General features: G+C 38.1%; 50 protein-coding genes, 21 tRNA genes, 1 rRNA gene, 1 pseudogene and 2 riboswitches. Of the genes and pseudogenes, 10 read left to right on the top strand and 63 right to left on the bottom strand.

Features of this window, described 5'->3' with window-relative positions; genetic code table 11:
* The 24 genes from AC1FXP_RS18575 to AC1FXP_RS18690 form a co-directional block, all read right to left on the bottom strand.
* Positions 1 to 214 (bottom strand): 16S ribosomal RNA (locus AC1FXP_RS18575); the annotation flags it as partial.
* Positions 215 to 530: 316 nt separating this feature from the next.
* A tRNA-Leu gene (locus AC1FXP_RS18580) sits at positions 531 to 615 on the bottom strand.
* A 7-nt stretch (positions 616 to 622) separates the two neighbouring features.
* Positions 623 to 698, bottom strand: a tRNA-Thr gene (locus tag AC1FXP_RS18585).
* 3 nt (positions 699 to 701) lie between these two features.
* Positions 702 to 777 (bottom strand) — tRNA-Val (locus AC1FXP_RS18590).
* A 6-nt stretch (positions 778 to 783) separates the two neighbouring features.
* Positions 784 to 858, bottom strand: a tRNA-Glu gene (locus AC1FXP_RS18595).
* Positions 859 to 886: 28 nt separating this feature from the next.
* A tRNA-Ser gene (locus tag AC1FXP_RS18600) sits at positions 887 to 977 on the bottom strand.
* Between the two features lies 1 nt (position 978).
* A tRNA-Asn gene (locus tag AC1FXP_RS18605) sits at positions 979 to 1,053 on the bottom strand.
* A 6-nt stretch (positions 1,054 to 1,059) separates the two neighbouring features.
* Positions 1,060 to 1,133 (bottom strand) — tRNA-Ile (locus tag AC1FXP_RS18610).
* Between the two features lie 16 nt (positions 1,134 to 1,149).
* A tRNA-Gly gene (locus AC1FXP_RS18615) sits at positions 1,150 to 1,220 on the bottom strand.
* A gap of 12 nt (positions 1,221 to 1,232) precedes the next feature.
* A tRNA-Pro gene (locus AC1FXP_RS18620) sits at positions 1,233 to 1,309 on the bottom strand.
* 8 nt (positions 1,310 to 1,317) lie between these two features.
* Positions 1,318 to 1,394, bottom strand: a tRNA-Arg gene (locus AC1FXP_RS18625).
* A gap of 9 nt (positions 1,395 to 1,403) precedes the next feature.
* Positions 1,404 to 1,492: transfer RNA gene (locus tag AC1FXP_RS18630), tRNA-Leu, on the bottom strand.
* Positions 1,493 to 1,514: 22 nt separating this feature from the next.
* Positions 1,515 to 1,585: transfer RNA gene (locus tag AC1FXP_RS18635), tRNA-Cys, on the bottom strand.
* A gap of 8 nt (positions 1,586 to 1,593) precedes the next feature.
* Positions 1,594 to 1,665 (bottom strand) — tRNA-Gly (locus AC1FXP_RS18640).
* A gap of 2 nt (positions 1,666 to 1,667) precedes the next feature.
* Positions 1,668 to 1,742 (bottom strand) — tRNA-Gln (locus AC1FXP_RS18645).
* A 17-nt stretch (positions 1,743 to 1,759) separates the two neighbouring features.
* Positions 1,760 to 1,835 (bottom strand) — tRNA-His (locus tag AC1FXP_RS18650).
* A 22-nt stretch (positions 1,836 to 1,857) separates the two neighbouring features.
* Positions 1,858 to 1,931: transfer RNA gene (locus AC1FXP_RS18655), tRNA-Trp, on the bottom strand.
* Positions 1,932 to 1,935: 4 nt separating this feature from the next.
* Positions 1,936 to 2,012 (bottom strand) — tRNA-Asp (locus AC1FXP_RS18660).
* 9 nt (positions 2,013 to 2,021) lie between these two features.
* Positions 2,022 to 2,095: transfer RNA gene (locus tag AC1FXP_RS18665), tRNA-Met, on the bottom strand.
* 126 nt (positions 2,096 to 2,221) lie between these two features.
* Positions 2,222 to 2,314, bottom strand: a tRNA-Ser gene (locus AC1FXP_RS18670).
* Between the two features lie 14 nt (positions 2,315 to 2,328).
* A tRNA-Ile gene (locus tag AC1FXP_RS18675) sits at positions 2,329 to 2,402 on the bottom strand.
* Between the two features lie 5 nt (positions 2,403 to 2,407).
* Positions 2,408 to 2,483, bottom strand: a tRNA-Ala gene (locus AC1FXP_RS18680).
* A gap of 538 nt (positions 2,484 to 3,021) precedes the next feature.
* On the bottom strand, positions 3,022 to 3,396 hold the full coding sequence (locus AC1FXP_RS18685) for a hypothetical protein (protein ID WP_480063498.1): 375 nt from the start codon (positions 3,394 to 3,396) through the stop codon (positions 3,022 to 3,024).
* Positions 3,397 to 3,603: 207 nt separating this feature from the next.
* Positions 3,604 to 4,347 carry a LytR/AlgR family response regulator transcription factor gene (locus AC1FXP_RS18690; RefSeq protein WP_480063499.1) on the bottom strand — a complete coding sequence of 248 codons (744 nt, stop codon included), beginning with the start codon at positions 4,345 to 4,347 and terminating at the stop codon, positions 3,604 to 3,606.
* A 195-nt stretch (positions 4,348 to 4,542) separates the two neighbouring features.
* Between AC1FXP_RS18690 and AC1FXP_RS18695 the strand changes: the two genes are divergently transcribed.
* Positions 4,543 to 6,414 carry an ATP-binding protein gene (locus AC1FXP_RS18695; protein ID WP_480063500.1) on the top strand — a complete coding sequence of 624 codons (1,872 nt, stop codon included), beginning with the start codon at positions 4,543 to 4,545 and terminating at the stop codon, positions 6,412 to 6,414.
* 180 nt (positions 6,415 to 6,594) lie between these two features.
* On the opposite strand, the gene AC1FXP_RS18700 is transcribed toward AC1FXP_RS18695, so the two are convergent.
* The 16 genes from AC1FXP_RS18700 to AC1FXP_RS18775 form a co-directional block, all read right to left on the bottom strand.
* On the bottom strand, positions 6,595 to 8,406 hold the full coding sequence (locus tag AC1FXP_RS18700) for a LysM peptidoglycan-binding domain-containing protein (protein ID WP_480063501.1): 1,812 nt from the start codon (positions 8,404 to 8,406) through the stop codon (positions 6,595 to 6,597).
* Between the two features lie 146 nt (positions 8,407 to 8,552).
* Complete coding sequence (locus AC1FXP_RS18705; protein ID WP_480063502.1) at positions 8,553 to 9,056, bottom strand: CBO0543 family protein; 504 nt, start codon at positions 9,054 to 9,056, stop codon at positions 8,553 to 8,555.
* 307 nt (positions 9,057 to 9,363) lie between these two features.
* Positions 9,364 to 9,867, bottom strand: a complete 504-nt coding sequence (locus tag AC1FXP_RS18710; protein ID WP_480063503.1) for a MarR family winged helix-turn-helix transcriptional regulator — start codon at positions 9,865 to 9,867, stop codon at positions 9,364 to 9,366.
* A gap of 169 nt (positions 9,868 to 10,036) precedes the next feature.
* The gene (locus AC1FXP_RS18715) at positions 10,037 to 11,323 is read right to left on the bottom strand and encodes a DUF2254 domain-containing protein (protein WP_480063504.1); all 1,287 of its coding nucleotides are present in this window, start codon (positions 11,321 to 11,323) and stop codon (positions 10,037 to 10,039) included.
* Between the two features lie 497 nt (positions 11,324 to 11,820).
* Positions 11,821 to 13,131 (bottom strand): putative bifunctional diguanylate cyclase/phosphodiesterase, encoded by a 1,311-nt coding sequence (locus AC1FXP_RS18720; protein ID WP_480063506.1) that lies wholly within the window; start codon positions 13,129 to 13,131, stop codon positions 11,821 to 11,823.
* A gap of 202 nt (positions 13,132 to 13,333) precedes the next feature.
* Positions 13,334 to 13,879 (bottom strand): DUF2179 domain-containing protein, encoded by a 546-nt coding sequence (locus AC1FXP_RS18725; RefSeq protein ID WP_480063508.1) that lies wholly within the window; start codon positions 13,877 to 13,879, stop codon positions 13,334 to 13,336.
* 370 nt (positions 13,880 to 14,249) lie between these two features.
* Positions 14,250 to 16,493 carry a sensor histidine kinase gene (locus AC1FXP_RS18730; RefSeq protein WP_480063509.1) on the bottom strand — a complete coding sequence of 748 codons (2,244 nt, stop codon included), beginning with the start codon at positions 16,491 to 16,493 and terminating at the stop codon, positions 14,250 to 14,252.
* Between the two features lie 291 nt (positions 16,494 to 16,784).
* Positions 16,785 to 17,012: a hypothetical protein gene (locus tag AC1FXP_RS18735; protein ID WP_480063510.1), complete on the bottom strand. Its 228-nt coding sequence runs from the start codon at positions 17,010 to 17,012 to the stop codon at positions 16,785 to 16,787.
* A 294-nt stretch (positions 17,013 to 17,306) separates the two neighbouring features.
* Positions 17,307 to 17,975: a thiaminase II gene (gene tenA / locus AC1FXP_RS18740; RefSeq protein WP_480063511.1), complete on the bottom strand. Its 669-nt coding sequence runs from the start codon at positions 17,973 to 17,975 to the stop codon at positions 17,307 to 17,309.
* A gap of 27 nt (positions 17,976 to 18,002) precedes the next feature.
* Positions 18,003 to 18,746 (bottom strand): ABC transporter ATP-binding protein, encoded by a 744-nt coding sequence (locus tag AC1FXP_RS18745; protein ID WP_480063512.1) that lies wholly within the window; start codon positions 18,744 to 18,746, stop codon positions 18,003 to 18,005.
* Between the two features lie 18 nt (positions 18,747 to 18,764).
* Positions 18,765 to 19,793 (bottom strand): ABC transporter substrate-binding protein, encoded by a 1,029-nt coding sequence (locus tag AC1FXP_RS18750; RefSeq protein ID WP_480063513.1) that lies wholly within the window; start codon positions 19,791 to 19,793, stop codon positions 18,765 to 18,767.
* Positions 19,794 to 19,819: 26 nt separating this feature from the next.
* Positions 19,820 to 20,593: an ABC transporter permease gene (locus AC1FXP_RS18755; protein ID WP_480063514.1), complete on the bottom strand. Its 774-nt coding sequence runs from the start codon at positions 20,591 to 20,593 to the stop codon at positions 19,820 to 19,822.
* Between the two features lie 63 nt (positions 20,594 to 20,656).
* A riboswitch (TPP riboswitch) is annotated at positions 20,657 to 20,768 on the bottom strand.
* A 310-nt stretch (positions 20,769 to 21,078) separates the two neighbouring features.
* On the bottom strand, positions 21,079 to 21,594 hold the full coding sequence (locus AC1FXP_RS18760) for an ECF transporter S component (RefSeq protein ID WP_480063515.1): 516 nt from the start codon (positions 21,592 to 21,594) through the stop codon (positions 21,079 to 21,081).
* Between the two features lie 2 nt (positions 21,595 to 21,596).
* Positions 21,597 to 22,025, bottom strand: coding sequence for a DUF4430 domain-containing protein (locus AC1FXP_RS18765; RefSeq protein ID WP_480063516.1), 429 nt, complete (start codon positions 22,023 to 22,025; stop codon positions 21,597 to 21,599).
* Positions 22,026 to 22,121: 96 nt separating this feature from the next.
* On the bottom strand, positions 22,122 to 23,351 hold the full coding sequence (locus AC1FXP_RS18770; protein WP_480063517.1) for a Bcr/CflA family efflux MFS transporter: 1,230 nt from the start codon (positions 23,349 to 23,351) through the stop codon (positions 22,122 to 22,124).
* Between the two features lie 316 nt (positions 23,352 to 23,667).
* A complete protein-coding gene (locus AC1FXP_RS18775; RefSeq protein ID WP_480063518.1) occupies positions 23,668 to 24,894 on the bottom strand; it encodes a dicarboxylate/amino acid:cation symporter in 1,227 nt (408 codons plus the stop codon).
* A gap of 696 nt (positions 24,895 to 25,590) precedes the next feature.
* On the opposite strand from AC1FXP_RS18775, the gene AC1FXP_RS18780 reads away from it, so the two are divergent.
* Both AC1FXP_RS18780 and AC1FXP_RS18785 read left to right on the top strand, forming a co-directional pair.
* The gene (locus AC1FXP_RS18780; protein ID WP_480063519.1) at positions 25,591 to 26,868 is read left to right on the top strand and encodes an alpha/beta hydrolase; all 1,278 of its coding nucleotides are present in this window, start codon (positions 25,591 to 25,593) and stop codon (positions 26,866 to 26,868) included.
* 358 nt (positions 26,869 to 27,226) lie between these two features.
* On the top strand, positions 27,227 to 27,505 hold the full coding sequence (locus AC1FXP_RS18785) for a thiamine-binding protein (protein WP_480063520.1): 279 nt from the start codon (positions 27,227 to 27,229) through the stop codon (positions 27,503 to 27,505).
* A 166-nt stretch (positions 27,506 to 27,671) separates the two neighbouring features.
* Here AC1FXP_RS18785 and AC1FXP_RS18790 read toward each other — a convergent pair whose 3' ends face one another.
* The 19 genes and pseudogenes from AC1FXP_RS18790 to AC1FXP_RS18880 all read right to left on the bottom strand — a co-directional run bounded on the left by AC1FXP_RS18790 (position 27,672) and on the right by AC1FXP_RS18880 (position 44,115).
* Positions 27,672 to 28,049, bottom strand: coding sequence for a DUF1761 domain-containing protein (locus tag AC1FXP_RS18790; RefSeq protein WP_480063521.1), 378 nt, complete (start codon positions 28,047 to 28,049; stop codon positions 27,672 to 27,674).
* 151 nt (positions 28,050 to 28,200) lie between these two features.
* On the bottom strand, positions 28,201 to 29,142 hold the full coding sequence (locus AC1FXP_RS18795; RefSeq protein ID WP_480063522.1) for an SDR family NAD(P)-dependent oxidoreductase: 942 nt from the start codon (positions 29,140 to 29,142) through the stop codon (positions 28,201 to 28,203).
* 62 nt (positions 29,143 to 29,204) lie between these two features.
* Complete coding sequence (locus AC1FXP_RS18800) at positions 29,205 to 29,783, bottom strand: TetR/AcrR family transcriptional regulator (RefSeq protein ID WP_480063523.1); 579 nt, start codon at positions 29,781 to 29,783, stop codon at positions 29,205 to 29,207.
* A 314-nt stretch (positions 29,784 to 30,097) separates the two neighbouring features.
* On the bottom strand, positions 30,098 to 30,733 hold the full coding sequence (locus AC1FXP_RS18805; RefSeq protein ID WP_480063524.1) for a bifunctional 4-hydroxy-2-oxoglutarate aldolase/2-dehydro-3-deoxy-phosphogluconate aldolase: 636 nt from the start codon (positions 30,731 to 30,733) through the stop codon (positions 30,098 to 30,100).
* 32 nt (positions 30,734 to 30,765) lie between these two features.
* Positions 30,766 to 31,449, bottom strand: coding sequence for a ribose-5-phosphate isomerase RpiA (rpiA, locus tag AC1FXP_RS18810; protein WP_480063525.1), 684 nt, complete (start codon positions 31,447 to 31,449; stop codon positions 30,766 to 30,768).
* Positions 31,450 to 31,501: 52 nt separating this feature from the next.
* A complete protein-coding gene (locus tag AC1FXP_RS18815; protein WP_480063526.1) occupies positions 31,502 to 31,780 on the bottom strand; it encodes a cupin domain-containing protein in 279 nt (92 codons plus the stop codon).
* A 30-nt stretch (positions 31,781 to 31,810) separates the two neighbouring features.
* Positions 31,811 to 33,097, bottom strand: a complete 1,287-nt coding sequence (locus AC1FXP_RS18820; protein WP_480063528.1) for a TRAP transporter large permease — start codon at positions 33,095 to 33,097, stop codon at positions 31,811 to 31,813.
* Entirely contained in the window at positions 33,082 to 33,576 is a 495-nt protein-coding gene (locus tag AC1FXP_RS18825; RefSeq protein ID WP_480063529.1) for a TRAP transporter small permease, read from the bottom strand. Before AC1FXP_RS18825 ends, AC1FXP_RS18820 begins: the two co-directional genes overlap by 16 nt.
* A gap of 73 nt (positions 33,577 to 33,649) precedes the next feature.
* Positions 33,650 to 34,693, bottom strand: a complete 1,044-nt coding sequence (locus tag AC1FXP_RS18830; RefSeq protein WP_480063530.1) for a TRAP transporter substrate-binding protein — start codon at positions 34,691 to 34,693, stop codon at positions 33,650 to 33,652.
* A gap of 72 nt (positions 34,694 to 34,765) precedes the next feature.
* Positions 34,766 to 35,323, bottom strand: a complete 558-nt coding sequence (gene hxlB / locus AC1FXP_RS18835; RefSeq protein WP_480063531.1) for a 6-phospho-3-hexuloisomerase — start codon at positions 35,321 to 35,323, stop codon at positions 34,766 to 34,768.
* A complete protein-coding gene (gene hxlA, locus AC1FXP_RS18840) occupies positions 35,307 to 35,945 on the bottom strand; it encodes a 3-hexulose-6-phosphate synthase (protein WP_480063532.1) in 639 nt (212 codons plus the stop codon). The genes hxlB and hxlA overlap by 17 nt, the downstream gene beginning before the upstream one ends.
* A gap of 12 nt (positions 35,946 to 35,957) precedes the next feature.
* Positions 35,958 to 36,911, bottom strand: a complete 954-nt coding sequence (locus AC1FXP_RS18845; protein WP_480063533.1) for a sugar kinase — start codon at positions 36,909 to 36,911, stop codon at positions 35,958 to 35,960.
* 34 nt (positions 36,912 to 36,945) lie between these two features.
* Positions 36,946 to 37,947 (bottom strand): LacI family DNA-binding transcriptional regulator, encoded by a 1,002-nt coding sequence (locus tag AC1FXP_RS18850; RefSeq protein WP_480063534.1) that lies wholly within the window; start codon positions 37,945 to 37,947, stop codon positions 36,946 to 36,948.
* A 197-nt stretch (positions 37,948 to 38,144) separates the two neighbouring features.
* A pseudogene (locus AC1FXP_RS18855) lies at positions 38,145 to 38,321 on the bottom strand (DUF2339 domain-containing protein); the annotation flags it as partial.
* A 252-nt stretch (positions 38,322 to 38,573) separates the two neighbouring features.
* Positions 38,574 to 40,556, bottom strand: a complete 1,983-nt coding sequence (locus AC1FXP_RS18860) for a TRAP transporter permease (RefSeq protein WP_480063535.1) — start codon at positions 40,554 to 40,556, stop codon at positions 38,574 to 38,576.
* A gap of 162 nt (positions 40,557 to 40,718) precedes the next feature.
* The gene (locus tag AC1FXP_RS18865; protein ID WP_480063536.1) at positions 40,719 to 41,789 is read right to left on the bottom strand and encodes a TAXI family TRAP transporter solute-binding subunit; all 1,071 of its coding nucleotides are present in this window, start codon (positions 41,787 to 41,789) and stop codon (positions 40,719 to 40,721) included.
* Between the two features lie 408 nt (positions 41,790 to 42,197).
* The gene (locus AC1FXP_RS18870; protein ID WP_480063537.1) at positions 42,198 to 43,283 is read right to left on the bottom strand and encodes an NAD(P)H-dependent flavin oxidoreductase; all 1,086 of its coding nucleotides are present in this window, start codon (positions 43,281 to 43,283) and stop codon (positions 42,198 to 42,200) included.
* A gap of 281 nt (positions 43,284 to 43,564) precedes the next feature.
* The gene (locus AC1FXP_RS18875) at positions 43,565 to 43,807 is read right to left on the bottom strand and encodes a hypothetical protein (protein WP_480063538.1); all 243 of its coding nucleotides are present in this window, start codon (positions 43,805 to 43,807) and stop codon (positions 43,565 to 43,567) included.
* Positions 43,808 to 43,851: 44 nt separating this feature from the next.
* Complete coding sequence (locus AC1FXP_RS18880) at positions 43,852 to 44,115, bottom strand: hypothetical protein (protein WP_480063539.1); 264 nt, start codon at positions 44,113 to 44,115, stop codon at positions 43,852 to 43,854.
* 293 nt (positions 44,116 to 44,408) lie between these two features.
* Here AC1FXP_RS18880 and AC1FXP_RS18885 point away from each other — a divergent pair, with 293 nt between their 5' ends.
* From AC1FXP_RS18885 to AC1FXP_RS18910, 6 genes are all read left to right on the top strand, one after another.
* Entirely contained in the window at positions 44,409 to 46,547 is a 2,139-nt protein-coding gene (locus AC1FXP_RS18885; RefSeq protein ID WP_480063540.1) for a catalase, read from the top strand.
* Between the two features lie 132 nt (positions 46,548 to 46,679).
* Positions 46,680 to 46,949, top strand: coding sequence for a hypothetical protein (locus AC1FXP_RS18890; protein WP_480063541.1), 270 nt, complete (start codon positions 46,680 to 46,682; stop codon positions 46,947 to 46,949).
* Between the two features lie 306 nt (positions 46,950 to 47,255).
* Positions 47,256 to 48,251 carry a DUF3231 family protein gene (locus tag AC1FXP_RS18895; RefSeq protein WP_480063542.1) on the top strand — a complete coding sequence of 332 codons (996 nt, stop codon included), beginning with the start codon at positions 47,256 to 47,258 and terminating at the stop codon, positions 48,249 to 48,251.
* Between the two features lie 368 nt (positions 48,252 to 48,619).
* Positions 48,620 to 50,734 carry a BglG family transcription antiterminator gene (locus tag AC1FXP_RS18900; protein WP_480063543.1) on the top strand — a complete coding sequence of 705 codons (2,115 nt, stop codon included), beginning with the start codon at positions 48,620 to 48,622 and terminating at the stop codon, positions 50,732 to 50,734.
* A 15-nt stretch (positions 50,735 to 50,749) separates the two neighbouring features.
* Positions 50,750 to 51,025: a PTS sugar transporter subunit IIB gene (locus AC1FXP_RS18905; protein ID WP_480063544.1), complete on the top strand. Its 276-nt coding sequence runs from the start codon at positions 50,750 to 50,752 to the stop codon at positions 51,023 to 51,025.
* Between the two features lie 3 nt (positions 51,026 to 51,028).
* Positions 51,029 to 52,399 (top strand): PTS ascorbate transporter subunit IIC, encoded by a 1,371-nt coding sequence (locus tag AC1FXP_RS18910; protein WP_480063545.1) that lies wholly within the window; start codon positions 51,029 to 51,031, stop codon positions 52,397 to 52,399.
* Positions 52,400 to 52,711: 312 nt separating this feature from the next.
* Here the strand turns inward: AC1FXP_RS18910 and AC1FXP_RS18915 are convergent, their stop codons facing one another.
* The 4 genes from AC1FXP_RS18915 to tenA (AC1FXP_RS18930) form a co-directional block, all read right to left on the bottom strand.
* Positions 52,712 to 53,491, bottom strand: coding sequence for an energy-coupling factor transporter transmembrane component T family protein (locus AC1FXP_RS18915; protein WP_480063546.1), 780 nt, complete (start codon positions 53,489 to 53,491; stop codon positions 52,712 to 52,714).
* Positions 53,485 to 55,158 carry an ABC transporter ATP-binding protein gene (locus AC1FXP_RS18920; protein ID WP_480063547.1) on the bottom strand — a complete coding sequence of 558 codons (1,674 nt, stop codon included), beginning with the start codon at positions 55,156 to 55,158 and terminating at the stop codon, positions 53,485 to 53,487. The genes AC1FXP_RS18915 and AC1FXP_RS18920 overlap by 7 nt, the downstream gene beginning before the upstream one ends.
* Positions 55,142 to 55,744: an ECF transporter S component gene (locus tag AC1FXP_RS18925; protein WP_480063548.1), complete on the bottom strand. Its 603-nt coding sequence runs from the start codon at positions 55,742 to 55,744 to the stop codon at positions 55,142 to 55,144. The genes AC1FXP_RS18920 and AC1FXP_RS18925 overlap by 17 nt, the downstream gene beginning before the upstream one ends.
* A gap of 63 nt (positions 55,745 to 55,807) precedes the next feature.
* A complete protein-coding gene (tenA, locus tag AC1FXP_RS18930; RefSeq protein ID WP_480063549.1) occupies positions 55,808 to 56,494 on the bottom strand; it encodes a thiaminase II in 687 nt (228 codons plus the stop codon).
* Between the two features lie 160 nt (positions 56,495 to 56,654).
* Positions 56,655 to 56,756: riboswitch (TPP riboswitch) on the bottom strand.
* A 362-nt stretch (positions 56,757 to 57,118) separates the two neighbouring features.
* Between tenA (AC1FXP_RS18930) and AC1FXP_RS18935 the strand changes: the two genes are divergently transcribed.
* Positions 57,119 to 57,652 carry a divalent metal cation transporter gene (locus AC1FXP_RS18935; protein ID WP_480063550.1) on the top strand — a complete coding sequence of 178 codons (534 nt, stop codon included), beginning with the start codon at positions 57,119 to 57,121 and terminating at the stop codon, positions 57,650 to 57,652.
* The last annotated feature ends 19 nt before the right edge of the window (positions 57,653 to 57,671 follow it).

Below are 57,671 nucleotides of genomic sequence, written 5' to 3' on the forward strand. Positions count from 1 at the left end.
TCTTTGAGAGTAAACGCATGCGCGTTCACTCTATTACCCGGTATTAGCACCGATTTCTCGGTGTTATCCCGATCTACAGGGCAGGTTGCCCACGTGTTACTCACCCGTCCGCCGCTAACATCATAAGAGCAAGCTCTTAATCAGTCCGCTCGACTTGCATGTATTAGGCACGCCGCCAGCGTTCGTCCTGAGCCAGGATCAAACTCTCCATAAAAGTGTTTGAGTTGTTACACGTTAGTGTGACAACATAGCTCATTTTATTTCAACCTATTATAATAGGATTTAATTGATGAGATTTGGTTTATTTCAAGAAATAAACTACTTCTCTTTTTCGCTTGGCTTTTGTTCAGTTTTCAAAGAACTACATCCGCACCACTTCATTAGCGACATAAACAAGGATACCACAATAATGAGTTCTGCGCAATATCTTTTAAATAAAATTCACTGCGACTTAGCAGCGACAAGTAATAATATATCAAGTCCACTCATTACACACAACCCTTTTTTAAGGGGAATCACTTGGTAATAAATGGTGCGGGTGAAGGGAGTCGAACCCCCACGTCATAAGACACTAGATCCTAAGTCTAGCGCGTCTGCCAATTCCGCCACACCCGCGTGTAAATGGTGCCGGCCAGAGGACTTGAACCCCCAACCTACTGATTACAAGTCAGTTGCTCTACCAATTGAGCTAGGCCGGCTTATGGTGGAGGATGACGGGATCGAACCGCCGACCCCCTGCTTGTAAGGCAGGTGCTCTCCCAGCTGAGCTAATCCTCCAATTTATGGTGACCCGTACGGGATTCGAACCCGTGTTACCGCCGTGAAAGGGCGGTGTCTTAACCGCTTGACCAACGGGCCAATCTATTAAATACATTTAAGTTATCGATGGCGGAGAAGGAGGGATTTGAACCCTCGCGCCGCGCAAACGACCTACACCCTTAGCAGGGGCGCCCCTTCAGCCACTTGGGTACTTCTCCATGGCTCCACAGGTAGGACTCGAACCTACGACCGATCGGTTAACAGCCGATTGCTCTACCACTGAGCTACTGTGGAATAAAATGGGCCTGAGTGGACTCGAACCACCGACCTCACGCTTATCAGGCGTGCGCTCTAACCAGCTGAGCTACAGGCCCACAGTAATTTAGTAAGAGCGGGTGATGAGAATCGAACTCACATCATCAGCTTGGAAGGCTGAGGTTTTACCACTAAACTACACCCGCATATTCAACTTATGGTCGGGAAGACAGGATTTGAACCTGCGACCCCCTGGTCCCAAACCAGGTGCTCTACCAAGCTGAGCCACTTCCCGTTATAAAATGGCGCGCCCTGAGAGATTCGAACTCCCGACCTTTTGATTCGTAGTCAAACACTCTATCCAGCTGAGCTAAGGGCGCTAAGTCTTCTGGTGCCGAGGGCCGGAATTGAACCGGCACGGTAGTCACCTACCGCAGGATTTTAAGTCCTGTGTGTCTGCCAATTCCACCACCCCGGCAAGGCAGACAGATAAAACATAAAGGCGGTACCCGGATTTGAACCGGGGATCAAGGTTTTGCAGACCCGTGCCTTACCACTTGGCTATACCGCCATTACAAGAGCGGAAGACGAGATTCGAACTCGCGACCCCCACCTTGGCAAGGTGGTGTTCTACCACTGAACTACTTCCGCATTGGCTGGGCTAGCAGGATTCGAACCTACGCATGACGGAATCAAAATCCGTTGCCTTACCGCTTGGCGATAGCCCAACAATTTATGATTTTAATGGGGCGACTGATGGGAATCGAACCCACGAATGCCGGAATCACAATCCGGTGCGTTAACCACTTCGCCACAATCGCCGTGCTGCAAAAAGTTTTTTATTGGCAGGGGCAGTAGGAATCGAACCCACACCGGAGGTTTTGGAGACCTCTGTTCTACCGTTAAACTATGCCCCTAAAATGGCGGTCCGGACGGGACTCGAACCCGCGACCTCCTGCGTGACAGGCAGGCATTCTAACCAACTGAACTACCGGACCATTTTGGTATTGCGGGGGACGGATTTGAACCGCCGACCTTCGGGTTATGAGCCCGACGAGCTACCAGACTGCTCCACCCCGCGTCGTTATCAAGAAAAATAATGAAGTTTAATCGAAGATGTTGTCTTCCCCTCTTCTTTTTACACTTTGTTGTGAATACGTCAGGACATGTCGTTTCACGCAACATCACGTCTAACATTTAATATACATGGCGGAGGAAGAGGGATTCGAACCCCCGCGCGGTTTAACCCGCCTGTCGGTTTTCAAGACCGATCCCTTCAGCCGGACTTGGGTATTCCTCCGCAATTGTATCACATGGACCCTGTAGGACTCGAACCTACGACCGATCGGTTATGAGCCGACTGCTCTAACCAACTGAGCTAAAGGTCCAAGATTGGTGGAGCCTAGCGGGATCGAACCGCTGACCTCCTGCGTGCAAGGCAGGCGCTCTCCCAGCTGAGCTAAGGCCCCAATTAGTTAACAATCAAGACTATATCACAAATTAAAATTCCACGCAACTTATTTTCCGTATCTTTCTCAGGGAAAATGTTGAACTAATTTCGTCATTTCAACATCTATCAAAACAACACAATAGTTGCAGCCAACTCATCTCAATGACACCATCGTAGCGACAAGAAATAATATAACATGTCTTACGATTCTACGCAACACATAATTTGGAATTAATTTTGCGATTAGGTTTATTAATTTACCACAAAGAAATTATAATTACAACATTTTCAAGTCAAAAAAAAAAAAAAAAAAACACCTAATAACGATTAAATACCCCACTTTACTTATAATAAGAAGATAAAAGGTCTAACTCAACCATACCTAATTTATCGATTATAATCCAAACAGACAATTGAAGTTCTAAATATTTAATTTAGCTAAAAAAAAAAGAAATTGTGTAATGATTGATGTTTATTAAGATTTTAGTGAGGATCAGCTAACACTCTACCGTGCCGTAACATAAAAGTAAAGGCTAGAACAATGAATTAGTATCAGATCACCTCGACCTTTTATTGACCATGTCTCTAACATCTTCAATAACAAAGCCAGGCTTTTCAAGAAAATCTTCTACTCCAAGTCTCTGTGCGGCTCTTTTCATATGAATGTTCCCATTACTAATAATACAAACTATTTTAGACAACACTTCTTCTTTATCTGCACTAAGAATTAAATCTATAAACATCTCCAATTGATAATCTAAATCAATTTCATAAAAGAACACATCTGGCTGAATGTCATGGTATGCAGATATTACAGCATTAGGATTTTCGATAGTATAAACATGTTCATATCCATCTTCAGAAATAATGGCTTCTACTAATACATTTAAACTACGATACTCTTGAAATACTAGTATTTTATTTGCTTTCATCTCGTTAAACCACCTATAATTTTTTGCTATATGATACAAGTAACAAGTTTATCGAACTGTTGCAGTAATTGTCTATTGCAGTCAAGACCCTTCTAAGCTTCTTTTCTCCCCTTTCAAGACAAGGTTACTCCTATCCAAACTCTATTATTTCCTTTTCAGTAAAAATCAAAAGGCACGCTCACCTACAGGCCTTTCTTTCAACAAATCCTACTGAATAAGCTTTTGTACTTCACTTATTTTCAATTTTGAAATGTGAGCAGATTGATGATAATCAGCAAAGTGAGCTATATAGGTCTTACCATACGTCTCAATACTTAGAACATGACTAAGGTTAACAAGATACGAACGATGGGTACGGAAGAAGGAGGAGTGATTTAATTCTTTTTCAATAGAGTCAAGAGACTCACTCGTCTCATAAACACCATTTTTAGTATGTATAGTCGTTTGTTTCCCTGTCTTCTCAATAAAGTAAATTACTTCTGTAGGAAGATAAAAGGTTGCACGACCTTTTTTTATAATAAGCTTATTCGTATCAAGCGCATTATTAACAGGGACATCCATCCGTTCTTCTTCCAAAGTAATTAAATTGACTGCTTTCTGGAGAGCTACATATAATCGCTGCTGAGTAATAGGCTTAACGACATAATCAATTGCCGATACAGCAAATGCCTCTACTGCATATTCTTCATATCCTGTTATAAAAATGACTTTAATATTAGGCTTGATTTGTATGCAGAGCTTACTCGCTTCAATACCATTTAACCTTGGCATGTTTATATCAACAAGGACAATATCTACCGTATTTTCTCGTTTCAAAATATATTCGAGTAAATCTTGACCGTCATGACCTTGGTAGACGACTTCCATGTTCGGCAAGCAGTTAATAAAGCGATTGATGATCTCTCTAGAATCTTTATGATCCTCAACAAGTGCTATTTTATATGTCCTCATAATAACCTCCACTCACCTTATTTTTAAGTATTGTAAAATGCTACAAAGAAAAGTCATAACAAAATACACCTAGTAAATCTATCCAACTCACAAATCTCCATTTACAAATTATTCATTTTCCTATTTTATATGTTATAGGAACTAGAGTTACTTTGAAACAAGAAAAGACTGGTATCTACGGAGGATGAAATATTTATGGATCGTACAGTATTTACATCTGTTGACTTAACTGAATCTTTTACTCTGCAAGAACTCACAAATAGTAGCGTGATAGAAAATGGCGCACATATCCTATATATGTTTAATGAATATTCATCATATATACAGAACGCCACCTCCTACATTATGGAGGGGCTCGATAAAGGGCACCGAATTGTTCTATTTGAAGATCAATCGTTTTTCGATCATGTAAACAATAACCTGATACAAGCAGGATATTCAGAAAATGCTCTAAAACAAATAACATACATTTGTCATACTAAACAGTACTCAACGAACAAGCAATTTCAAGCTGATCATAGCTATGAGAACCTTGTTAAACTCTTAAAACCGTCCGTTGAGCCAAAACGGACGACACGGATATGGGGACAAGTGTTGGCGCAAAACGCTCTCGTTTCTGAACTAAGAAAGTACGAATGCTCCTGTGATGAGTTTTTAAATAGTGAGAAAGTTATATCCGTTTGTGCATATAATGCACTTGTAACTCCTTCCTATATACAAAATGAAATGCTTAAAGTACACGGATATTTTATGGTCGATGAAACAGTTGAGAAATCTCCCTTTTACAATAGGAAGTATGTCGTAAATATCTCTCCTACCGAACAATCAAAACTACAAAAGATCGAAAAGGAAAACCAAGATTTAAAGAAGAGAAATCATCAATTAGTTAAGGAGCAAGCAAGTCAAAAAGAAAGAGAACAAGATCTTCGGATAGCAAAAAGAAATGCAGAAAAAGCAAACGCAATGAAAACGACGTTCCTATCTCAAATGAGTCATGACTTACGGACTCCACTGAACATCATTCAAGGCTACTCACAAATATCACTCTTAGAAACGAACGATCCACGTTTTCAGTCAAATATTCAAAAAATATATGATGCATCTAACAATTTATTAAATCTAATTGAAGAAATCCTGGACTTTTCTGCCATTGAGGCTGGAAAAGTAAGCATCAACAAAGAATACATTCATGTAAGAAGCTTTATTGACCAATGCATCAAATCTATTTTCGATATCAACCTTTCGAATCTCATTATTAAAGTAGACGATATCGACGACCATATGTACATTGAAGCTGATCGATTACGCTTAACTCAAGTACTAACTAATTTGATTACGAATGCGGTCAAATATACGCAAGCAAATGGTCACATATCTATATCTTTAGATCATGACAACGTTAAAGACCAAGTAACCATAAATGTAGAAGATACAGGGATTGGTATTCCTAGTAATGAACTTACGCTTATTTTTGACCCTTTTTACCGAAGCAAAACGACGATGAGCAAATGGAAAGGAACAGGGATTGGACTTGCTATTGTTGCGCAGCTTACCACGAAAATGCATGGTACGTACGGTGTCATAAGTAAAGAGGGAATCGGTTCAACCTTTTGGGTCTCATTTAAAGGATTTGTTACAAAAAAAGATGCAACAGATGTTTCTAAATCTCCTATCACCACAAACGTACTTCCTGCAACACCTAAAATGAAGATCCTTTATATTGAAGACAATCTAGATAACGTTGACTTAATGTCCTCAATGTTACACATTATTACAGAAGTCAAGCTATATAACGAAGCGACAGGTAAATCTGGGTATAATAAAGCAATTGAGGTTCAGCCTGAACTGATTCTATTAGATCTCCATTTACCAGATATGAATGGACTAGAGGTGTTAGACAATTTAAAATGTCACGCACTGACAAAATCGATTCCTGTAGTCGTTATTAGTGCCGAAGCGCTCGAGTCAACTATTGATCTATCATTAGAAAAAGGATGCCAAAGCTATTTAACAAAGCCCGTTCATTTAGAGAAGCTACGGGATTTGGTTTTGCGAAATAGTGGTTAAGATTAGACTTGTAAACTAACAAAAGGGTTGCCCATAAGTTTAAGAAAACTTTGTGAGCAACCCTTTGTAAGCTATTTACGGTCTTTATTATAGCAGTTTAAAGACATAAAACTGTTGTCCCCTGTTGTTTCATGTCTTTTTGCTAATTTCCCCCTTTCCCCTTCACGCCAAAAGTACAATCTACATCAAAAAAACCAATGTCGAACCGATTTCATCTATATGCATCTGATCCGCCCACAAAACAAAGTAATTGTAATTTGCTCCTTCAATTTTTATCGTCATTGGATACCTGACAATCAAAGCAGCTTGCCCTCTCATCTCAGCAGGTTGATCGTCCGATGGATAAATAAAACACGCTTCTTGATTTTGTATTTGTGTATGAACGATTCGAGGATCTGAACCATATGGGGCTAGTTGATGATATGCTTCGTTTTGACACACTTGATGAATCGGTTCCTCTGAAAATAACGCAGATACCTGGAAGAAACCATCTGGTCCTTCATATCGCTCAACATCTACTCTTTGCCAATCGGTTGGATATTGAAAATGAACCTTATAAATATTATTCATATATGTCTTTTTTGCAGAAGGAATTGGCGCAGGAGACCATTGGATCGATGCAATACTAGCCCCTTCTACTAGTTTAATAGGGACAGGGTGGAATACGTCGATTACCCACATTTCACTCGCCATCTCTTCGTTAGTACAACCTGAAAGATAGGCCACTTTCCTTCCATCTGGTGACCAAGTAACAGGTGTAGCAAAACAATTGGATATAGCTCGTGTTAGGTCGTCCTCCCCTCGCCTTCCCGATGTTCGAATAAGAGAGAAGTAGCCTCGATCCTCAAATGCCGTCGCACTGTAAGCAATGGTTAATGAATCAGGAGACCAAGATGGAAAATAGTTCTTCGCAAGTGGCCCTCCCCTTACTTCACTCATCCTGCCAGTTGCAAGGTCAACTGTAAAGATAATGGAGATGCTAACTCCTGGTGTCGTATATAGTGCATGCGTTCCATCATGGGAAAGACGAACATAATTGAGCCGACCACCCGTGTTTTCAGTAATTTGCCTTCTTCCTGTTCCATCCGTTCGTATTCGAAAAAGCTGACTGACCCCCGCTTGATCAGGCGCTTGAAAAAGTAGCTCCTCTCCACTTGGAAACCACTGAGCATCAGTCACACCAGGCTCAGCTATTCTTTCTGCTTGATGATTAATCACATCGTACAAAACAACCTCATTCTGCTTTGTATAAACGAGTATTTGACTATCTGGTGACCAATTTAATAAAACACTAGTCTCAACCTGATCGATTCGGGCAATTCCTGCTCCGAGCAAATCTACAACATAAATCACTCCACCTACTCCAACAAAAGCGATTTTCCGACTATCTGGTGACCAATAAGGTGTAGAAAACGTTGCCCCTATCCCGTTGGTAAGTTGTATACTCGCACCATCACGTGGATTATACAACCACAAATCGAATTCTCCCCCACGATTCGTTACATAAGCAATCATTCCCCGATCTCCGGGAGGCGCATACGGAATGATCAACCTCATCCCTGGAAACAAATCATAACTCGGGAGTTGATTCACTTGTCGTATTACTTCATAATTATTACGCCCTCCTGTAATTACATTAAATCGCCTAGCAATATGAAATAGAGTATCGCCGGGTTGAACAACATAATAGGGGTTACCAGGAGGAACTTTTATCAATTGACTAACTTGAATGTGATAAGGAGGAAGAAGACGGTTCGCTTCGATAATTACTTTTTGAGGAACACCGAAAAATTGCGAAATTGCAAAAACCGAACCCCCAGGCTTTACTCGAACCACATTCACCCCAGGAGGAACAGAAAGCTGCTGTCCCACATAAATCATATACGACGGACTAAGATTGTTTGCGGCAATCAGAGATGCAACCGGAAGCTCCCACCGCCTAGCAATATTATACAGTGTATCCCCAGGACGAACCGTGTAAAAAACTTGCATTATTACCCCCTCCGAATGAAAAAACTTTTTCAATTACTCAAGGAAAATAAGTTCAATTCATAGCGTATGCCTATATGCTATTCGCCTGAGCAACCAAAGATTCTTCCAAAAGATAAAAGTGCAACTTTATTATGTATCCCACGCTCTTAATCTCTTGAAAAAAACCACCTATAATAAAGTCTCGATACATAATATGTACATGACAAGGTAATAAAACTCCAGTACCGATTCCATTTTTTGTACTCTATTAGATCTGTGTATTTCTCTGTGAAGGTTTCTATTAAGGTAATTACACCACTATAACTAAAAACATAGATAGCCTTACTTATATAGCTTCTTTTTTCTGGATAATAGAGATTAAAAAGAATAGTGATCGCTGGATAAATAAAGAACTCAAAAGCAAAACTTGTTTTGTTTGATTTCTTAAAAAAAGAACGATATGGGTACTTAATTAATCCTTTCTCTACAACTAACAATCCAAAAAACCACGTCATAACCTGTTGAAATAAAAAGGACACATGAGCTTCCCTCATTTTATGACGAGGAACATATCTAAATATGAGAAACATTATAATCATGCATGATGCAGCAACTATTGAATCTTCTTTTTTTTTATTAAACATTTTATAAACATCCTCCTTTATGGGCATTACGAATGAAGCAGCTCTAGATTAAATTGTAAATGTTCAGAAGCGACTAGTCATATTATGACACAGATCGACAATAATATTTTGCGATTGCAAATAAAAAGGGTTCTCCCAAAAGGTGATTTGACCTTTTGAGAGAACCCCGAAGCAACGTACGGAGTCGCTACATCTTTTAAAATCCTTAGAGGAGTGGGTTTCTCCTCTCGAGGCAAGTAGCGAACCGAGCCATTGCCATCTGTTCCTGGCTTTTAAGAAAGCCCCTTAATCATTAATTGTTTTTTTCTCAAGATCTAAAATAGATGTGACACCATTAGTTAAACTTAATATCAGATGATGATTTAGCAACAAATTCACCGAATTGCTTTCCAATTAATTCATTACTCAGTAACGTTAAAACCTCCATCAGTTTAGATTGATCCTCCTTTGATATCCTATCAACCAGATGACAAATTTGTAAATCTGAGTTCGCAACATTATCATCTATAAAGTCTTTAACAACTTTTCGTCCTTCTTCTGTTAAAGCAACTTCTTTCGTTCGTGCATCATTTCCACTATTCACGACAACTAAACCTGATTCTTTTAATTTTATTAATTGCCTAAATATATTCGAGATGTTGGTTTGAGCTAAATAGGTAAGATCTGACATTCTTAAGTTTGAATCAAAATATAAAATCCAAAGAATACGAAAACCAGGAAACGTCAACTTTCTTTTTTCTACTTGTCTTCGTATGTCCTTTTCAATTTCAAAATTAAGCCCCCGTATCAGCGCAAATAGTGAATAACTATTTGCAAATTGTTCGTTCCCTTTGTTCATCTATCTCCCCCCTACCAGAAACGAGCATCCATAAAACGATCTAACAAATACAATTATTTCCAACACACTTCATTTTAAACTCTTAATAGTGTATAACGTGTTAGTATGAAAAGAAAAAACAGCCCAAAATGTTAGGCAATTTCCACTATTCATATTGACCCTAATCCTTCTATCCAACCGTGATCTCACGTAGATCCGCTATCTTTTCATTCAAATATTGTAAGTCTAACTCTTGACACACCTCTTTATTAAAACTTTTGTATAAATACCTGCTAAATTCCCAAATTTTCTTCTTCATAAGATCATCATTCTCTTCTGCTATCATAAAAAGCGCTTCATATGTAGCAAGCATAATAGATATATCGTCACGTCCATAATGACAAATTTGATAAAATGTTGCATACAACAGTTCATCTATTGTTATCTTAGGGGAAAACACTCTTACCCGCTTAGAATCCGAGTAAAGAATATAGCTGCCATCATGCTTGCATGCAGTGCCTAGAAGCTTACCTATATGTAGAATGCCATCTATCGCTGTATTAGGATCATTGATTCCTGGTGATAATGCTCGGAGTGTGACCTCGACAATTTTCTGGATACCGAAATCGACATCCTGCAAAATCGTTCGTTCATTTCCTAACTCAATGAACTTATGGATGTTTTCACTTGGCTTCTCCCCTTTATAATACAGATTAAACAATACTTTATTTGTTGTGACAAACGTCCCAATCGGTGGGATAATTTCAATTACAAGATCATGCTTCTTAGCTAGTTTATATAAATGGTTATACTCGATTAACTGAATATAACCAAACGTACGACTCTTCACTTCCTCAACCATGTAGTTCTCTAATAAGATATCAGGTTTTTCGTTAGTTAACGAAACGACTTGTCCTTTTACTTTTGATTTTAACCGCTCATGAGATGTTTTTAATGTCTGACGAGTTAGCTCGCTTATTAATTTATTAACTTGAATCGATGTTGCCACATGATGAATAAAATAGGCAAAAAAAGCTAAGCAAACAATGGAAATTAACACTCCAATTGTCCCAGCCATCACCTCATGCTCCAAATCTTCTCTCATAAAAAGTAACGCAAGAATGGAATACACGAATCCACCCATATAAACTCCAAGAACCCTCATAGTTACTTGATTTGTTACGAAATCAGAAAGCGTTCTCGGGGAAAACTGTAACGAATAGGTTGTTAATACAACCATAATGGTCGAAAACGTTATCGCAATCATCGTTAACAAAGCAGCGGCAAGAATTCCTAATATATTCTGAGCCAAATCAACACTAATCAATAAAGTCGGTGGTATCGCATTTTCTATTTTCTGACCATGAACCGTATCTAACCAAATAACGATTATTGCAAGTAAAGAAGCAACCAAACAATAGGCACTTGGGAGTAACCAAATGTTCTTTTTAACCTTCAAAATTAGGTAATAAAACAAAGCCTCCCACCTCCAGTATGATTATTTCCTTACTATATCCAAATTTTGAGCAGTTATTATAACCCCAAGTTAAAATAATCCATTATATTCCTAACAAAAAAACGCAATAGTTAGGAAATAAAAAGACGAAAGCTTGTCCTCTCGTTTTAATAACTAAGAAAAAATGGAGAATAAATCAACTTCTCTTTCATCAGAAACAATGATATACTAGTCTAGCGATGAGCTAATTTGCATAAGACGAGATTGATACGCCTTGTTAGGCAATGCACAATGTGGAGTGCTGTCTCTCGCAGCAATACGCACAAAGACGTCCTTTTGGGCGTTTTTTTGTTTTTTTAGTAACCTTTTCTTACTATCGCGCCACTATTTAGAAGTTCTTTACATTAACAAATAAAAACAATCCCAATCCTCTTTCAGAAAAATAGGGGGCAACCAATGATTGGTTGCCCCCTATAGTAAAATTCATAAAAAATTTATAAACATCCTATTCGCAAATATTATGTTTTTATAAGGTTCTTATTCACCAATGAAATAACATGACTTAATCGATCAAATCTCACCGGTTTGCTAAAAAGATACCCCTGAAAGATATCTCCCCCTATATTTTGCCAATCTGCAAATTGCTCTTCATCTTCAATCCCTTCAACAACGAGCTTAAATCCTAGGTTATGGGCCATCTGTCTAATTGGAATAATGACGTTTGTAAGTTTATTGTTTTTCATTAAACTTGTAATAAACCTTTTATCCAATTTAATATGATCAATTGGCAGGTCGACAAAGTCAGAAAAAGAAAAATACCCATTTCCAAAATCATCTAACGCAATTTTGTAACCTTTGTTTCGTAAAAATTGTAATTTTGTTTTTACATCTTCTCTTTTATAGATACTTATATTTTCTGTAATCTCGAAAAGAATTTGTGGTTGGCTTATACTTGCTTCCGTGATGATTTCTGAAATTATCTCTTCAAAATTTTCCATTAAAAGCTGATTTACCGATAAATTAACAGAAAAGAAAATTGGCTCATTTTTAGCTTCCATTTCCTTAATGCTCTGAACGACTTGCTTAATTACCCAAATAAAAATGTCATTAGCCAGTCCTATTTTCTCAGTTAATGGCAGAAATTCATCTGGACTGACCACACCTAGCTTGGAATGGTCCCACCGAATAAGAGTCTCAACACCTATTACTCTTCTTTCTTTCATACCTACTTGTGGTTGATATTCAATATAAAAGCTACCATCCCTTAAAGCATGCGGAAGATCAACTTCAATAACGACTTTTCGATAAGCGGACTCGTTAATATCCCCTTTATATAATTTGTACTTGTTCTTCCCTATCTCAAAAGCTTCATACATTTGAGATTTTGCTAACATCATCAAATCATCACTGTTCATATGATCATAAGGATATATACAAACGCCAATGCTCGTTTCTACTGTAAATTGATTGTTGCTATACGTATATGCTCCAGACAAAGTACCAATAATTCTTTCAACAATGAAGTTACATTCTTGTTCTGTCACATCTGTTAACAAGATCACTATATCAGTATCAGATAAAAATGAAGCAGTATCTATGTCCCTTATACTTGTTTTCAAACGTTCGGCTATCTGTTTTCGTAAAAAACTAAGAACATTCATTTCAACATGAGACTGAGACAATCTAACGTAACATACAGCTGTAGCTACTTTAAAACGATCACAGTAAGCCAAGTTCATATGTAATCGATCGTAAAGCAAATGTTCAGTTGGAAAACCTGTTACTTCATCTATTAATCCCAATTTATCTAAGGGGTTTTGCTTTTCCATTTAACCATCCCATTTTAGCAGCAAAGCGCTATTCGTTATTTACATTATAGATCTATGTAAACACTTTGTACCGGTACTGACAAGCATTTTTTTATAATCTAGCCACAAAAAAGACAGAAAAGTTTTGAAAGACCACTGAAAAAGTGAAAGTCACCTTTTTCAGTGCCCTCGGTTTGTCTGCCATCTTTTTAAGTAGTTTACATTAGTTCTCTTTTGTATTCACTTTCTTTCTCCTCGTTCTTTTCATTGCTTTTAAGAGGAAACCACCTTTGAATCTTCTCGGCTCATAAGAAATAATAAAGGCTTTCGGTTCATATTCTTCTATTAATAGAATGAGTTCATCTTCTCGACTTCTTTTCGTTAACAGTTCGAGTTGATAACGCTTACTATCTCTCCCTTCTCCCTCAAACACCGTAACTCCAAACCCTTCATTTCGTAGAAACGAAATCAACTCTTCATTTTTCCTTTCTAAATTAACAATCAAAGCCGTATAACCAATCGCTAATTTCCTTTCTACGTATGCACCCAGTAGGATTCCTATACCAAAACCAACTGCATAAACAATCATAGCGAGAGTAGACGGATTTCCAGATAGAACAATGGATAAGCCAAATACATAGACCAAACCTTCTAACACAGCAAGTTGCGCTGCAATAACACTCATTCCTTTCACGACAAAAATCGTTCTGAGTGTAAAGATGGGGACGTAAACCAACTGAAGTACTAAGATTAATAAAATCTCCTTCAAGCTCTCCCCCTCCTCTTGGCCATTATCAATACAAAGAAAATTAGACTTTCCTACAATATAATTTTATTAGCTGACATTTAGTACTGATTCCCCATAAAAAACACCTTGTTTTTACCCATACTCAGGTAGGTACATAATTTGTAGTAGTGTTTTAAACATAGCAAACCAGTAAGGAGCGGCCTTTTGTTCTTACAAAAACATGAAACCATTTAACATAGGACTACAAAACATAACCTCACCTTTATGTATAAAAGAGGAGATAATATAATATAACTCCCTAACCTTTCGTTTCACCCTTTTAAAAGATACAGAATTACTGAGAAAAACAAAAAGACATCAACGCCTAAACGTAATGCCTATTCACTATATTTTATGATGCTAAATTATTCCCTTTTAAAACCAAAGGTAATGTAATTTTAAAACAAGTGCCTTCTTCGTTCGAGGAGAGTAGTTGGATTGTTCCTTCATGACTTGCAATAATTTGCTCAATTATAGTCAAACCAAGCCCCGTTCCAGCTGCTTTGCTACTTACAAATGGTTCAAACAGATTAGATTGAATCTCATCAGGCACGCCTCTCCCATTATCTTTGATGAAGATGTGTATCTTATCCTGATCAACCTCAGAGGAAATCGAAATCTCACCTTTTTCTTCCATTGCCTGAATACTATTGATAATGAGGTTAAGAAACACTTGCTTCATTTGATCAACATCAATATTCAGTGTAATGGAGTCTAATTCAGAACGAATGAAGATATTTGACGAGTAATTGGAATGAATAAACGGCATTATTTCTTCAATAACATCAGTTAAATTAGCCTTCTTCTTATTCAAATTAGGTTTAGCCAGCATCAACATATCTTGAGCTATGCTATTAATACGTTGGATTTCCTTTAAAATAAGTAACGTATGGTACTTATTTCGCTCACTCTCTGAAAACTTACTATTCATCAATTGTATAAATCCTTGAATAACCGATAAAGGGTTTTTAATTTCATGCGCTGCTTTCGATGCTAATTCACCAGCTAATGCTAACTTTTCTGTACGAAGGACCCTTTTCTCTAGTTCATCTATTTCAGACACATCAACAAAATAAAAAATTCTGCCAATAACATTCTTGTTATCTACTATAGGTGATTGAGAGACCAATAATACATATGATAGATCCGATGCCTGAAAAGATACTTTTCTCGTTCGAAAAAATTCTTCAGAATAAAACAAATCCCAAAACTCTTTATTTACTTGAGAAGTCACTTTTTCTTTATAAAGACTGTTTATTTCTACCTCATCTAAGTTCGTTACCTCTTTGGCCTTTCCATTTAATTCAATCTCACTATTTTGGTTTTGCACTGTCATAATACCTATTGGAATTGACGCTAGAATTTGCTCACGAAATAACTTTTCACTTGAGAGGTTATCAAATGACTGCCGTAAGCTTAGAGACATTTGATTAATGGCTTCTGTGAGTTTTCTAAACTCATACTGGTCGTCCGAACCAATCGTTACTCCATACTGCCCTTTCGAGATACGCCCTACATCTCTTACTAAAATATCAATTCTACGATAAATCCTCTTAAAGAATTGAGAGGTTATGAGATACATTACAAGTATTGAAATTGATCCTGTCACAATAATAAGAATAGCTTGTCGAGTAAGAGGCTCACTCATTTTCCCATAGTTAAAAGCCGTATAAATTACTTGATCAGCCCCAAAAGGAAGAAAGACTTTATACAATTTCTTTCCATTAACCTCTTCTATATAAAAAGTCTTCTCGGGATTGGTTACCATATTTTTTAATACATCAAGGTCTTGCTCACTTTTATAATCATATGTACCATGAACAATTTGTTTTAGCGGTGGATACAATTGGTCCTCAAATGATGGGTCAACGAAAATTTTTGGATTTAAAATAGCGACTTCATCCAAATATGGGTTGTCCGTTTTCATCTGTTCCATTATCGAACTCGGCCCTACTTGATTTAACAAATCCTCAACTTCATCTACTTCTATATAAGGATTAATAATATATGAAGAACCAGGAGGGTGATAATAGCCATATTTGAAAAAAACCGGTTCTCCCTGTTGTGATCCCGACTGAGCAACTGGTAAAACGAGAATATGGTTATCAACTAAAGAGGCTCCCTCTACATAAACTTTCTCACCCTTTAATAGAGTGTCTATCGTTTCATAATAACCATATTCCTTGAAACTAAATCCAATCTCATGAAGATCGGTTGATCGAACACCTACAATATCATCTCCTTCTCTAGCAAACAAAGTAATCCCAGCTAATTCTAACTCTTCTCTTAACACTAGTAAATCTTGATTTGTTATATCTTCTAACCTTTTTTCCTGTAATCTTTCTGCTGCATGTTTTGCAAAAGAAATTAATTTCAAATCAATTTGATGCTCTAAGGATTTTGCTGCCAAGTTCGTGTTTTCAACTTCACGTTTTATACTTTGAGCCGTCAAAGTTGATTGCTTATTTACTTCAGATACAATCTGTAAATTATTAAAATAGAGCAAAATAGATCCCGATACTAAAACTAGAATCAGAGACGCTAAAAGAACCCGAACCAAAAAGAGGGTTTTTAACGTTGCATTCTTCTCTTTCATAATAAAATCCTTCCCATGCCTTAGTCTTGTAAGTTTCTTTAAAACTTCTATTACTATAGTTATCTATGTTAAATTAAATCACGCAATAGACATTCATAGATTGGAAACATTTACAATTTCAGACCTAAACAATATGTCAGAATACTGCGCAAAATACAAACACTGAACTCATTTTATGTAAGCCAATTAACCCATTTCACCTAATTATTATTAGTAATAATCATAAAAACAATTAATTGCCCCTAAGAAAGCTAAAAATAAGCTACTTCTTAGGGGCTAATAATACATTCTTTAAAAAAGCTCATCATAATCAATATTATCTACCTTTTTAGCAATCTCAGTCGTCAGTTCTTCTGAAAACTCTGCCATAGCTGTTTGAGTTGACCCTCTCATCATATTGAATTGATTGTTCTTAATGAAGTTACTAATCGGTTGCTTCAATGATTGAAATCCATTTTCACGATTCGTTAGAAGGCCGTAAGCCGCTACTCCAATTCCTATTCCTAATATTGAGTACATCACTCCTCCACTGTTATTGCGTCTAGCTCCAAATATTTGCTGTGTCCTCCTTCCCAAATTAAATACAGATCTTATCCAGCTAATGTGATTGATCAAGGAATTCATCATTTAGGTTTCGTAGTCCCCTTTCCTTCATTTAACTTTATTATTTTGATTTCTACATTAATTATGAGGAAGAATTTTGCCTAAACCTAATCAGCGCTCTTGGCGAACTCCAATTACCAATCTCCTGGACATACTCTACAGCAAAACCCATCCACAGTAATTGGATGGGTCGTATATTATAACTTCATCTTACACCGGCCACTTCTCTAACGTGTAAGACATCTCCCAAAACATATACTCATACCTGCTGCTTGTAACAAAAATAGCTTCCATACGTTGCTTTTCTTCTTCTGAAGCTTTTTCTGCCCATTCATCCAAACGGTCTATTTGTTCCTTTACTAACGTTGCAAACCACTCGTCACCATACGTATCAATCCACTTTTGATAGACGGGATGTCCTGGAGTAGAACCTTTATACTTTTCTCCGATTTCCCAATACAACCAATAACAAGGAAGAATTGCAGCAATGACTTCCCCTAAAGAACCCTTATACGCAACAGAAAACAAGTGGTTCGTATAGGCTACTGCCGTCGGAGCAGGTTCAGCCGCCATATGACCTTCGTTATTCTTTTCTAATCCTAAGTCTTTGGCAAATCCTTCATGTAGCATATGCTCTGCATCAAAGGTTGATTTAGCATGAAATGCCATTTGCGATGTCGTATGAAAGTCTAGTGCTTTCGCAGCCCCAATGGATTGTACTTGAGCAAATTTCGAAAGATAAAAGGAATCTTGTTGCACATAATAACTGAAACATTCGATTGGCAATGAGCCATTAGCTACTCCTGTAACAAATGGATGCTCAAAGCTTGCATTCCAAATAGAGTCTACCTTTTTACGAAGTTGTTCTGAAAATTTCATATCATTCATCCTCTCTTCATCATCTATTTAGTTCATTTCGTACAGAGCGTTCATCAATTGCCTTTTTAACTCTAAATATTCAGGAGTGACGGTCATTTCCTTTTTCCTTGGTCTTGGCAATGGCACCTTTACTTCTAGTATGACTTCAGTAGGACGTGGTCCTAACACATAAATACGGTCTGATAAAAAGATTGCTTCATCAATACTATGTGTAATAAATAAGACTGTCCGTTGCATTTGACTCCATATATGCAAAAGCCAACTATGCATTTTCTCACGAGTTAACGCATCTAACGCGCCAAAAGGCTCATCTAATAGCATGAGTTCTTTTTTATGCAAGAACGTTCGTAGTAGCGCAGCCCTCTGCTTCATTCCTCCTGATAACACATCCGGATAATATTGCTCATATCCTTCTAAACCAAACAAAGGAAAAAGAGTAAGGGCCTCTTCTTTTGCTTGTTCTGTTTGGTGTCTTGTTACCTTAGGACCTAGAAGGACATTTTCAAGTACAGTTTTCCATGGGAACAATAAGTCCTTTTGCATCATATAACTGCTATGCCCACGTTTCCCTTTCATATCCTTACCGTCAAATAAAATTTCTCCCTCATAGGGAACTTCAAGACCCGTAATGAGATTAAACAAGGTGCTTTTGCCACAACCACTTGGTCCAATTAATGAAACAAATTCACCTTTTTGAAGAGAAAGGTTTATTCTTTTGATGACAGGTTGCCCGTCAAACGAATGACAGAGATTACGAATGCTGATTTCCATATCGACTACAACCTTTCATTAAGGCAAGAACGTATTTGTCATCGCTTCTTCTGTTACTTCTGTTTCAATCAAACCTGCTTCAAGCAGCCACTCTGAAAAATCATTCCAAATATGTTCCTCTTGAATGCCCCATTTTTCTGCATCCCCTTTGTAGCGTGGACTTAGCCACTCTTGTGATGCACGAATCAGTTCTTCATTTGTTTCTGGGCTAGCTGAAATTAAGATTTCCGCTGCTTCTGATGGCTGCTCAATCGCAAATTCATATCCTTTCGAGACAGCTCTTACAAATTTTTCAACTAACTCAGGCTGCTCTTCAATCACAGCTTCACTGCTAAAAATAACCGGCGAATAATAATTAAAGACAGGATCAATATCTTTCAGATAAATCATATTAATGTCCTCACCACGAACTTCAGCTTCAATTCCTGTCCACCCATAAAAAATCCATTGAAAATCTATGTCTCTTTTCGTATTAGCAAAAAAGTCAGCAGATCCAACGATGACATTATCTACCGAAGAAGGATCAACCTCATGCTGTTTTAATACGGTTTCCAAAATCGCCTCTTCTTCAGCACCTCCAAATCCACCATATGTCTTTCCTTCAAAATCCTCTGGTGAAGTAATCTCTTTTTCCACTGGAGAAGCAAAACCAGATGTGTGCTCCTGAATGACTGCAGCAATCGAAACGACTGGAATACCGGTTGATCTAGCAATTGTAACGCCTGTCTGAGATCCAATCCCAAAATCAGCTTGTCCTGCTGCTACAACTGGTACGGCACCTTCCATGGCTGGTTCGATAATTGTTAAATCAATCCCTTCCTCTTCAAAGAACCCTTTTTCTCTAGCGACATAAATACCCGTATGATTTGTGTTAGGTACCCAATCTAATATAAACGTTGCTTCCATTAACTCTGTAGATTCGGACGGTGCCTCTTCCCCTGCTTCAGATTCAACTGCTTCCCCTTGGCTTGACTCTTCTGCTTGGTTACAACCAACTAACGCAAGCATGATAATGAAAAACAAAAATGCACTTAGCTTTTTTGACATCGAACTCTCTCCTCAACTTAATTCGTTTATTTTTTTTGAGACTTGTGTTTCCACGGCATCATGAGTCTGCCGAGTAAGACAACAACTAAAAATAAAAGGCAGCTCAATAGTGAGATAAGCACAATAACGACGAATACCCTATCTGTCGCAAACGAGCTTTGAGCTTTGATTAGATAAATTCCTAATCCAGAACTTGCACCGACCCACTCTGAAATCACCGCTGCCAATACACTATATGTAGCGCCAATTCTCAATCCTGTAAATAAGTAAGGTAATGCGTGCGGGAACCTAACAGAGGAAAATACCTGCAGGTGCGATCCCCCCATCGACCGAACAAGTCGGATCATATCGCGATCACTTGATTGCAGTCCCTCAACGAGACTAACGACTACCGGAAAAAAAGTGACTAATGCGACGACGAGAACTTTAGGCAAAATTCCATATCCAAACCAAATAATGAGCAAAGGTGCAATCGCTATTATAGGAATCGTTTGCGAGAATAAGAGAATCGGATAAAAACTTTTACGTAAAAGCGGTGAAAAATCTAAAATAAAAGCCATTACTAACGCAACGATAATTCCTAATAAGAAACCAAGCAGCGCTTCTTTTGTGGTCATCCAGATATGTTCAGGTAATAGATGCCACGTGTCAAATAACGTAAGAACGATCAAGCTTGGCGCTGGTAAGATCCAGTTTTCAACGTCCCAAATCCACACAGCCACTTCCCACACGACAAGAAACATAATAATGGCGATGATCGCTGGAGCAGCTGAACAGATCGACTGACGCAAACGTTCCATGAAACCCTCCTTTCACAAAAAAAGTCTACACACCACAGAGGCGTGTAGACTTTACATGTCAACATGTAATTCTAATAAACATCCCTCCGCTGGCATTACCCAGATCAGGTTAAAGGGTCGATATCTTCATCGGGATATCCTCTCAGCCAACCTCATAGCTCCCCTATTACTATTCATAATTTTTCCTAAGAAAGCTTATCACACATTTTGACTTTGTGCAATATTCCGTTCTTTCAAACTATTTAATACAATTAGCCCCCCTAAGTCAGAATGGAGCAATCACTCGTCTTGACCCATGTGAACCTTTTTCTCCTTGCTATAACAGCGAACGGGCTTTCATCTGCTTCATAATGACTCAATTCTCCTAGAAAGCCTGAAAAATGAGACGAAAATCCTAACGATTTCCGTCTCATACAGTGTGTATCTTAACCCTTTTCCCTCTGTTATAAAGATCTTACTTTTCAAAAGCCCTCTAACACTTCGCATTATATGGATGTAAATGGACCTTTCTTTAAATAATGAACAAAAATCCTGCTCATGATCGGATAAAGGAGTGAAAAGAAAATCATATTCCCTATCGCATGGTTTGTGTCAAATGGGAGCCCAGCTAAGTAATACGCTATAAAGCGATCGCTAATGAACAGCATATTCAGTGAGATGACAAATCCATAAAAATAACCACAAAATCCTGCGTACATGATTAGAACAAGGAAAGGGATGCCCCACTTTGTATGAACTCTTCCCATCCAGCCTGAGACAAGCCCAATCACGGACCAAGAAATGATTTGCCAAAAGGTCCATATGCCTGTTCCTAATGTCATATTCGTTAATACCGTACTGACAAAACCTAGAATGAGGCCATTGACCGGGCCCATAAACATCGCTGTGATTATAATAATGGACGTAACCGGTTGAACATTAGGAATATGAGCAAAAGCCATTCGGCCAACCACACAAAGGGCACTGAGCATGGCTAGCAACGTAATTCGGCGAATTGACATGCCTATTCAATCGAAGCGTAATGAAAATGAATCAAGTCTCCATGTTCAAGTTCGTATTCAGCTGCCCCTACTAACGCTTCTTCTCCGTTGATCGTATAGAGCCAATAACTTGATGTTTCATCATCTGCTTCAATTTCGTTAATTCCTGAAATAAACGCACCTTCATACGCTGTTGTAATGTCATAATGTTCATCCATCACATCCATAAGCGTTTGTCCTTGTTCGAACGATACCGTATCCTCACTTAGGATATTTTCAGGTTCTTCTTCACTTATCACAATCGTTGCATAGGTTTCCTCTACACCCTCTGCCCCTTCTTGTACTTCCTCAGTAGCTTCCTCTTGAACCGGTTCTTCCACCGCTTCATTGTTTGCTCCACATCCCGTTAACGTGAGCAAAACTGCAAATAAAATAGAAAACAAATATCTCATTCCCATTCCTCCTAAACTTGTATCAATAGTAGTTTGTCCGCGTTACTTGTAAGCATGTATTCAAGACATATAGGCCGGGTGAACAGCCTTTTGGCATCATCCTCCTACCTTCCTTTTTACACTCGGTTCGACCTGCTGCATGTTTGTCAGCTTAAAGAAAGCAATAGCCCCAAGCATTGAAGTAAAAAACAAAATGGCTCCCATCGGTACCGCCGTCGTTTCGTTAATCCCAACAAGTGGGGAAACCATTGAGCCGAGGAATAAGGAAAGCGTACCTAGCACCGCACTCGCGCTACCCGCACGGTGGCCTTGATTTTGCATCGCCAAAGAAAAGGTACTTGTTGTGATCATCCCCATGGAAGTCATATAAATAAAGATTGGAATTACGAGTGTTGCCAGTGGTCCTTCAACGATGGTCATTACTAGCAGGAAAGACGTAGCACTTACCGCGATGATTACCGCAATACGTAACAAACTTCTTTCATGAACAATTCCACCTAAGCGTCCGATAGTAAAACTCCCTAAAATAATAGCAAGCCCATTAATGCCGAACAACACGCTGAATACCTGAGGAGACACATCATAAATCCCTTGATACACAAAAGGAGTTCCAGCAACATAAGCAAAACTTCCGCCATGGATGAAACCAACCGTTAATGCGTACCCAATGAAAGATCGATCCTTAAACAAGCTTCCCATTGTCCGAACAGAATGCCCAACTGTACTAGGAATTCGTTTTTCCGGAGGCAACGTCTCCTTTAATTTTAGCGCTACAACCAATACAATGAAAAGACCAATCAAGCTTAAAAAGTAAAAAATCGAACTCCAATTAGCAAATGGCAAGAGCAAGATCGCTCCCCCAGCCATTGGTGCCGCCATCGGTGCAACTGCATTGATGACCATTAACAGCGCAAAGAATTTCGTTAACTCACGTCCGCTAAAAACATCACGGACTACAGCACGTGAGATCACTACTCCCGCCGCTGCTGTAAATCCTTGTAAAAAGCGAGCTACGACCAGAATGTAAATATTAGGAGCTAACGCACAAAGCAAGGATGAAATCGCAAATAAAAAGATGGATATCAATAACGGCTTTTTTCTCCCCTGTGCATCACTAATTGGTCCAACAACGACCTGACCTGCTGCAAGACCAAGTAAACATGCAGTTAAACTAAGCTGAACAAGTGAGGCACGAGCTCCTAAATCATCAGCAATTTCAGGAAAACTCGGCAAATACATATCAATATTTAGTGGCCCTAATACCGCAAGCATCCCGAGTAAGAAAGCTAGCCCTAAACGTTCTTTCCCCGTTGGATTTTGTAACATAAACAAAAAGCACCTTTCCTTAAAGTTTCTAAAGTCTCATAACCTATGTAAATAAATTTGAATGTTACAAGTAACGTCGACTTATCAAAGTATAATACAAAAAGTCTAAAGATCAAATAACATCAATCACAAAGGCAACTTATTTGTTTACGTTCGTGGAATGGGACACACTGACTTGCCAATGTTTGTAAGAAAATAACACTTACTTAAACATGACACCCTTTACTCTGAAAATGGTAATAGGTGTCTTTATTATATCTAGCCATAAAAAAGCGTTATGACCATGAATAAATCACCAATCATAACGCTTTTTTTCTTACGCTGTTTCTACCTTATCTTTTTCACCTTCGCTACGATCAACAAAAACAGCACATGCTGCGTCTCCAGTAATGTTAACTGCTGTACGAAGCATATCAAGGATTCGATCAACGGCTAACACTAGCGCAATTCCTTCAACTGGCAATCCGACAGATTGTAAAACCATGGCAAGCATGATCATCCCAACTCCAGGGACTCCCGCCGTTCCGATACTAGCAAGTGTGGCCGTTAATACAACGGTCACTAACGCCCCTACTGATAATGGCTCAGCAAATACTTGCGCAATAAACACCGTCGCAACAGCTTGCATGATCGCCGTACCATCCATGTTAATCGTTGCCCCAAGTGGCTGTACAAAACCAGATACGGGCTTTGACACACCTAATTTATCCTGAGCGGTTTTCATGGATAGCGGAAGCGTTGCATTACTACTTGATGTACTAAACGCCACCGTCATAGCCGGTGCAAAGTTTTTAAAGAAATGAAGTGGGTTCATTTTTCCTAAGGCATAAACGACACCCGAATACACGACCGATACATGAAGAACCAACGCTAGCACGACACATAGCATGTACATTGCCATCGAAGACAAGGCATCTAAACCTAGTTTTCCAATGGCTGATGCAATCAGACCAAAGGCTCCATATGGCGCAAGCTTCATCGCGATCGTAACAAGGAACATCATAATCTCATTTCCTTGCTCAATCAATTTGTAAATCCCACTTGTCTTTTCACCAAGATGTGCCAGAGCAAACCCGACAAAAATAGCAAAGAAAATGATCTGCAGCATTTGACCTGTCGCTAATGCATCAATTGGATTTGTTGGAATGATGTTTAATAACGTCTCCATGACGGGAGGCGGTTCTGTTGCTTCAAAATTGGCCTCTTCAGTCCCCATTAACCCCTCTTGTCCTGGCTGAATGGCTAACGCTACTCCAAAAGCAATACATAGTGCAACAACAGTAGAAAGCAAATAAAACCCGACTGTCTTAATTCCGATACGCCCAAGTTTTTTCGTATCACCCATTCCAGCTGTCCCAAGGACAATCGAAAAGAAGACAAGTGGCACCACCAACATTGTAATAAGCTTCAAGAAAATTTGCCCTAACGGTGTCAATACATAAGTGTCTAAAGGTGCAAAAACTCCAGGAGCAAATAAATTAAATCCAAGCCCTACAGCTACCCCTAGGATAAGTGCAATAATTATCTTTTTTGTTAATCCCATTTTTCTACTCCTCTCTTTCATGATGTCGTAACTCTCATTAGATGCTGCCAGTTTTTTTCGACAAATACTATGATTCCATTTAATTTACGTCACGTCAACTTTATTTGTAATATAATCTTACGTAATCTCTTTACTGTCTAACTTCGCTCATTTACTGTCCAAACGCTTTAACTTTCTATCGAAACACGCTAAGGCAATTCCGCCACACTTTTTAGAATTGAAATAATGGGTATTTATTATAAATAAGAAGCTAAAAATGAAAAGGTGCTTCATCAAATTTAGCACTACCTACTTTAGACATACTTCACTCTTCCGATAAGGAGAACCCAAATGGAAAATAGGCCAAATCATAACAATAGATATTTACACTTTTTCATAAAAGCATTAATCATCGCCAATTGTGCATCCATTTTACTAGGCCTCATTTACATCATAACGAAGGCTTCACATAGCTTGTGGAATATATCCGGAGTACTCCTGCTCATTACACTATTAGGAAACGTCACTGCCTCGCTATTTCAAACTAAACACAGAAGCTTAGATTATATTTATTTAGTTCTTACTATTATTTCAATGCTGCTCCTACCTTTACTGAATAGAAGTGCGTCTGAAGATGTTTTGAACACAACATCACGCAGTGTTATTTCAATAACTTTGCTTTTATCTCTCCTCGTTCTTGGGGGTGTTTTAGCCGTGTTGAAATTACGAACTATCAACAAGACAGACGAAGCTTCATCACATGAAATAAACCATACACTGAGGATTACCATTCAAATTTTACTAATTGCTTCTTTAGCACTAGGAATTTATTTAGCGTATCAATTAATTACAGGACGAAGCGCTAATAAAATTGAGATGGTACTTCCGACAACTTCTTTATTTTTCAGTATCATTTTTTTCACTATTTCAATGCTCATATTAAAAATGTTGCAAAAAAAAACGAAAGCATTCGTGAAAGCAACAGTTATCATCATTGGGCTTTCATTAACTGTTATTTTCAGCTTACCTTTAGTGATAACACTTGCGACGATCCAAGATGTTGAATCTAACTATATGAAAGAATTTGGTGTAAGAGCAGCCGATATCATACCAGTAGAAAAGCAACAGTACTTTTCAAATACTCCTTTTTTGCTGCCTGATTATTTCTTCGGTGCATCATCGGGGGATCATCGAGTAAAGCAAGACATTCTCTATTTCAAAGGAACAACCGGCATTGACAAAGGGATTCGGCTTCACTTTGATGCATATATGCCACCTGAAGGACATGAGGAACTTCCTGGGAACCATACAGTATTAATTAGAATTCATGGTGGAGCTTGGACGGCAGGTGATAAAGGGCACTTAAACAGAGCGCAAATAAATAAACATTTTGCAAGCCTCGGTTATGTCGTATTTGATGTGCAACATGGTCTCAGTAACGAAGAACGGCTTTTTGAATTTCTCGAAGTGCCCGCAAATAAAGTTGCCGGCTTTTTCGTTGATGATATGGTTCGTCACATTGGCATTTTTACAGACTATTTAGCAGAACACCATGAGGAATATGGAGCCAATTTAGATTCAGTGTTTATCTCCGGAAGATCCTCAGGGGGGCAAATAGCGAATGCTGTTGGGTTAGGATCAAAAAATAGACAACACAACGTCTTAAATCCACACCTTACAATAAAAGGAATTATATCTGTTTATCCAGCCAACGGTTTATCAAAAAAATCCGGCATAGATGGTAGAAGGGAGTTAATAGACCCAAGCCTTTTAGTGACAGAAGATAGTCCGCCAGCTTTAATCTACCAGGGAACTCACGATGGTTTCGTCGATCAATCTGTATCAAAAAAATTCAACCAAACCTATTCCGAAAAATCGAAATCTGCTTTAATATTGCTTCCACTTGCAGGTCATGCGAGCAATACATATTTCTCAGGCTACTACAACCAAGTATTTATGTATTATATGGAACGGTTTATGTATCAACATCAATAACTACCAAAGAGATGCCTTTGGTAGTTCATCATCCTAATTTTTCCATAGTGAAGTACTTAACCAATGATCGGCTACGTACAAAGAATGACTGCTGATCAACGATAACGACAATGATTTACTCTTCAAAATATCCATATCGTAATTATATTAGCGTTTTACAAAAAAACAAATAGGGTATATGACTATTACACATATGAAAGGAGTTGGTTATAATGCACCATGAAAAAAGTGACCGAAGCTAGTATGGTCATCGACCTCCCTACTTGACCTTTCGACACTCAAAATAAGAGTACTACTCTGAGAAACTAGTTAAGCAACCGAAGAAGGATTACTCGTAAAAACGATACAGAAGGGATGGATGAAAATAATGGCTACCGTTACAGCTGGATTTCAAATTTTACCAAATGGAAAAGATATGCATACTGGTGGAATAATCCCCGAAGTACTTAATTTAGTGAAAGAATCAGGACTTGAATTTCATATTGGTCCAATGGAAACCGTTATTGAAGGAGAGTTAGAAGAAGTATTTGAAGTAATTAAGGAAGCACATTTTATTGGAGGTGCACCTGAGTGCATCACGAATATAAAGGTTCATTATAAACCAAGCGGCGTCGCGATAGAAGATAAAATATATTAGAAATAACAAGTAATTAAAAGTACATTTGTATACAAAAACGCTCGGGCAAAAAATGAGCTTCAATCCCGAGCGCACTTTTTTGTGCCGCGCAACCATTATCGGTAGCTAATTTTGTCCGTTATTCCTCCCTTATGCAACGAGAAGAATCACACCATAAAAGCTATCACTAAATAAAAAACATCATAACCGTTCCAATGATTGTAAGAGCAATGAAATGATATCCTACTGCGATCAAATAAATCGTTGTAGGTTTTTTACTATTTGTTCCTAATCCAAAGATAAAGTCTTTAGCATAGGCAAGAGCTACTATGATCCCTACTCCACCACCAAGTAATGCTCCATCTACTAAGGTTTGAGCTTGTGATAATTGTAGCACGCCATACAATACAATAGAGGTGAATAACGTCACAAAACTTAACATCCCATAATTGGGTTGTTCGGGCTTAATATTTAATAGATCTACCCATCGATTTCCTAACACTGAATAATAGATCATTCCACTTACCATGTATATTATGACTCCAGTTAAGACTGCTAATATCACATAGATCCCTACTTTCACTTTTTTATGAATCACAGGTCAGAGGTAATTTTGTCATCAATGAATTGGTGAATTTATTATTATTCACTCTTATCCCATTCCTATTACTTGAATATATTATCACAAATGATGGCCTTTTTGCTTAAATAAAATCCTAGTTTGTTTCCTTTTCCCTCATCCAATTAATTGTCGCCTCGATGCCTTCTCTGTACGAAGTCCGAGGCAATGATTTTATTTCCTTTTCATATTTCTCACCACTAAGAATCACTGGCTGTTCAGTTAAATACATCATCTCCACCATTTCCCTCATAAAAGGTGAAAAAATACCGATAATACGAATCATATTAGTCGATACTGACCTAACCGCTTTTTTGTACCCTGTGATGTCTCTTATAATGGTCATCAACTCTTCTCCTGTTATCGGATGTGTTGATGGAACGTTCCAATTTTGATTGTATGTTTCTTCCCGAAGTGCCAATTCGACCATCGCTTTTGCTCCATCAAGGTTATAGAGATATTCTCTACCTACGGTTGTACTTCCAATGAAATTTGCTTTTTTATTTTTTACGACGTTCTTGAGAGTTTCGTGGAGAATGGTATTTCCACAATTGGGCCCATATAAATCAGGCATATGAACAATCAACGTCGGCACATCACTTTCCTTCAATCGATTTTCCATCTCTAATCTTATTTTTCCTTTTTTCGCATGCGGCTCCTTCTTCGTCTGCTCGGTCACCATTTCCTTGCTTTGTCTACCATAAGCGTAAACGTTATCTACCAATGCAACCTTTGCCTTTTGAGCTCTTGCCACTTCTAACATAACATCAATACAAGGGAGATGAGTTTCATCCCAATCTGGATATGGGAAGCTCACGGAATGAAACATTACATCAACACCATCAGCTGCTCGCGTTAATTCACCTTGATTTAATGCATTCCCAGGAAAAATGGTTACATTGGATAGGTTCTTATAAAGAGATTCGAGCTTTTCTTTTCCTCTTGAAAAAGCCACTACTTCAATCCCTCTTGAGAGTAACTCATGAACTAACGCATATCCCATTCCACCTGATGCCCCAACAACTAATGCTTTTTTCATTCCCATCTAACCTCCTCTTAATTAACCGCTGGTCAATAACACTAAAAATATATGCTCTAACATCAAGAAGGTTGACTTAGAGCTTTAGCAATAAATATTACGTGTAAGTGAGCAACGTCTTTTGCTTCTTCAAAATTTGCTACATATCCACGATAATGAGACACAAAACCATGTAACGAAATAAACGCTGAATAAATTTCATTAATCTTTAATTGAATATCTGATAAGGATTGAACTGACTGGGCGAATTTTTGATAACAAAGATTTGCAGCTTCTTGTGATAAACCATCTACCTCGTTATTTCTCATCATAAACATCAGTTCATACTGACTTTGATTATTTAAGCCAAACTCAATAAAACGAAGAAAAATATTTTGAAGCTTAACCTGGGGATCACCAGGACTATGAACAATTTTTTCCATGAGCTTATTCAAGTTCTGAAAATATTCTTTTATCACCGCATAAAATAGTTCTGCTTTGTTTTGAAAGTGATAATAAATTGCACCATGACTACACCCAAGCTGTCTAGCGATACTACGCATCGATACTTGATGAAAGTCCTTCTCAACAAATTGAGTTCGAGCTTCATTTATGATCATTTCTTTCGTGAGTTCCTGAGAAGTTGGTTTGCGGGGTGACATAATCTCCTCCTTAATTTAATTAACCACTGGTTAGTTAAATTGTAATGTGAATATATGGATATTTCAAGCGAAAATTGTGCAATTAGTGTCTCGAAATTTTGATCATGAAACTTCTTACTGTCCAACTTGAATGATACTCTGTCGAAAACGGGGGATTTACTGACGGAACTGCTTAATATTCTGTCCTATTCATTAATTTGCTGTCGGAACAAAATAAAAGAGGTCGAGCTTTTGAATGAGCTTGACCTCTTTCACTTCTTTTCTACTTCAACTAACATATTCAACACACACACTAAGTGTATTGCCTCTATGTTTTAACTACGTGCTTCCTTTATCGCACTAACAAACTCTTTTGATTTCCTCGTTAACTCTACTAACGTTTCCTCGTTCATATCTAGTTTTGTATCAACAAGCGCACTTCCTAAACCTACTGCCTCCGCTCCTGCTTTAATATACTCAGATAGATTCGATAAATTAATTCCTCCTGTTGGCATAAGAGGAATATGAGGAAGAGGACCGTGAACATCTTTTAGATAGGTCGGTCCAAATACATTTGCCGGGAACACCTTGATTACATCAGACCCACTCTCATAAGCGGTTAGAATTTCAGTCGGTGTTAATGCTCCAGAAATACAAATTACACCATAACGTTTTGTCATTCGAATCGTTTCTGGATTAACTGTTGGAGAAAAAACAAATTTTGCCCCTGACAAAATCGCTGCTCGTGCCGTTTCAGGATCTAAAACGGTACCTGCACCCACAATCACATCATCTAATTCCTTAGAAACCTTTTCAATGAGAGATAGTACGTTTGGAGTTTCAACTGTAATCTCCAATGTTTTTACCCCTCCGTCACGGAGAGCTTTTGAAATTGGAACAATATTATCAACGGTTGCTCCTCTAATAATGGCGACCACGCCACTGTCTTTTATCTCTTGTAGTAAACTCACCTTTTCTCCTCCACCCATCTTTTATTAACAACTTAGTATTTTCTTAAAACCTGAACTTCATCGTCTTTTCCGACAATCACGTGATCTGTCATCCCAATAAAAAGTCCCGTTTCAACAACACCAACTATTTGTTTTATTTGACAATGAAGATTAGTTGCATCTTCAATTAACCCGAATTGACAATCTAAAATAAAATTACCATTATTAGACACGTAAATGTCATTCTCTCTTTCTCGTAGATCCCAGCGGCAGCCCATCTGCGATAGACGCCACGCTGTAACTTCCCAACCAAATGGGACGACTTCAATCGGCACACCAAATTCACCGAGAGTGTTAACCATCTTCGTTTCATCAACAACTGTTATGACCTTTTTTGAGGCTGCATTAACAATCTTTTCTCTAACTAGAGAACCTCCTCCACCTTTAATTAAATTGAAAGATGGATCGACTTCATCTGCACCATCTATTGCTAGATCGAGCTCTGTAACCTCTGAGAAATCTGTTAAGGGAACACCAAATTGTTTAGCCCATCCTTCTGTCCGAATCGAGGACGGGACCCCTTTAATATTCATTCCTTTTTTCACAAGTTCTCCAATTCGTCTAATAGTCCAGTAGACTGTTGACCCCGAACCTAGCCCAATAATCATCCCATCTTCTATCATCTTAACTGCTTTTTCCCCTGCACGTCTCTTACTCATCTCTACTTGATTGTTCAATCGAACCTCTCCTTATGAAAAGAAGAGAAAGATCTCTCTTCCTCTTTTCTTTTTATCCAACTAAATCCTCTCTAATAGGTGTAAATACATCGAGAATAATACAATCCTCTAGAACTTTCACACGATGTTTAACGTTTGAAGGAATGTACTGTACATCGCCTTCTTTAAGAATTGACTTTACTCCACCCACTTCAAATTCAACAGAACCTTTATTAATATAACTAACCTGCTCATGAACATGTTGGTCTATATCTCCATAAAAACCTTTTTTTAAACCAACCTTTACGACCATTAACGATCCTTCATGTGTTAAGACTTCTCTTTCTACCATTATCTCACATTCCTTTCATACTAACTTTAGCTAAAACAGAGTTGGATTAAATAGTTTAGGGATATAGAAAGCAATACTTGGGAAAAATGCTACAAATACAAGTACAACAAGAATAACTGCTATAAACGGGATAACCGATTTAAATGATTTTTCAATTGAGAGATCTCCTATTTTTGCAGCCAATAGTAAACATAAACCATACGGCGGGGTGATAAGACCGATTGCTAATGTCATGATCGTAATTAACCCTAAAAGAACAGGACTTATTTCGTACATGAGAGCAACTGGTAAAATGACAGGAATAAATAAAATCATCGCTGGTATCGCATCCATAAATGTTCCGATAAACAAGAAAAAGATAATAATAATGATTAAGAATAAAAACTTACTATCGATATTCGTAGTGAAAAATTCTTGTACCCAAGTTGAGACTCGATAGTAACTCATTAATTCTCCTAATGCACTAGCCGCTGCTAAAGCAAACAACGATAGGGAGCTTAATGTTAACGTATCAACTAATATTTTTGGTAAATCCTTCACTTTAATTGTTTTATAGAAGAACATACTTACAAATAATGTATACAAAGAAGCAAATGCCGCCGCTTCCGTCGCTGTAAAGAAACCGGTTACAATACCGCCAATTAATATGATTGGCGTAAATAGAGCTGGTAACGTATCGATTAACAATCTAGAAAACTTACTTAACGACGTTTTCTCATATTTTGGATACCCTCGTTTAATCGAATAATAGTAAATTAAGATCATCATCCCGATTCCAACAAGAACTCCTGGTATAATCCCCGCGAGAAACAATGCCCCAACTGATGCATTGGTTAATCCAGCAAAAATGATCATCGGAATACTTGGAGGGATAATAACACCAATGGTTGAAGAAGCCGCCGTAACACTTACCGCTGTCTCCGTGTCATAACCTTGCTTTTTCATATTTGGAATTAGGATTTTACCTACACCAGCAGTATCAGCTTGAGATGCCCCCGAAACCCCTGCAAAAATCATGGATACTAAAATATTGGCATGGGCCAGACCGCCACGAATATGTCCAACAATCGAAAGTGAGAAATTAATTAATTTTTGAGAAATTTGACCATGATTCATTAGATTAGCAGCTAGAATGAACAATGGTACTGCTAATAAGACAAATGAATTAAGGCCATTGAGCATTTTCACTGGGACAGACACTTCAGGAATATAGGGAATGTTTACGATCCCAAGCAAAGCGACAATCCCAATAACAAATGCAATAGGCACGCCAATAAACATCAAAACTAGAAAAAGTGCAATTAAGATGAACCCCATTTTTCATTCCCCTCCCCTGCTGCTATTTTTTTCACCGTACCTGTAATATGGGACAGTAGATAAATCACCATTGTGATACTCATAACTGGTAAAGAAAGCCACACGTACCCCATTTTCATTGCCGGTAATGAAACCCACTTATAGTCCCAGAATGTAGTTAAGGCTGTTAAGCTATAGAAAAATAAAGCTGCACAGAAAATCAATAAGATCGCGTCGATCACAATATGAAGTGAGTGTTTCGCAATTCCCTTCAACTTCTTCGAAAGTAAATCAAAGTTAAAGTGATCTTTTCGATTTACCATAACAGCCGCGCCCATAAACACGGCCCAGATAAATGAGTAATTGGCTACTTCTTCTGTCCATATAACAGATATTCCAACATATCTAGTGATGACCTGAATGATAACAGCAATAAAGAATATCGTTAAAAAGGTTACACCTAGTGTTAATTGAAATTTTTCTAGTCGTTTAATAAACATGCTCTCACCTTCTTATTTTAGAAAGTAAAGGGAAGGGCATCAGTGCCCCGTACCCTTCCCCTCATTATTTTCATTACTTTAAGTCGTTAATTTTTTGTAATAATTCTTCTATGCCCATATTTTGAGCTGCTTTTTCATTTAATGGTGCAGCAATCTCAATAAATGGTGTACGATCGATTTCATTAATTTTGGCACCTTCTTCAAGTGCTAGTTCTTTATATTCGCTTTCTTGATCATATAATGCTTGACGCTCTGCTTGAACAGACGCTTCTGCAGCTTCAAGAATGATTTCCTTTTGCTCCTCTGTTAATGAATCAAACTTATTGCCGCTAATTAATAATAGTCTAGTAGTATAGTCATGACCTGTTTCCGTTGTATACTTTCCGTTTGGTGTTCTGTGATGATTTTGCTGAATATAGTACGGATATGCATTCTCAGCTGAATCTACAACATTTTGCTGCAACGCTTGATACAATTCCCCCCAAGCTACTGAAGTAGGAATCGCTCCCACTTGCTGCCAAAAGTTAGCTACTACACCAGAAGTCTGTGTACGGATTGTCATTCCTTTTAAATCATCAATGGACTCAAGCGGCTTCTTTCCATAATAATGTCTAACACCAGCAGTCCAGTACCCAAGAACTTTAAAATCGTTATTTGATTTTTCGTTAATAATACGCGCTAATTCTTCTCCTACTTCACCGTCAACAACACTTTCCCAATGCTCGTAACTTTCAAATAAATAAGGAAGAGCAAATAAGTCTACTTCATCAATTCCAGCAGATGTCATAAAACCTGGTGAAACTAGAACAACATCTGCACCACCTAACTTTAATCTTTCAACTAACTCGGATTCCTCTGTACCCAATGTCCCAGCATGAACCTCTACTTCAATTGCACCATCAGATTCACTTTCTGCCACCTCTTGAAACTTCAACAAACCAGTTTGGTACGGATTATCTGGTGAAGTTTGATTGTGTGCTGCAATGATCTTTAGATTATCAACTGCACTTGGGCTTTCACCGTCACTACTTGTTTCTTGTTGTCCGCCACCACAACCCGCTAAAATCGTAGAAAGTGCTAATACTGCTATAGCTGTTTTTGAGAAAAACTTTTTCATAATATATTTCCCCCTCAGTTTCTTTGTTTTTTATTGAATACTCTATGAAATTTGACTTACCTTCTACAGGTACTATTCAAGATTTGCATGACGTTTCGTCATTTCAGCAAAACTTGGTTGATCTTTCGACATTTGTAATGTGCCGATGATAATCGCATCTAACACTAAATGAACGGCTTGATCAAACTGGTTACCAAGTGGTTGAATGGTTTCTGGTTCCTCAGGCCTGCGATACTTTGTTGCTGCTGGAATCACTAGGGTTCCATCACTAATCGAACTTATTTTTGATTCTTTGTTCGTCGTTACTAACAACACCTGTGCTCCGGCCTCTTTCGCTTTTGTCGCAAATTGATAAATCGCCCCTGTCGACCCAGAGCCTGAGATAGCAATAAGCAGATCTCCTGCTTCTATACTAGGAGTAATGGTTTCACCAATAACGTAGACGGTAAAGCCTCCATGCATCAAACGCATGGCAAATGCTTTGCCCATTAGTCCTGAACGCCCCTCACCAGTAACAAAGATTCGCTTAGCTGCCAGAAGATTCTGGCTAAACAGTAATGCTTCATCTTCCCTTACTTGAGATAAAACCGTATTCATTTCTCTTGCAACAGTCTCAATTGTTGTTTTCATACTTGTTAAACAGTCCTTTCATTTCCTTAGCCATGTCTTTGCTATCTTCTGCTTTCGTGATAGCGCTTCCGACAATGATCGTATTAGGTGATTTTTCTATAATGTCAGGTAAGGACTCTAAGTTTATCCCCCCAGCAACAGCTACTTCAAAAGTTAAATTATTCTCAAGCAATTTGAATAAATCGATATGCATTTCTCCATCAAGCTGCATATCCTTACCGAAATGCAAACTGACTAAATCCACCCCCAGTTTCTCAAGCTCCCCTATACGCTTTGAATCTGTAATACCAAGTAGGTCAATCATTATTCGTTTTCCATGTTTTCTAGCAACCTCTAACGTATCCGAAATTGTTTTATCAGCCGAAAACGCCATCACAGTAGTAATATCAGCACCTGCTTCAAATGCCTGAGCCGCTTCAAACTTACCAGCATCACATGTCTTCATATCTGCAACAAGGACTTTATCAGGAAAGGCTTCTTTTATTTCTCTTACAATGGACATTCCATATTCTTTGATGACCCCAGTCCCCACTTCAATCCAGTCAATGGATTGTTCTGTATTCTTGATAAGGTTGAAGCATTCCTCTCTACTTAACCTATCAAGAGCTAATTGAATGTTCATAATCTCACTCCTCTAACGTTCGATAAATTCATTTTCACCTAACTGAACGAGAATATCATCTAAGTAAGGCAATCCTTCATTATCACCTGATACACTTACGACCATAGATCCAATCGTATTAGCAAAATGCAAGATTTTCTCTAAAGGCCATTGTTGCAAGACTCCGTAAATGAAACCTGCATCAAATCCATCACCGGCCCCAACTGTATCGACAACCTTCTTTGGTTGCACTGGAGCAGATTCTATGAACTCGTGATTGTGATAACCGATAGATCCCTTTTCGCCTTGCTTTATTGCCACATAAGAAATGCCTAATTTTCTACTTTCTTCAATAATAGCTCTAGGATCATTTGTACCAAGAATGATTTCTGCTTCGTCTAAACCCGTTAATAGAATATCTATATATGGTAAGAGTTCAGTTAAAGCTTCTCTTGCTTCTTCCTTTGACCACATCTTCAAGCGTATATTGGGATCAAACGAAATGAGCATATTATTATCTTTCGCTAAAGAAATCGCTTTCTTTATGACGCCGAGATTTTTATTTTTATCAACTGCTGGGAAAACGCCCGTTATATGGAGAAGCTTTGCCCCTGTGAATTGTGATTCATTCAATTCATCAACTGTTAACGTTGATGTCGGCGAGTTCGAACGATAATAATACGTACTACCGCTTCCATCTTCTAAAATCTCTTTAAAGTGAACCGATGTTGGATACCCTTCCACTTGCTTCACATCCGTAACATCAATGCCTTCCCCGCGAACAAAATTGTAAATATACCTTCCAAATTCATCCTTACCTAACCGACTAATCCACTTTGCATTCAACCCTAATCTTGAACACCCAATGGCTACATTCAGCTCAGCACCTCCTACCTTGCGCTCAAAAGTTGAAACAAATCTTAGTGGGCCTTTTGACTGCGGATTTAGCGATACCATCGCGTCCCCTATTGTTACTACATCAACCATAAGGTCACTCTCCTCTCCATTGAACATCGTTACATTAACACGACTCTCTAGTTATTAATGTTGGTTCAAATTTGTATACTAGTGTTTCCACTTCTTTTTTCTGTATTGATGATAAAATTAAGGTTGCTGCCCGCTTTCCCATCTCAAACGCAGGCTGAGAAATGACTGTTAATGCAGGGCTATAAATACTTGCAAAAGAAACATCGTCAATTCCTATAATCGCTAAATCATTTGGTATATTGATAGAGTTAGCTTTTGTATATTTCAAAATCTCCATCAATACACGGTCATTACCTGCCAAAATTGCTTGTGGTGGAACATGTAACGTGAGCATTTTCTCTAAAATTGATTGAATCTCATTTATTTCTGCACTCTTGATGTAATCTTCATTGATTGATAAATTTTGCTCGCTCATTGAATTCCGAAAACCGTTGATCCTCCCCAACCGAGCGGAAATACTTCTTTTAATAGACGAGGTAATGATTCCAATACGTTCATATCCTTTTTCAGCTAAATGAGAAACAGCTAAGCTTGATGCTTTTTCGTTATCTAACACAATTGCTGGAACGTTCACGTTATCGACAGTTCTATCGATAAACACGATTGGAAATTGATCCTTTACCATTTTTTCATACAACTCAACATTGTCTCCAGTTGGGAAAACAATCAGTCCGTCGACTTGTTTTGCTAATAACATCTCAATATACTTCTTTTCTTTTTCCGGGTTATCATCTGCATTACAAACGATAATGTGAAAATCAGATTCATGACAATAATCTTCAATTGCTCTAATCACTTGCGTGGAAAACGCATGAAGAATATTCGCCACAATCACCCCAATTGTTGACGTAGACTTTTGTTTTAAGCTTCGGGCAACAATATTAGGTTGATACCCAAGCTCTTTAATAGCTAGCTCAATTCTTTCCTTTGTTTTTTCACCCATGTAATCAAATCTCTTATTTAAATATTGAGAGACCGTACTCTTAGATACATTTGCATGTTTTGCAACATCTGTAATCGTTACTGTCTTTGCCATTTATAATATCACCACGTTCCTTCTAAACCGATTTACTAAATCGTTTTACTAAACCGGTTTAGTGAAACTATAAATCAAATGTAAGCATTTTACAATACCTTTTCAAAAAAATATTATAAAAATTAGCTATAACCACTTACTTTTTTCATACCATTTTTTAAAGCCAAGATAAAAGGCTCGACACGAATGCCGAACCTTTATTTCTTATAATAAAACCTAGAAAGCCCTAAACCAATTGTGCCCAACGCAATAAATAAAAGAGCTCTTACAATCATTGAAATGGCTTCAATATCTACAAAGATAACTTTTAACAACGTTAAGAACAATAAAACAATCCCCAAGATGCGAATACTTTTGCTGTCTTTTAGTACACCACAGACAACAACAAATCTCGATGATTAAGCGATTTCTGGTACGCTGATTGAAAGGTAGCAAGCAACTTCCTTAAAACTAACAAGCTACCAATCAAAACAATCCAGGCTACACTTTCATAAGAAGCCACATAAGTAATCAAAAGCTGACTAAACAAAGAACATCAAAAAAGGCGCTAATTCTATCAAGAATTAGCGCCTTTATTTATGGGAAGTTTCTCCTTCACACCTCAACTTTGAAAGAACGCTTTCCTTTTATACCGCTTTATCTACTTTCAAGCTAGAGTCGCCGCTTCCTTTTTTAGCTCTTTGAATCACAATCGCTATTAAAGCTAGACCAATAGCAACTAAATCCATATAGATGTTTGCATTTATCAATGTTAATGATGCAACCAATAATAAGATACGAACACCCCAGTTGGCACTAGCCCCCGCAAACCAACCTTGAACCATGGCAGCTAAGAAGTAAATTCCAAATGATGCTGTAATTACAGCAATAGCAATACTCCCAATTGAACCAATCATCATAATCTCAGGGCTGTAGATGAACATGAATGGAACGATAAATGCAGCAATCCCTAATTTAAACGCAGTTACACCAGTTTTAAATGGATCTGTCCCTGCTACTCCGGCTGCAGCATACGCCGCTAGAGCAACTGGTGGTGTAATCGCTGACATAACAGCATAGTAGAAGACAAACATATGAGCTGATAATGGCTCTAGCCCCATTTGGATCAGACCTGGCGCTACAACCGAAGCCGCAACTGCATACGCCGCTGTTGTCGGCATCCCCATTCCTAAAATAATGGAGATTAACATTGCAAAGAATAAAGCTAGAAGCATGTTGTTATCAGCAATACCTAGCAGCATTGAACTAAAACGTTGGCCTACCCCTGTTAATGCGATAACCCCTACGATAATACCAGCACATGCACAAACTGCAAGTAATTGAATCGTGTTTTTCATACCAAGTTCAAGCGCCTGTAATACTTTTTTCAAGCCCATTCTAGTCGTTGGATGTACCCAGCTGACAACTAAACAAGCAAGAATCGCTACTGTACCAGATCGAATAACAGAAAATCCCATTAATAGCGCGCCAATTAATAAGATAATTGGTATAAACAAATATGCTTGTTTCATAATCCCTTTTAAAGGTGGCAATTCACTCCGCTTTAGTCCTCTCATGTTATTTTTAATAGCTTGAAAATCAACCATAAAATATACAGATAAAAAATAAAGGAGCGCTGGGATCGTGGCAGCAATAATAATCTCTGAATACTTGATTCCTGTAACCTCAGCCATGATAAAGGCACCGGCACCCATAATTGGAATCATAATTTGACCACCAGCAGAAGCAGTTGCTTCCGTCGCTGCTGCAAACTGTCCTTTGTACCCAACACGTCTCATTAACGGAATCGTCAAGGAACCCGTTGCAACAGCATTACCGGCAGACGTTCCGTTCATCATCCCCATCAATCCACTTGAGATAACTGATACTTTCGCTGGTCCGCCTCGCATTCCCCCAGCTAATGAGAACGCAAAGTCGATGAAGTAACGACCAACACCAGACATTTGTAAAAACGCACCGAAGACAATAAAGAGTAAAATATATTTTGATGATACATCTAACGTAACACCGAAGATACCGTTATCTTTAAAAATATAGGTAACAAAACGATCAAAGCTATATCCTCTATGATTTAAAATCCCTGGTAAATACGGACCGATAAAGGCATATAAAGAGAAAACCCCAGCTAAAATCGGGAGCGTCCACCCACTCGTACGGCGAGTTAATTCCAATACGACGATGAAACCTAAAATCGCAACAATTGTATCATGTGTTTGCGGTACCGTACCAAAACGACTTAATACCGCTGTCAAGTTCGTATAGATATAGAACGTCACATACAGGATTGCTGCAATAAGCAACCAATCAAAAATCGAAACCTTATTCGATTTGGTCTTCCAACCTTTAAATAAAATGAAGCCTAATACAGCTCCAAAAGCTAAATGAATACTTCTGAAAATCATTGGGTCAATCGGATGAAAATTTAAAATATATAAATGAAACAATGCTCCAAATACGGCAATTGACATAAACGCATATTTCAACCATCCAGATAATACCCTCATGTTCGAACCATCAACAGCTTCTTCAAGCTCTTTTGCTTTTTCGTCGCTGACAATCGATTGAACTTCTTCTTTTTCTTGTTGATTGTTGTTTTTGTCTTTGCTCAAAGGAATGACCTCCTCTTTTTTAATTCTACCTAGAAAGAACTCCTCAATTCGAGGATGTTTATTAAATGGTATTCAAAAAGGCAGCTTATCTTTTTGAACCTTTTGGAATATCATTTTTGAAGGTGTTCACTCTTCCATTCTAGAAGAGTGAACAATAGCCTATTAGTTTTGATACTCAGCTGGGTAAACAGAATCTGGTAATTTAATACCAATTTCTTCGTAGTACTTAATTGCACCTGGGTGTAATGGTACTGTTTCATTAAGAAGAATTGCTTCTTCAACTGCTTCTTTAGCAGATGAATGTGTTGTAACGAGAAGATCATTATTTTCGTGATAAGCTTTTACTAGATCATAAACGAAGTCGATGTTCATGGTTTTGTGAACAATACCAAAGTTAAATTGAGCAATTGTCTCAATGTCGTCATGGTCAATATTTTCGTATGTTCCTGCTTCAATCGTGTAAGGAGTGAAGAATGGGAATTTTTCAATGATTTGGTCACGTTGCTCTCCATCTACACCAAATAAGTTGATATCACGTAATGCAGCTACCTCTTGTACAGCTGGAATTGGAAGACCAGCGGCAAAACCAATAACATCAAGCTGACCATCTTGTTGTTGACTTGTCATATCGCCAGCACCCGCATAAACAGGTGTAACATCTAATCCAAGTAACTCATGAATTTGTGGCAAGTACGTACCAGAAGTTCCCCCCATCGGACCTACTCCCGTACGGTTAATTCCTTTTTCTGCGATATCATCTAGAGAAGCGACACCACTTGAGTCTAAAGCCCACCAGTGAAAAGGTGTGTAATACATTGGAAATACGACACGAATATCATCATGTGGTTGTCCTTCAAATTCAGCACCTACACCATGGATGGCTTCATATCCTGGACCTGTTGTAATCATCCCGATGTCTTGATCGCCGGCCTCAATTAATCGAATGTTATCAACCGGTCCACCTGTTACCTCTACATTCGCAGTAACACCGAGCTTTGTTTCTAGTAGATTGCCAATCCCTCCACCGTATATATAGTACACGCCACCTTGTGAAGCGGTACCAATGACAACAGTTGAAGGTGCTTCCTGATATTCAACGGCTACGTCACCATCTTCTCCAGCGTCACCGTTATCTGCTGGCGCGCTTGTATCACTGCCACCACAAGCTGAGGCAAACACTAAACCAATCCCTGTAACCGCTGTCAACATTGAACGTCTAAAAAATTTTTTCATATCTTGTTCCCCCTAGCGAATACTATTTTCTAACTATTTAGATTATAAAGCGCTTTCATTATCGTGTCTGGATTTGGTCTTAATATTCTTTTTGGTCTTTTTGATCTCAAATTCCTAACAAAGTTTTGTACTACAGATTTTTATAACCATAAAAAAAACAAAAATCTCACTTAGATTTTTGTTTTAATTGATCCATATTTTATAAACTTCATCCATGATGTTCCCCTATAACAGGAGAATATTTTAGATAAACTGCTCAAATTTTGCTATCCATTGATCCTTCTCAGCTTCGGTTAAATAATGAATAGTCGTTAATCCTGCCGCATCAATGCTAGCTGACTTTTCACAAAAGTCCTATTTTATTTACCAGTCGAATTTATTTAAATTTTCCCAGTTTCCTAATAAACGTTATTGACTTCCTATCATAGTTTTGGCCTGAGCTATAATTTCATGAATCGTCTCCTCAGCCGTTTGTCCATTTTTCATAAGTCGAATCCCTTGTCCTGCCCATAATGATAAGAATTCTCTTTTTCCTTGTAGTTTTGCCGCTTTCCTTATTTCATTTGTAACTTGATTCTGGATCGGATAAGCCAACGGTTGTAGTTGTTGCTTTAGATGAAAATCGATAAATTCATTTTTAATGGCTCGCGCCGGTCTTCCAGAGAAGCACATCGTAACAATTGTACTGTCTTCCGTGCTGTCAAGTAGAGCTTGTTTGTATTCTCTGTCCGCTCCACTTTCGATAACGGTTAAAAAACGAGACCCTAACTGAACTCCCTTTGCCCCTAACATGAGTGAGGCCGCAAGCCCTCTCCCATCCATAATTCCACCTGCAGCAATTACAGGAATTTGAACTTGATCCACTACTTGCGGAACTAAAGCCATTGTCCCAATTAAAGACCCTTGAGAATTAGAAATCGTAAAGGTTCCTCTATGCCCTCCTGCCTCACTCCCCTGAGCAACAATGATATCTACTCCGGCTTTCTCAGCTTCTAGCGCTTCATCAACAGTCGTAATCATCGTCATTACTTTGATTCCATTTGCATGAGCCAACTCTATTTCATCAGGATCAGGGATTCCAAAGGTTGTTGAAATCACCGGGACTTTTTCTTTAACGAGAAAAGAAAATTGCTCTTTATAATAATCGACAGAAGTAACCGGTTCCTCTGGTGCCGCGATGTTCAGTCTCTTGTAAATCGGTTCATACATTTCCTGAATTTTTTTTGTTCTCCTATCGTCTTTTGCCATCTCCACTTTAAATAAATTGACAGCAAAAGGGTTGTTCGTTAATACTCTTACTTTCTCTATCACATCTCTTAGTGCCACTGGCGTCAAATACCCTGCACCTATTGCCCCTAATCCTCCAGCATCAGATACCGCCGCCACCAATTCTGGTGTCGTTACCCCGCCCGCCATTCCAGCTTGAATAATGGGATATTTAATGTTCAACAATGTACAAATTTCAGTCGTAAGATTCATCCTCTGTGCCCCCACATCTACATTTTTTATATAATTTCACTGTAGCTCAAAAACCTGTTGGGTTCACATAGAGGGCACTGAAAAAGTGAAAGGCTACCTTTTTCAGCACTCTCGTTACACAGGTCCTTCTTTTCTATTAACTTTAAGACGTCACACACTTAAACAGATTGCTCCCTATGAGTTTCATAGTATTTCTCCATCATATCTACAGTAACTCTAATATTGAATTCGCTTTCGACCATTGTTATTAATATTCTAAATCCTAACAATACAATTATTCAACAAATCTAACAAAGTTATAGACTATTTACTTTCTTTTCAAGATAACCCGAACGAGTCCTAGACTCTAATTTCATCATTTTTATTCCTATAAATGCTGTAACAGCAAGTACGAAGATACAGCCGATGATAATTCCATTCCAGTGCCAAACCGACCAAAAAGGTTCTAAATAGAAGGGCCCCAAGCTTCCCCCAATATAATAAAAAATTAAATACAAGCCGGCTGCACTTGCCTTTGCTGAACTCGCCCGGCTACTCACCCATGAACTCGCTGAGGAATGTGTAAAAAAAGAAACCAAAACAATTAAGAAAAAGCCCGGAAATAATGGCTGTCATATTCTCTTACAATCGTGAATAATAAACCACTTACCATGATAAAAATTCCTATTTGGATACAAATGGACTTTGACCATCTTTCCGCAAATTTCCCTGAAAGTGGAGAACTGATTGTACCAGCAATATATGTTAGAAACAACAATCCAATAATACTTACTGGAAGCACATACGGCGGACTACTCAAAAGAAAGATTATATAGCTGAAATGTCCAACAAAGATTAAGAATAGCAATCCTCCCCAAAAAGTATTTTAATTTGATTTTTACTTTCAGTTAGTGCTTAAAACCCTTCTGCCACAACCTCATCTAGTGTAATTCGTTTTGTAACTAAGTCCAACGCTTTTATCTGTCCATTTGCAATAAGCTGTATAACTTCTTTTAATTTTTATTAATCTTCACAAATTTTCAGTATAAAACTAGAACTTAGAGAAACAATTTACTTAGTATCTTTAATTTTCCAATTCCTGCACCTTAAGCCCCTTTACATAATTCATTAGGAAACTAATTACATGGGAGGTAAAAAAGTATGAATGAGGAACAACAAAACCAATCCAGCAACTTAGAGGGTAAAAAGGATCAACAGCTTGAGGCTTTCCGTGTCGACCACAAAAACAAGAAACTGACTACGAACCAAGGTGTTCCTGTTAGCGACACAGATGATTCGCTCAAAGCAGGAGACCGAGGACCTACTTTAATGGAAGACTTTCATTTTCGTGAGAAGATGACTCACTTTGACCACGAACGAATTCCAGAACGGGTGGTCCACGCTAGGGGATTTGGCGCTCATGGATATTTTCAAGTGTATGAGCCAATGGCAGAATATACGAAAGCTGAATTTTTACAAGACCCTTCAAAAAAGACACCGGTTTTTGTTCGCTTTTCTACTGTTGTTGGTTCTCGTGGTTCAGCTGATACCGTTCGAGATGTCCGAGGATTTGCTACTAAATTTTACACAGAAGATGGCAACTACGATCTAGTTGCAAATAATATCCCTATTTTTTTCATACAAGATGCCATTAAGTTTCCAGATGTTGTTCATGCCTTAAAGCCAGAGCCTCATAATGAAATCCCTCAAGCTTCCGCTGCTCATGATACATTTTGGGATTTTGTCGTGAATAACACAGAGACGGCACATATGATTATGTGGTTGCTTTCTGATCGAGCAATTCCTCGAAGTTTTCGGATGATGGAAGGCTTTGGTGTGAATACGTTTAGACTCGTTAATGAACAAGGCAAAGCAAGGTTTGTTAAATTTCATTGGAAGCCTTTACTTGGTGTACATTCCCTTGTATGGGACGAAGCTCAAAAACTCGCAGGTAAAGACCCTGACTTCCATCGTCGCGACTTATGGGATGCTATTAATATGGGCGAATACCCTGAATATGAACTTGGTGTACAAATGATCGAAGAAAAAGATGAATTTAATTTTGACTTTGATATTTTAGACCCAACTAAATTTTGGCCTGAAGAAATCGTTCCTGTTCAAAAAATTGGGAAAATGACATTAAATCGTAATCAAGATAATTTCTTTGCTGAAACAGAGCAAGCTGCTTTCCATGCTGGTCATGTCGTACCGGGAATTGATTTTAGTAATGATCCTCTGTTACAGGGGCGACTATTCTCTTATACAGACACTCAGCTCCTGCGTTTAAGTGGTCCAAATTTTCATGAGATCCCTATTAACCGCCCTATCGCACCGGTTAACAATAATCAACGCGATGGATTCCATCGTATGACCATTGACAAAGGTGCTGTTAGTTATTCACCAAATTCGTTAAGAAACAATTCACCACACCCTGCCTCAGACATGGAGCATGGCTACACTCATTATGCCGAGAAGGTTGAAGGCCAAAAAATCAGAAAACGTAATGTAAGTTTCGATGACCACTATAGACAAGCCACTCTCTTTTGGAACAGTATGTCGCCGGCAGAGAAACAACATATTATTAAAGCATTTCACTTTGAAGTAGGAAGCGTGAAAGATAAACAACTCAAACAACGTGTTGTAGAAATGTTCAATAATATCGACGGCCAACTAGCCATTGAGATCGCCAAAGGGATCGGAGCTAATCCACCACAGTCATCTGGTGGAACGGGTGTTACCACTTCTTCTCCTGCTGTTAGTCAAGAAAATACGATTAAAAGTGCTCGAACAAGAAAGGTAGCTATCCTCATTGAGAATGGATTTACTTTTAATGATGTCACACAGGTTATGACAGCCCTATCCGGCGCAGGAATTCATGCAGAAATAATCAGTATGAATTTAGGAATGATCTCAAGTGCTGAAGGCAAACAATTGGAGGCAAACAAGAGCTATGCGAATAGCCACTCCGTTATGTACGACGCTCTTTACATAGCCGGTGGACAGCAGTCTGTTAATAGTTTAATGATGCATAAAGATGCAAAGGACTTTATTAACGATGCCTTCGTACATGCTAAACCAATCGGGGCAACGAATGAAGCTGTAGATTTACTTATGTCTACAGATGTACAACGGATTTCTATTGCTGGTGTTGAAACACAAGGACAAGTATTTTATGACTTAGGAATCGTCACAGTCCGAAACACTACTGACTTAACTGCTTTCAATCTGGAATTTATTAATGCCCTTGCCGCACACCGTCATTGGATGAGACAGAATCAAGATGGAAAAATGAGTGGTTAAATTCATCATACGTTACACTTACTATGGTTGGGAATTTCATTGAAAAAATTTTAAAGATTAAGTATGACTTACAAGATTTTTGAGATGATATGAAGGTAACAAAATTCAACACCTTTAGGAGGGTACTTTCACATGCAACAAAACCAACAACAAACTGTTCAACAGGCTTCGCAAGCAATCCAACAAGCTCAACAGTCAATTCAACAAGCTCAACAAGCAGCTAATCCACAAGCGATTCAACAAGCTCAACAACAATTACAACAAGCGACTCAACAATTGCAACAAGCTCAAAACGGTGCTCAACCAGCTCAACAACAACAATTCCAACAAGTTCAACAAGAGTTACAACAAGCGACTCAACAACTGCAACAAGTTCAACAACAACAAAACCAACAGCAATAATATGAACAAAGCACCATTGGTCACACTCTAACGGGTATCTATGTCCCGTGCCAAACTAAACGTACACTAATCTTCCATAGAGGATTACATAGTGTAGTTTCTTAGAAGCTTAGAGGGAGTATTCCTCTCTCTAAGCTTTTTTAAAAATTAGGTGAGAAATTTCTTTCGAAAAGTTTTTAAAACTTGGATAATTATTCATACCTAAACTATCTTCATTTCATTTCCTTCCTCTTAAAACATGAATAAATATACGAAAAAATACAAAAGATTATATTATTAGATGTTATACATAAGGAGAGACACTAGATGATTGAAAATCACCAAACTAGGTTAACGTCTTCAGAAATAGCTACACTTTGGAGTAGTTTTCAAAACAATAGCATGTCGGTCTGTATTTTTAAGTATTTTATAGAAAATGTTGATGACCCAGAAATTAAATCCATCATTGACTACGCACTTAAGATATCAGAAAAAAACCTTATCCAATCAGAAAAACTTCTTAAAGAAGATAACCACCCGATCCCAGTTGGATTTTCAAATGAGGATGTAAGTCCCTCTGCTCCACGCCTATATTCAGATACGTATTACTTGTACTATCTTAAAAACATGGCAAAAGTTGGGCTGTCGGTTTACGGGGTTGCATTGGCAACAAGCGCTAAAACAAGCGTCCGAGAATTTTTAAGTCAAGCTATACAATCATCTACAGATTTATACAATAAAACAGCAGACCTTTTATTATCAAAGGGGCTTTTCGTTAGACCACCTTATGTTTCAACTCCTGCTGAAGTAGATTTTATTGATAAAAAGAATTATAAAGGTGGTCTATTAAATATAAACCATAGGCCTGTGAACGTAATTGAAATCACCCATGTTTATGCTAATATCGAAACTAACATAACCGGTCAAATTCTCTTAATGGGGCTTGCCCAAGTGGCTAAATCTAAGAAGGTTCGTGAATATTGCTTAAAAGGGATCGATATAGCTCAAAAACATATTAAAGAATTCTCATCCATTTTAACGAAAGACGACATTCAAGTTCCAATGCCATCTGACCTAGAAGTTTCCAACTCGACTTTAGCACCATTCTCAGAGAAAATAATTATGTTTCAATCGGCTTTGTTAATACAATCAAGTACTTCAAACTATGCAACAGCTGCTGCGGCTAGTTTAAGAACAGACATAAGCGCAACGTACGTTCGTTTAGCAGCAGAGGTTGCAACCTACGCTAGTAATGGTGTAAACATCATGATCGAGAACAGCTGGTTAGAGGAACCCCCTCAAACAATGAAACGAGAGCATTAATCAGTCCTATCTTACATTCAAAACATGTAAGATAGGACTGTTTTTCATACTTACATTCACTCCAAAATCCAAAACACAAATTTTTCTTTTCAATAAATTTGTAACTGATCACTTTACGTCTCTCTCTTTATGCTATTGTCATAACCATCTTTTTTAACGTACCAAGATTTTCTTTCTCCTTTCAAGGGTAATTCCCCCAATTTCATTTTTTTATCTTACTTGAGTATAATTTTGCACAAATAACAATTACAAAATTCAGAAGATGCGAACGTTTACAAAGTTTGGTAGTACTACCTATAATGAAGTTAACTAGTTAATGGATTTTGCAAAAAATCTAAAATTGCACATGTGCGAAGGTTGGGTTGTATATGGTTCTTGATGAAAGGTGTACACAGATCATCACAATTCTTTTGAATGCTAACGCATATACGTCCGTTGAAATGATTACAGATCAAATAGGAATTTCAAAGCGTACGTTCTATTATGACATTCAAAAAATAAACAAGTGGCTCGAGGTAAATAAGTTACAACCTGTAAAAAAAGACCACGGCAAGGGCTTCTACTTAGAACAGGAAGGAAAAGAAAAAGCTCCTAAACTAGTAAGTAAACTTAATAAGTTTCAATACTTTTATAGTCCAGAAGAAAGAATCACCTTAATTGCTGTTAAATTGCTAACAAATCAAAAGCCTGTTTTTCTTGAAGATATTATGGAACTTACACAAGTTAGCAGAGCCACATCATCCAACGACTTAAAAATAATCAAAAAGGTTTTCACAGAACAACAGTTGAAATTAGGGTTTCATAGAAACAACGGCTATGAAATTAAGGGGACAGAGCAGAACAAACGGCAACTGTTAGTCACCTATTTGGCAGAACTAGTGACTTCGAAAAAGAACTTGACTTATCTTTTAGAACAAATCAGACTCCCCTTTTCCAAAAATAGCTTCGGAATCGAGGGTATAAACATTCAATTAAACAGCATTAAGCCACTTATCGAGGAGTGTGAAATTGAATTATCCATTGAGCTAACCGATGAAATGGTTCACCTGTTATCGTTAAAATTGTTAGTTATCATACAAAGGTTATTGTACGGGAACCGGATTACAATTGACTCTGCTGAACAGGAAGCACTTCAATCAACTAAGGAATACTCTGCTGCTAAAAACATTGCTCAAAAATTAGAAACCACTTATAACATTCTTGTCCCTGATAGTGAAATCTGTTTTATCACCATGAATTTACTCGGTTCAAAAATAAACTATTTCGGACTTGAATCTAACGAAAGTGTAGAAATGAAAAAATTGAAACATACGGTCAAAGGGATTGTTCAAGATTTTCAAAACTATGCATGCGTTCTGTTTAAAAACAGCTCTCAAGTTGAAGAATCATTATTTAAGCATTTAAAGCCTGCTTACTACCGTATTAAATATAATGTTTGCTTAAAAGAAAAAAACACGGATCATGTAAAACAGGAATTCCCTGAGATTTTCCAATTGACAAAGAAGTCAATCAACCAACTTGAATTATTAGTAGGTTCGAGTATCAACGATTCAGAAATTGCGTACGTTGCTATGCACTTCGGCGGTTGGCTTCAACGGGAAGAGAAAAAACCAATCCAAAGGAAGAAGGCTATTATTGTTTGTGAGAATGGACTCGGTACCTCAAATATATTATGGGGACAAATCGAGAAAATCGTTACGACGGTTGATATCATTGGATGTATTTCACAACGACAATACGAAAATAAAGAATATGAAGTAGATTTGGTTTTTACTACATCTGTTATTAAAGATAAAAGACATCCTGTATTAATTGTCAATCCAATTCTTACGGATAAGGATAAAGAAGCTGTTTTATCTTTCGTAAACAACCAACATGTATCTGAACAGACGGTAACGACCCCTTCCCTTTCTGCCATTATGAATATTGTAAAAAAACATACAACCATTATGAATGAAAAGGAATTAACTCAAGAGTTGTCTTTACTTTTTAACATGAACCATAGATATAACAAAATGGAGGAGAAACCTGTGTTAAATGAATTGCTAACAAAAGAAACCATCCAATATAAATCAGAAGTTAGCGACTGGAAAGAAGCCATAAAGGTAGCTTCAGAGCCACTCCTAACAAATAGATATATATCTGAAGAGTACGTTCAGGCGATGATCGCAAATGTAGAAAATCTAGGCCCTTATGTTGTCATTGCACCAGAAATAGCTCTGCCACATGCAAGACCACAAGATGGAGTGAACAAAATTGGTATGAGCCTACTTCGACTAGAAAAGAGTGTCTATTTTTCAGAAAAAGAGAAACATAGAGCTAAACTAATTGTCGTTTTAGCGGCCGTTGATAACGAAAAACACTTAAGAGCTTTATCACAATTAACGACGATGCTTTCTGATCAAGATGTTCTGCTAAGAGTGATGTCAGCTGAAAGTGTTGAAGAAATACTCACGTATATTAACCAATATTCTACTATTTAACAGGGGGAATGTAAGATGAAAAAAATATTAGTCGTTTGCGGAAATGGACTAGGTAGCAGCTTTATTGTTGAAATGAATGTAAAAGCCATCTTAAAAGAGTTAGGAATAGAAGCTGAAGTATCACACACCGATTTGACTACAAGTAAAACAGAAAGTGCCGATTATTACCTAGGAGCAGCCGATTTAGTTGAAAACTTAGAAGATGGAAATCGAAACGTCATCAAATTAGATAATATTATGGATAAACAGGAGCTTCGTGTAGCGTTAGAAACTAACCTAAAGGAGGTTTAACCTATGATTGATTTAATTATGAATGATATTTTAGGAACACCTGCAATTTTAGTTGGTTTATTCGCGTTATTAGGATTACTTCTTCAACGCTCTCCTATCACAAATGTTGTCTCAGGGACGTTAAAAACCGTAATGGGCTTTGTTATTTTAGGAGCAGGTGCCGGAGTCATTGTTGGATCCCTAGATCAATTTACAAACATGTTTGAGCATGCGTTTGATATTCAAGGGGTTATTCCAAATAACGAAGCAATCGTCGCTTTGGCTCAAGATGCATTTGGTACCGAAACCGCCATGATTATGTTGTTCGGGATGATTGTCAATATTTTACTAGCCAGGTTAACACCTTTTAAGTATATCTTTTTAACTGGACACCATACGATGTTTATGGCTTGTATGATTGCTGTTATATTGATGACAGGCGGAATGGAAGGATTTGCACTTGTCTTTGTAGGATCTGTTATCCTAGGTTCTCTTATGGTTCTAATGCCTGCTTTAGTAGCACCATACACAAGGAAGATCACCGGTTCAAATGATTTTACAGTAGGACACTTTGGATCTGTAGGTTACTTTGTCGCAGGATTTGTTGGAGAAAAAGTCGGTAAGAATTCTCGTTCCACAGAGGAACTAAAAGTTCCAAAATCACTAGGCTTTTTACGCGATACCTCTGTAGCCGTGTCATTAACGATGTTTATTCTTTTCTTTATCGTAGCTCTTTACGCAGGTCAAACATTTATTGAAACGGAACTAAGCGGCGGAGCAAACTTCCTAGTATTTGCTTTCTTGCAAGGGTTAACATTTGCTGCAGGTGTTTATATCATCCTTGCGGGTGTACGTATGCTATTAGCTGAAATTGTCCCTGCGTTTAAAGGTATTGCGGATAGGGTTGTACCAAATGCTATTCCAGCATTGGATTGCCCAGCTGTTTTCCCATTTGCTAACAATGCCGTAATTATTGGTTTCTTCTTTAGTTTTGTTGCAGGGTTAATCAGTATGTTCCTTCTTCCACTATTCGGTTTACGCGTTATTGTTCCTGGACTTGTCCCGCACTTCTTCACAGGAGCAGCCGCCGGGGTATTCGGTAACGCTACAGGAGGAAGAAGGGGCGCGATTCTTGGAGCAATGGCTAATGGATTTTTAATAAGCTTTTTACCAGCTCTATTACTCCCTGTCCTAGGTACACTTGGCTTTGAAGGTACTACTTTCGGCGATTCCGATTTCGGTGTAGTTGGAATCTTACTTGGAGGAGTGGTTGAACTATTTTCTTCACCAGCTGTATTTATTACCGTTATCCTTGGAATTCTAGCTTCAATCTTCGCTTTAGGCTTTATTAAAAATAAAAAGGATCCTTCTAGTGATCAGTCAGCAAATTTATAGGGTTGTTATGGCGTATGGATACTTATCCATACGCCATTTTATTTAGGTATCAGTCAACCATCTGTCATGTATAAGTTAATAAAATACAAAGATAGGCTTTTGTAATATCAACTTATCAAAAGCAATCAGCTCCGTCTCCCTATAGATTGAGGCATATAGGTCACACCTGAAGCAAGGGTTGAATCAACCTTATTAACAATTCATTCAGTTTTAGTGTTTTGAAACGACAACAAACAAAAATAAAGCATCCCTAGCAATACCGAGTACCAGAGACGCAGAACAGTGATTTTAACAATAATAACGACTTAACCCCTAAATAAAATACGTATTTCTCACCACAGTCAACCCACTATATAAAACGACGAGTCCAATAACAAATATCAAATCATATTTACTCCAGCGAACTCTGTGATAGTAGCTTCGTTGCCGATCGCCGTCAAAGCCTTTTGATTCCATGGCTATGGCCACTCTTTCTGCTTTTCGTATTGAACTAGCTAACAAAGGGATGATGTAACGCTTTGTTTCCTTAATCCGCCCCTTGATGCCTCTCTCTTCCCCTAATCCACGAATTCGATGAGCTGCGCGAACCTGTATTAATTCCTGCCTGAACAAAGGAAGAAACCGATATGCAGCCATCATACCATACCCAAAACGAGGCGGTAGCTTCCAATGTTGAACCAAACTCAACATGAATTTTGTCGGTTCCGTTGTCAGTACAAATAATAGAGACCATGACACAAAAACGAATGAACGAAGTCCTAATGACAGTCCGACCAATACATTTTCTAAAGCAACTGGCATACTTCCAATACTAAAAAGAATCGTTTCACCACGCTCATCAGGAAAGACAATACTAATCCAAATAAAACTAAAGGCAAATAAACTAAACGGTAGAAGAACCACCAATAAAAAGCGGAAAGATACGCCTCCCAAAAGTGCGATCGCTATGATCGTCAAAGTAAATAAAACGAATGGAGTCCAAGGATCAAAAATCGATATCATAAAGAAAATCGCGATCAACATGCTAATGAGCTTCATCGTTGGATTTACTCGTTGTAAGAAACAGTCGCTTTTTTGATAATGTTCTAGCATAACAGCCCTTCCTCCTCAAATGCCTTGACCCACCGTTGAAGTGAATAGGAAACCGGCTTTCGAATCGATGATTTCGCAAGTAAGTCTGTTTCTTCAAAGAACGGAGTTACCTCCCCAAGGTATGCAACTTTGCCCTCATGTAAAAGCAAAACCTTATTTGCGTACTTCGCAACCAGTTCCATATCGTGCGTAATCATCATGACCGTTTTTCCATCTTGGTTAAGCTCTGTCAGTAATTGCATTAAAGCTTCTGTGTTCACATGATCTTGACCGAAAGTTGGTTCATCCAAAATAAGAAGCTGCTGATCATCGGTGAGCATTGTCGCCACTGATAGACGGCGCTTTTGTCCCTGGCTTAATGAAAACGGATTAGACACCCGTTGTTCTGTTAAATGAAATTGCTCTAGAAGTTTAGTAACACGCGGCTGCCAATCTTGCTTCTCCCAACCAAGAATCTTTAATCCATATGCCAGCTCTTCTTCCACGGTATCACAAACAAATTGATGCTCAGGATTTTGAAAAACAAATCCAACCTTCCGCATAAGTTCATGTATCTTTAACCCTTGTACCGAAACATCATTAAAATAGATATCCCCTCTATCAGGTTTTAACAGCCCGATTAAAATTTGAGCGAGCGTACTTTTCCCCGTACCGTTTGGACCTAAAACAGCAACAAAATCACCCGATTGAATGGAGAAATCAATGTCTTTTAAAACGTGATGATCTTTATATGAATAAGATACATGCTCGACATGTAAGATTGCTGGACCTAGCGGAGGTAGCTCTTTTGTTTTGATTTCGGTATCCGAAATCCTAAGTTTTCTTTTTTCAAACTCTTCTAACCAATCTTCTTGTGAAAGTGGGAACGTATCCCATTGCATCCCCTTATCTTCTAGGGACTTCGCATAGGCACAAATTTTAGGAACCCAAATGCCTTGTTCCGTTAGTTCATTAAAATGGTTGCTAAAAATGACACGCGGTGCGTCATCAGCAATCACTTCTCCAGTTTTCCCAAGAACGATCACGCGCTCTAAATAAGGTAATACCTGATCAAGTTTGTGCTCAATAAATAACAATGTTTTATTTAATTCAGAGGAAAGCTTAATCATTAATTCAAAGATTTCTTCCGTACTAGCAGGGTCTAAGTTCGCTGTAGGCTCATCTAAAATGAAGACCTCAGGATCCATCGCTATTAAGCAGGCAAGCCCCAGTTTTTGTTTCATCCCACCTGATAATTCTCCTATTTGAGCTTTTTTCCAGTCTGTCAACCCTACTAACTGCAAGCTCCTATCCAATCTCACGTCCATTTCTTCTTTTGAAAGATGGAGATTTTCTAAACCAAAAAGAATTTCATCCTCAACGGTTAACATGCAGAATTGCGTATCCGGATCTTGAAAAAGAATACCGATATGGTGACAAATTTCGCTGAAGCTTAGTTTGATTGGGTCCTTACCGTCAATAGCGACCCTTCCACTCATTTCAGCTTCCATCGATTTCGGAATAATTCCATTGACAGCTAAAGCTAGCGTACTTTTCCCACCGCCACTCGGCCCAAGTATCAGAACTTTTTCCCCTTTTTCAACAGTCACGTTAATGCTTTTTAGCACATCTTTAGTTTGAAAAGGGTAACGTACGGTTAATTCATCAACCTTAAGATACGACATCATGATCTATCCTTTGCCTGCGTTTCTCTTTTCCTAACGCAAAATTATCCAGGACTCCCGTTTTACAGAGCGCATCCGCAATGCTCTTACTTCCCCATCCTGCTAATAGAGCCCCACTAATAAGCATCGTCACAAACATAAGTCCCGTTACAATAGTAGAATATTGACTGTACCCATATAAATAGAAAAGAGTAATAAAGTTCGCAATAACTCCAAACATCCCCGCTAGCATTAACACAGGTAGACGATAGCTTCGATATAAAAAGAGTGCTAAAGCAAGCTCCGCCCCAAGACCTTGAGTAAAGCCAAGAATGAGAACAACACCAGCATTCACCGATCCAACAAGAATTTCTGTAACAGCTGCTATCATTTCTGCACTTAATGCAACACCAGGTTTCCGAATAATGTAAGCACAAACAATCGGAGCCATAATCCAAAACCCTGTAATCAATCCCCTTCCGACTGGCCCGAAAACACCTTCAACAAATTGACCAAAGAATATCCAAACAAGATATAATACTCCAAAAACAACCGAAATCGAAGACATCACAACGATTTCTCTTAAATTTAACCCTTTTGAATTTTTCATCCTAGTTCACCTTTCTTAGGTTGTTCAAAGGGTTCGAGCCCCTTTGAACAACGATCTATGAATCTATACATTCTTACTTTCTTTTTGAACAGGCCACTCTTCTAACTTATACGGCATATCAAAGAACATAAATTCAAGCTGGCAACTTAACACAAAATGTTCTTGCATTTTTCGCTTTTCTTCTTCTGTAGTCTGTTCAGCTAATTCATCAAGCCTTTTTAGGGACATATTCATTCGTGGTTCCTCTTGTGCACCGTAAAAGGTAATCCACTCGAAGAACGGATGATCAGGCTGAGGATTGTATTCCTTCATAATTCGCTCTCCAATATATAAGTAAATCCACGGGCATGGTAGAGAGACAGCAATGATTTCTCCAAGCGTCCCTGATTGAGCAACGTTTAGCATATGGCTAATATAGTGTTGAGCGGTTGGTGCGAGTGGATACCCTTGCAAGTCCTCATACTGTACACCTGCGACTTCGCAGAAATTACGATGTGGATGAATTTCACTATTTAAGATAAATCCAATACTCGCATTAAACATTTCCATGTCTTCACGCTTAGTACATTTGGCCATACCCAACGCTTTCGTTTGGATCATTGCGTTTAAATATTCATAGTCTTGTTTGACATAATGAATCAAGTGTTCCTTATCAACCTTTCCTTCAGCCACTCCTTTAATAAATGGATGGTTATAACATGCTTCAAAAATGTGATTCGTTTCTTGACGTAATTGCTCTGAAAAACTCATAAAAACACCCTCCTATTTTAAAAAAAATCCTACTAGTTCGGACCAAAAAAGGCCGCCCCGAAAATGGAGCGACCTTTCTGAAAAATAAAAGAATAGATTCGTTTCTAATCTTTGAAACTACGACTCGAATCTATGTACATTCGTATTTCTCATAAAATATACTAAGCCTGCTCCACTTTCCTACGCTGGTACTAACCAGATCAGGTTCAAAGGGATGAAGGAAGTCCTTCTCTCAGCCATTACGGCACCCCTAGTGGATTTCTTATTAAGTTGGAACCACTATACCACATATCCCCAGTTTGGGCAAAGTTTTCTTTTACTAACTTTATTCGTTGTGCCCCCCATAGTCTCAACTCACCTCGTTTTATTTGTTGCTCAGAGTCTCCCAACCTTCGCTAAAAAGATCATTATTCTAAACTCAATAAGTGAATAATTCTTACACTGGTTGAAGTTTCTTTTTTCGTATTCACATAAAAAAATAAGCTGTTTCTCATATTCTAAAAAAATACATTAGTAGATAATATAACGACATTACAGAATAATAAGAAAATATAAGTTTAAATTTATTGAACAAACGAAATTGAAAAGTCATAATCCGCATCATAACGGAAGGGCGGAATCTTGATGGGGAATGCAATACGTAAAGTAGATACAGAGTTAGAAATGAAGCCAAAAACATCATCAATAGAAAAAAGACCTTGGTGGCAAGCGTGGGGGCCTAGCGCCATAGTAGCGGCAGCAATAGTTGGACTCGGAACCGTTACAACTGTTTCTGTGACAGGGGCTACTTACGGTTTCCAGGCTGCATGGATTATTGTCCTTGCCTGTTTTATAGCGTACTTTGTACAAAAGCCTGTCATTAAATGGACCATTCAAACCTCGTCCGGGGCAATGGAAGGTGTTCGGAATGAGATTGGAAAAGGATGGGCTATCTTGCTATATATTGCTCTTTTAATAGGGGCTTTAGCCTTTCAGGCAGGAAACTTTTTAGGTGCAGCAATGGTCCTTAATTTCTTTGCTTCAAACGTTCCTTTTGAAACATGGGTTACAATTTTATCCTTTGGGGCATTAGCTATTTCATTAATTGGTGTATATAAATTAATCGAGAATATTAATCGTACAATTATTGTGCTTATGTTATGGCAGCTGCTTTCTTAAGAGCTTTCTCGGCCTCTCT

Source organism: Halalkalibacter sp. HAAS-P013 (genome assembly GCF_056619925.1).

Coding starts and splice junctions, on each gene's coding strand:
- AC1FXP_RS18685 (WP_480063498.1), bottom strand. CDS start 3,396: ATGAAAGCAAATAAAATACTAGTATTTCAAGAGTATCGTAGTTTAAAT.
- AC1FXP_RS18690 (WP_480063499.1), bottom strand. CDS start 4,347: ATGAGGACATATAAAATAGCACTTGTTGAGGATCATAAAGATTCTAGA.
- AC1FXP_RS18695 (WP_480063500.1), top strand. CDS start 4,543: ATGGATCGTACAGTATTTACATCTGTTGACTTAACTGAATCTTTTACT.
- AC1FXP_RS18700 (WP_480063501.1), bottom strand. CDS start 8,406: ATGCAAGTTTTTTACACGGTTCGTCCTGGGGATACACTGTATAATATT.
- AC1FXP_RS18705 (WP_480063502.1), bottom strand. CDS start 9,056: ATGCCCATAAAGGAGGATGTTTATAAAATGTTTAATAAAAAAAAAGAA.
- AC1FXP_RS18710 (WP_480063503.1), bottom strand. CDS start 9,867: ATGAACAAAGGGAACGAACAATTTGCAAATAGTTATTCACTATTTGCG.
- AC1FXP_RS18720 (WP_480063506.1), bottom strand. CDS start 13,131: ATGGAAAAGCAAAACCCCTTAGATAAATTGGGATTAATAGATGAAGTA.
- AC1FXP_RS18730 (WP_480063509.1), bottom strand. CDS start 16,493: ATGAAAGAGAAGAATGCAACGTTAAAAACCCTCTTTTTGGTTCGGGTT.
- AC1FXP_RS18735 (WP_480063510.1), bottom strand. CDS start 17,012: ATGTACTCAATATTAGGAATAGGAATTGGAGTAGCGGCTTACGGCCTT.
- tenA (WP_480063511.1), bottom strand. CDS start 17,975: ATGAAATTTTCAGAACAACTTCGTAAAAAGGTAGACTCTATTTGGAAT.
- AC1FXP_RS18745 (WP_480063512.1), bottom strand. CDS start 18,746: ATGGAAATCAGCATTCGTAATCTCTGTCATTCGTTTGACGGGCAACCT.
- AC1FXP_RS18750 (WP_480063513.1), bottom strand. CDS start 19,793: ATGTCAAAAAAGCTAAGTGCATTTTTGTTTTTCATTATCATGCTTGCG.
- AC1FXP_RS18755 (WP_480063514.1), bottom strand. CDS start 20,593: ATGGAACGTTTGCGTCAGTCGATCTGTTCAGCTGCTCCAGCGATCATC.
- AC1FXP_RS18760 (WP_480063515.1), bottom strand. CDS start 21,594: ATGTCAATTCGCCGAATTACGTTGCTAGCCATGCTCAGTGCCCTTTGT.
- AC1FXP_RS18765 (WP_480063516.1), bottom strand. CDS start 22,025: ATGAGATATTTGTTTTCTATTTTATTTGCAGTTTTGCTCACGTTAACG.
- AC1FXP_RS18770 (WP_480063517.1), bottom strand. CDS start 23,351: ATGTTACAAAATCCAACGGGGAAAGAACGTTTAGGGCTAGCTTTCTTA.
- AC1FXP_RS18775 (WP_480063518.1), bottom strand. CDS start 24,894: ATGGGATTAACAAAAAAGATAATTATTGCACTTATCCTAGGGGTAGCT.
- AC1FXP_RS18785 (WP_480063520.1), top strand. CDS start 27,227: ATGAAAATAATGGCTACCGTTACAGCTGGATTTCAAATTTTACCAAAT.
- AC1FXP_RS18795 (WP_480063522.1), bottom strand. CDS start 29,142: ATGAAAAAAGCATTAGTTGTTGGGGCATCAGGTGGAATGGGATATGCG.
- AC1FXP_RS18800 (WP_480063523.1), bottom strand. CDS start 29,783: ATGTCACCCCGCAAACCAACTTCTCAGGAACTCACGAAAGAAATGATC.
- AC1FXP_RS18815 (WP_480063526.1), bottom strand. CDS start 31,780: ATGGTAGAAAGAGAAGTCTTAACACATGAAGGATCGTTAATGGTCGTA.
- AC1FXP_RS18820 (WP_480063528.1), bottom strand. CDS start 33,097: ATGGGGTTCATCTTAATTGCACTTTTTCTAGTTTTGATGTTTATTGGC.
- AC1FXP_RS18825 (WP_480063529.1), bottom strand. CDS start 33,576: ATGTTTATTAAACGACTAGAAAAATTTCAATTAACACTAGGTGTAACC.
- AC1FXP_RS18830 (WP_480063530.1), bottom strand. CDS start 34,693: ATGAAAAAGTTTTTCTCAAAAACAGCTATAGCAGTATTAGCACTTTCT.
- hxlB (WP_480063531.1), bottom strand. CDS start 35,323: ATGAAAACAACAATTGAGACTGTTGCAAGAGAAATGAATACGGTTTTA.
- hxlA (WP_480063532.1), bottom strand. CDS start 35,945: ATGAACATTCAATTAGCTCTTGATAGGTTAAGTAGAGAGGAATGCTTC.
- AC1FXP_RS18845 (WP_480063533.1), bottom strand. CDS start 36,911: ATGGTTGATGTAGTAACAATAGGGGACGCGATGGTATCGCTAAATCCG.
- AC1FXP_RS18850 (WP_480063534.1), bottom strand. CDS start 37,947: ATGGCAAAGACAGTAACGATTACAGATGTTGCAAAACATGCAAATGTA.
- AC1FXP_RS18865 (WP_480063536.1), bottom strand. CDS start 41,789: ATGAAAAAATTTTTTAGACGTTCAATGTTGACAGCGGTTACAGGGATT.
- AC1FXP_RS18885 (WP_480063540.1), top strand. CDS start 44,409: ATGAATGAGGAACAACAAAACCAATCCAGCAACTTAGAGGGTAAAAAG.
- AC1FXP_RS18890 (WP_480063541.1), top strand. CDS start 46,680: ATGCAACAAAACCAACAACAAACTGTTCAACAGGCTTCGCAAGCAATC.
- AC1FXP_RS18895 (WP_480063542.1), top strand. CDS start 47,256: ATGATTGAAAATCACCAAACTAGGTTAACGTCTTCAGAAATAGCTACA.
- AC1FXP_RS18900 (WP_480063543.1), top strand. CDS start 48,620: ATGGTTCTTGATGAAAGGTGTACACAGATCATCACAATTCTTTTGAAT.
- AC1FXP_RS18905 (WP_480063544.1), top strand. CDS start 50,750: ATGAAAAAAATATTAGTCGTTTGCGGAAATGGACTAGGTAGCAGCTTT.
- AC1FXP_RS18910 (WP_480063545.1), top strand. CDS start 51,029: ATGATTGATTTAATTATGAATGATATTTTAGGAACACCTGCAATTTTA.
- AC1FXP_RS18915 (WP_480063546.1), bottom strand. CDS start 53,491: ATGCTAGAACATTATCAAAAAAGCGACTGTTTCTTACAACGAGTAAAT.
- AC1FXP_RS18920 (WP_480063547.1), bottom strand. CDS start 55,158: ATGATGTCGTATCTTAAGGTTGATGAATTAACCGTACGTTACCCTTTT.
- AC1FXP_RS18925 (WP_480063548.1), bottom strand. CDS start 55,744: ATGAAAAATTCAAAAGGGTTAAATTTAAGAGAAATCGTTGTGATGTCT.
- tenA (WP_480063549.1), bottom strand. CDS start 56,494: ATGAGTTTTTCAGAGCAATTACGTCAAGAAACGAATCACATTTTTGAA.
- AC1FXP_RS18935 (WP_480063550.1), top strand. CDS start 57,119: ATGGGGAATGCAATACGTAAAGTAGATACAGAGTTAGAAATGAAGCCA.